Annotated in this window: 53 protein-coding genes, 3 tRNA genes and 1 pseudogene; 24 read left to right on the top strand and 33 right to left on the bottom strand. The window is 48.9% G+C overall.

What is annotated here, in order from left to right:
• Positions 1-538 precede the first annotated feature (538 nt).
• Positions 539-904, top strand: coding sequence for a hypothetical protein (locus OXH16_03160; GenBank protein MCY3680367.1), 366 nt, complete (start codon positions 539-541; stop codon positions 902-904).
• Positions 905-1,423: 519 nt separating this feature from the next.
• A protein-coding gene (locus tag OXH16_03155; GenBank protein MCY3680366.1) for an IS3 family transposase occupies positions 1,424-2,583 on the top strand; the annotation gives its coding sequence in 2 pieces (ribosomal slippage) (positions 1,424-1,673 and positions 1,673-2,583; 1,161 coding nt in all).
• Between the two features lie 124 nt (positions 2,584-2,707).
• Here the strand turns inward: OXH16_03155 and OXH16_03150 are convergent.
• The 17 genes from OXH16_03150 to OXH16_03070 form a co-directional block, all read right to left on the bottom strand.
• Positions 2,708-3,259, bottom strand: a complete 552-nt coding sequence (locus OXH16_03150; GenBank protein ID MCY3680365.1) for a hypothetical protein — start codon at positions 3,257-3,259, stop codon at positions 2,708-2,710.
• Between the two features lie 318 nt (positions 3,260-3,577).
• On the bottom strand, positions 3,578-4,054 hold the full coding sequence (locus OXH16_03145) for a hypothetical protein (GenBank protein ID MCY3680364.1): 477 nt from the start codon (positions 4,052-4,054) through the stop codon (positions 3,578-3,580).
• Between the two features lie 203 nt (positions 4,055-4,257).
• Positions 4,258-4,395: a hypothetical protein gene (locus tag OXH16_03140; GenBank protein ID MCY3680363.1), complete on the bottom strand. Its 138-nt coding sequence runs from the start codon at positions 4,393-4,395 to the stop codon at positions 4,258-4,260.
• A 31-nt stretch (positions 4,396-4,426) separates the two neighbouring features.
• The gene (locus OXH16_03135) at positions 4,427-5,491 is read right to left on the bottom strand and encodes a 50S ribosome-binding GTPase (protein MCY3680362.1); all 1,065 of its coding nucleotides are present in this window, start codon (positions 5,489-5,491) and stop codon (positions 4,427-4,429) included.
• Positions 5,492-5,830: 339 nt separating this feature from the next.
• Positions 5,831-6,286, bottom strand: a complete 456-nt coding sequence (locus OXH16_03130; GenBank protein MCY3680361.1) for a hypothetical protein — start codon at positions 6,284-6,286, stop codon at positions 5,831-5,833.
• Positions 6,287-6,627: 341 nt separating this feature from the next.
• Entirely contained in the window at positions 6,628-6,966 is a 339-nt protein-coding gene (locus OXH16_03125) for a YkvA family protein (protein ID MCY3680360.1), read from the bottom strand.
• A gap of 125 nt (positions 6,967-7,091) precedes the next feature.
• Positions 7,092-7,310, bottom strand: a complete 219-nt coding sequence (locus OXH16_03120; GenBank protein ID MCY3680359.1) for a hypothetical protein — start codon at positions 7,308-7,310, stop codon at positions 7,092-7,094.
• A gap of 21 nt (positions 7,311-7,331) precedes the next feature.
• Complete coding sequence (locus OXH16_03115; protein MCY3680358.1) at positions 7,332-7,925, bottom strand: hypothetical protein; 594 nt, start codon at positions 7,923-7,925, stop codon at positions 7,332-7,334.
• Between the two features lie 97 nt (positions 7,926-8,022).
• Positions 8,023-8,430: a hypothetical protein gene (locus tag OXH16_03110; GenBank protein ID MCY3680357.1), complete on the bottom strand. Its 408-nt coding sequence runs from the start codon at positions 8,428-8,430 to the stop codon at positions 8,023-8,025.
• A 147-nt stretch (positions 8,431-8,577) separates the two neighbouring features.
• Entirely contained in the window at positions 8,578-9,324 is a 747-nt protein-coding gene (locus OXH16_03105) for a Rad52/Rad22 family DNA repair protein (GenBank protein ID MCY3680356.1), read from the bottom strand.
• Positions 9,325-9,381: 57 nt separating this feature from the next.
• Entirely contained in the window at positions 9,382-9,588 is a 207-nt protein-coding gene (locus OXH16_03100; GenBank protein ID MCY3680355.1) for a hypothetical protein, read from the bottom strand.
• Between the two features lies 1 nt (position 9,589).
• Positions 9,590-9,769: a hypothetical protein gene (locus tag OXH16_03095; protein MCY3680354.1), complete on the bottom strand. Its 180-nt coding sequence runs from the start codon at positions 9,767-9,769 to the stop codon at positions 9,590-9,592.
• 10 nt (positions 9,770-9,779) lie between these two features.
• A complete protein-coding gene (locus OXH16_03090; GenBank protein MCY3680353.1) occupies positions 9,780-10,037 on the bottom strand; it encodes a hypothetical protein in 258 nt (85 codons plus the stop codon).
• Between the two features lie 49 nt (positions 10,038-10,086).
• Positions 10,087-10,323, bottom strand: coding sequence for a hypothetical protein (locus OXH16_03085; protein MCY3680352.1), 237 nt, complete (start codon positions 10,321-10,323; stop codon positions 10,087-10,089).
• Between the two features lie 14 nt (positions 10,324-10,337).
• A complete protein-coding gene (locus OXH16_03080; GenBank protein MCY3680351.1) occupies positions 10,338-10,523 on the bottom strand; it encodes a hypothetical protein in 186 nt (61 codons plus the stop codon).
• 54 nt (positions 10,524-10,577) lie between these two features.
• Complete coding sequence (radC, locus tag OXH16_03075) at positions 10,578-11,276, bottom strand: DNA repair protein RadC (protein MCY3680350.1); 699 nt, start codon at positions 11,274-11,276, stop codon at positions 10,578-10,580.
• 24 nt (positions 11,277-11,300) lie between these two features.
• On the bottom strand, positions 11,301-11,750 hold the full coding sequence (locus OXH16_03070) for a hypothetical protein (GenBank protein ID MCY3680349.1): 450 nt from the start codon (positions 11,748-11,750) through the stop codon (positions 11,301-11,303).
• A 175-nt stretch (positions 11,751-11,925) separates the two neighbouring features.
• On the opposite strand from OXH16_03070, the gene OXH16_03065 reads away from it, so the two are divergent.
• The 4 genes from OXH16_03065 to OXH16_03050 all read left to right on the top strand — a co-directional run bounded on the left by OXH16_03065 (position 11,926) and on the right by OXH16_03050 (position 15,937).
• Positions 11,926-12,447, top strand: a complete 522-nt coding sequence (locus OXH16_03065; protein ID MCY3680348.1) for a hypothetical protein — start codon at positions 11,926-11,928, stop codon at positions 12,445-12,447.
• A gap of 151 nt (positions 12,448-12,598) precedes the next feature.
• Positions 12,599-12,877, top strand: a complete 279-nt coding sequence (locus OXH16_03060; protein ID MCY3680347.1) for a hypothetical protein — start codon at positions 12,599-12,601, stop codon at positions 12,875-12,877.
• A 718-nt stretch (positions 12,878-13,595) separates the two neighbouring features.
• Positions 13,596-14,339 carry a hypothetical protein gene (locus OXH16_03055; protein MCY3680346.1) on the top strand — a complete coding sequence of 248 codons (744 nt, stop codon included), beginning with the start codon at positions 13,596-13,598 and terminating at the stop codon, positions 14,337-14,339.
• 56 nt (positions 14,340-14,395) lie between these two features.
• Entirely contained in the window at positions 14,396-15,937 is a 1,542-nt protein-coding gene (locus OXH16_03050) for a hypothetical protein (protein MCY3680345.1), read from the top strand.
• 578 nt (positions 15,938-16,515) lie between these two features.
• Here OXH16_03050 and OXH16_03045 read toward each other — a convergent pair.
• The gene (locus tag OXH16_03045; GenBank protein MCY3680344.1) at positions 16,516-17,154 is read right to left on the bottom strand and encodes a hypothetical protein; all 639 of its coding nucleotides are present in this window, start codon (positions 17,152-17,154) and stop codon (positions 16,516-16,518) included.
• 803 nt (positions 17,155-17,957) lie between these two features.
• Here OXH16_03045 and OXH16_03040 point away from each other — a divergent pair.
• The 4 genes from OXH16_03040 to OXH16_03025 all read left to right on the top strand — a co-directional run bounded on the left by OXH16_03040 (position 17,958) and on the right by OXH16_03025 (position 18,994).
• Positions 17,958-18,257 carry a hypothetical protein gene (locus OXH16_03040; protein ID MCY3680343.1) on the top strand — a complete coding sequence of 100 codons (300 nt, stop codon included), beginning with the start codon at positions 17,958-17,960 and terminating at the stop codon, positions 18,255-18,257.
• Between the two features lie 50 nt (positions 18,258-18,307).
• Entirely contained in the window at positions 18,308-18,577 is a 270-nt protein-coding gene (locus OXH16_03035) for a hypothetical protein (GenBank protein ID MCY3680342.1), read from the top strand.
• On the top strand, positions 18,574-18,738 hold the full coding sequence (locus OXH16_03030; GenBank protein MCY3680341.1) for a hypothetical protein: 165 nt from the start codon (positions 18,574-18,576) through the stop codon (positions 18,736-18,738). Before OXH16_03035 ends, OXH16_03030 begins: the two co-directional genes overlap by 4 nt.
• Before the next feature lie 85 nt (positions 18,739-18,823).
• Positions 18,824-18,994, top strand: a complete 171-nt coding sequence (locus OXH16_03025) for a hypothetical protein (GenBank protein ID MCY3680340.1) — start codon at positions 18,824-18,826, stop codon at positions 18,992-18,994.
• 1,726 nt (positions 18,995-20,720) lie between these two features.
• Here OXH16_03025 and OXH16_03020 read toward each other — a convergent pair.
• The 4 genes from OXH16_03020 to OXH16_03005 all read right to left on the bottom strand — a co-directional run bounded on the left by OXH16_03020 (position 20,721) and on the right by OXH16_03005 (position 22,510).
• Positions 20,721-20,794, bottom strand: a tRNA-Gln gene (locus tag OXH16_03020).
• Between the two features lie 36 nt (positions 20,795-20,830).
• Complete coding sequence (gltX, locus tag OXH16_03015; protein MCY3680339.1) at positions 20,831-22,252, bottom strand: glutamate--tRNA ligase; 1,422 nt, start codon at positions 22,250-22,252, stop codon at positions 20,831-20,833.
• Between the two features lie 22 nt (positions 22,253-22,274).
• Positions 22,275-22,366: transfer RNA gene (locus tag OXH16_03010), tRNA-Ser, on the bottom strand.
• Between the two features lie 56 nt (positions 22,367-22,422).
• Positions 22,423-22,510, bottom strand: a tRNA-Ser gene (locus tag OXH16_03005).
• A 194-nt stretch (positions 22,511-22,704) separates the two neighbouring features.
• On the opposite strand from OXH16_03005, the gene OXH16_03000 reads away from it, so the two are divergent.
• From OXH16_03000 to OXH16_02970, 7 genes and pseudogenes are all read left to right on the top strand, one after another.
• Complete coding sequence (locus OXH16_03000; protein ID MCY3680338.1) at positions 22,705-24,324, top strand: NAD(P)H-hydrate dehydratase; 1,620 nt, start codon at positions 22,705-22,707, stop codon at positions 24,322-24,324.
• Positions 24,325-24,341: 17 nt separating this feature from the next.
• Positions 24,342-27,604, top strand: a pseudogene (gene carB, locus OXH16_02995) (carbamoyl-phosphate synthase large subunit).
• Positions 27,605-27,610: 6 nt separating this feature from the next.
• Positions 27,611-29,731, top strand: a complete 2,121-nt coding sequence (locus OXH16_02990) for a TonB family protein (protein ID MCY3680337.1) — start codon at positions 27,611-27,613, stop codon at positions 29,729-29,731.
• Between the two features lie 6 nt (positions 29,732-29,737).
• Entirely contained in the window at positions 29,738-30,538 is an 801-nt protein-coding gene (locus tag OXH16_02985; protein MCY3680336.1) for a dihydroorotate dehydrogenase electron transfer subunit, read from the top strand.
• Positions 30,539-30,746: 208 nt separating this feature from the next.
• A complete protein-coding gene (locus OXH16_02980; protein ID MCY3680335.1) occupies positions 30,747-31,592 on the top strand; it encodes a hypothetical protein in 846 nt (281 codons plus the stop codon).
• Positions 31,589-32,773 carry a metal-dependent hydrolase gene (locus OXH16_02975; GenBank protein MCY3680334.1) on the top strand — a complete coding sequence of 395 codons (1,185 nt, stop codon included), beginning with the start codon at positions 31,589-31,591 and terminating at the stop codon, positions 32,771-32,773. Before OXH16_02980 ends, OXH16_02975 begins: the two co-directional genes overlap by 4 nt.
• Positions 32,773-33,183 carry a hypothetical protein gene (locus tag OXH16_02970; protein MCY3680333.1) on the top strand — a complete coding sequence of 137 codons (411 nt, stop codon included), beginning with the start codon at positions 32,773-32,775 and terminating at the stop codon, positions 33,181-33,183. The genes OXH16_02975 and OXH16_02970 overlap by 1 nt, the downstream gene beginning before the upstream one ends.
• Before the next feature lie 494 nt (positions 33,184-33,677).
• On the opposite strand, the gene OXH16_02965 is transcribed toward OXH16_02970, so the two are convergent.
• From OXH16_02965 to OXH16_02935, 7 genes are all read right to left on the bottom strand, one after another.
• Positions 33,678-36,101: a helix-turn-helix domain-containing protein gene (locus OXH16_02965; GenBank protein MCY3680332.1), complete on the bottom strand. Its 2,424-nt coding sequence runs from the start codon at positions 36,099-36,101 to the stop codon at positions 33,678-33,680.
• Between the two features lie 274 nt (positions 36,102-36,375).
• The gene (locus OXH16_02960) at positions 36,376-37,326 is read right to left on the bottom strand and encodes a hypothetical protein (protein ID MCY3680331.1); all 951 of its coding nucleotides are present in this window, start codon (positions 37,324-37,326) and stop codon (positions 36,376-36,378) included.
• A gap of 251 nt (positions 37,327-37,577) precedes the next feature.
• Entirely contained in the window at positions 37,578-37,979 is a 402-nt protein-coding gene (locus OXH16_02955; GenBank protein ID MCY3680330.1) for a tetratricopeptide repeat protein, read from the bottom strand.
• Positions 37,976-38,362, bottom strand: a complete 387-nt coding sequence (locus OXH16_02950; GenBank protein MCY3680329.1) for an ankyrin repeat domain-containing protein — start codon at positions 38,360-38,362, stop codon at positions 37,976-37,978. Before OXH16_02950 ends, OXH16_02955 begins: the two co-directional genes overlap by 4 nt.
• A 343-nt stretch (positions 38,363-38,705) precedes the next feature.
• Positions 38,706-39,686, bottom strand: a complete 981-nt coding sequence (locus tag OXH16_02945) for a sigma-54 dependent transcriptional regulator (GenBank protein ID MCY3680328.1) — start codon at positions 39,684-39,686, stop codon at positions 38,706-38,708.
• 1 nt (position 39,687) lies between these two features.
• A complete protein-coding gene (locus OXH16_02940) occupies positions 39,688-40,107 on the bottom strand; it encodes a response regulator (protein MCY3680327.1) in 420 nt (139 codons plus the stop codon).
• Between the two features lie 112 nt (positions 40,108-40,219).
• A complete protein-coding gene (locus tag OXH16_02935; protein ID MCY3680326.1) occupies positions 40,220-42,679 on the bottom strand; it encodes a hypothetical protein in 2,460 nt (819 codons plus the stop codon).
• 292 nt (positions 42,680-42,971) lie between these two features.
• On the opposite strand from OXH16_02935, the gene OXH16_02930 reads away from it, so the two are divergent.
• Positions 42,972-44,516: a hypothetical protein gene (locus OXH16_02930; GenBank protein ID MCY3680325.1), complete on the top strand. Its 1,545-nt coding sequence runs from the start codon at positions 42,972-42,974 to the stop codon at positions 44,514-44,516.
• Here the strand turns inward: OXH16_02930 and OXH16_02925 are convergent.
• The 4 genes from OXH16_02925 to OXH16_02910 all read right to left on the bottom strand — a co-directional run bounded on the left by OXH16_02925 (position 44,488) and on the right by OXH16_02910 (position 49,280).
• Positions 44,488-47,595 (bottom strand): ATP-binding protein, encoded by a 3,108-nt coding sequence (locus tag OXH16_02925; GenBank protein MCY3680324.1) that lies wholly within the window; start codon positions 47,593-47,595, stop codon positions 44,488-44,490. The genes OXH16_02930 and OXH16_02925 overlap by 29 nt on opposite strands.
• Positions 47,596-47,672: 77 nt before the next feature.
• Positions 47,673-48,020 carry a hypothetical protein gene (locus tag OXH16_02920; GenBank protein MCY3680323.1) on the bottom strand — a complete coding sequence of 116 codons (348 nt, stop codon included), beginning with the start codon at positions 48,018-48,020 and terminating at the stop codon, positions 47,673-47,675.
• A 97-nt stretch (positions 48,021-48,117) separates the two neighbouring features.
• Complete coding sequence (locus tag OXH16_02915; GenBank protein ID MCY3680322.1) at positions 48,118-48,405, bottom strand: hypothetical protein; 288 nt, start codon at positions 48,403-48,405, stop codon at positions 48,118-48,120.
• Positions 48,406-48,590: 185 nt separating this feature from the next.
• Positions 48,591-49,280, bottom strand: coding sequence for a TIGR02206 family membrane protein (locus tag OXH16_02910; GenBank protein MCY3680321.1), 690 nt, complete (start codon positions 49,278-49,280; stop codon positions 48,591-48,593).
• Positions 49,281-49,525: 245 nt separating this feature from the next.
• Between OXH16_02910 and OXH16_02905 the strand changes: the two genes are divergently transcribed.
• The 6 genes from OXH16_02905 to OXH16_02880 form a co-directional block, all read left to right on the top strand.
• Complete coding sequence (locus OXH16_02905; protein MCY3680320.1) at positions 49,526-50,086, top strand: sigma-70 family RNA polymerase sigma factor; 561 nt, start codon at positions 49,526-49,528, stop codon at positions 50,084-50,086.
• Entirely contained in the window at positions 50,076-50,909 is an 834-nt protein-coding gene (locus tag OXH16_02900) for a zf-HC2 domain-containing protein (GenBank protein ID MCY3680319.1), read from the top strand. The genes OXH16_02905 and OXH16_02900 overlap by 11 nt, the downstream gene beginning before the upstream one ends.
• A complete protein-coding gene (locus OXH16_02895; protein MCY3680318.1) occupies positions 50,906-51,316 on the top strand; it encodes a hypothetical protein in 411 nt (136 codons plus the stop codon). Before OXH16_02900 ends, OXH16_02895 begins: the two co-directional genes overlap by 4 nt.
• Positions 51,317-51,432: 116 nt before the next feature.
• Complete coding sequence (locus OXH16_02890) at positions 51,433-52,356, top strand: leucine-rich repeat domain-containing protein (GenBank protein MCY3680317.1); 924 nt, start codon at positions 51,433-51,435, stop codon at positions 52,354-52,356.
• A 43-nt stretch (positions 52,357-52,399) separates the two neighbouring features.
• Positions 52,400-54,025 carry a leucine-rich repeat domain-containing protein gene (locus OXH16_02885; GenBank protein MCY3680316.1) on the top strand — a complete coding sequence of 542 codons (1,626 nt, stop codon included), beginning with the start codon at positions 52,400-52,402 and terminating at the stop codon, positions 54,023-54,025.
• A gap of 24 nt (positions 54,026-54,049) precedes the next feature.
• Positions 54,050-54,752: tetratricopeptide repeat protein (locus OXH16_02880; GenBank protein ID MCY3680315.1), on the top strand; the 703-nt coding region annotated here is incomplete at its 3' end.

The raw sequence follows: 54,752 nt of genomic DNA, 5'->3' as shown, positions 1-54,752 counted from the left end.
CGGCCCGGGCGGGGCTTCGAGGCGATTGAACTCGACGCCGGCTACACGTGGTACCAGATCCTCCCGGTTGGACAAGTTGATGAGAGAAAACATCCATATCCGCCTGAAAAGCGTGAATCTATATTCGTAGCTTTCAAACGCTTCGGCATAACATAATTATATCCTCACAAAACACTTGCATTTTGATTCCTGTCGCCAGCTATGCCCTGGCGCGTCAAGATGTTGTGTTACCGCGGCCAACTGCATCCACAATCCCTTGTGGTTGTGGTGCTCGACCAGGCATAAGCAAAAGGCCGTCGATCTTATTCGATTGATGGCCTTTTTTCGTGTATAGATCACTCCTGTATCTACAGCAGATCGGATACACCAAAAGCGACATCCTGTCGGATCTTCTCGTCTTTGTTGTCTATCCTAAAAAAATTTTTACCGAAAAAAACCATTTCGAATATTATCTCCTATATATAGGTGAAAGGGCGATTCCACGCCCACAAATCTTGCGAGGTTGGTTCAGCCTCGCAATTCCTATAAGGAGGCGGTAATGACAACAGCAACGAAGAACACGCAGGGATTCGAGTTTGTTGATATTGAACGACTTGAACATTTTTCCTATGAGGAGCTGCGCGATTATGCCAATTACATTGGAGAGCTTTATGAATCTCTTGATGGTGGATTGAGGCATCGTAAGCCTGACGAGTCCTACAATGCAGGAGCGATTTTCAGGCTCTTGAGGTCTCGAACACCGTACGGCCAATGGGAAACCACCCTTAAAGAAATGGGCCTTGTGCCGAGGTCTATTCAACGCCTAATGTATATTGCTGACGGTGTGGATGAGTTTAATCTGGACGTTGAAGACTTTTCTTTTCAAGATAAAATTATTGATTATATACGTTCTTTACGAGGTTAAAGATTGTTGTGGAGCTACCCCGTCTTGCTTGCGCATTGGTCGCTGAGGACACCAGCTCGCGGCGTGGATCCGTATGGCCAAGCCCTGGGGAGCCGGTGGTAGCTCCAATGCAAAGATCGCAACTCCCTGGCGGCGCGCAGGTGCTAAAAAGGCCCGTTGATCGTTCTCATTGACGGGCTTTTTTTTTCGCCTAGACCTTGACAAATGGGACACCTGGAGCGTATTCTTAGAGGAAAGAGCAGGACATTATTGGGGGCGAATACAAGGTGAGACGTGTGAAGCGCGAGGTTTGAGGCATTAAAAACTGAGAGGACAACTTACGGGACACTTACACTTTCGGGGAGACTTTACAATGGCCGAGACAAACGGGGATGTAAAGAAATGCCCACGTTGCCACGAGCTGGAAAATAAAGTGCGACAAGCGGAAAATCAAGCGTGGCAAGCGAGTGAGGCTTTGAGAATTGTGGACTTGACCCGTTTTGGTGGGTACCTTATCAGTAGTCAGAAAGGAGACCCACTATGCCACCAACACGTCCCCCTTATCCGTCCGAGTTGAAACGCCAGATCATCGAGCTTGTGCGCGCTGGTCGCAGTCCAGCAGAACTGGCCAGAGAGTTTGAGCCAACCGCTCAGACGATCCAAAACTGGATACGCCAAGCTGATCGAGATGAAGGACTTCGAGAAGACGGCTTGACCAGTTCTGAACGAGAAGAGTTGCGTCGTCTTCGACATGAGAATAAGCAGTTGCGCATTGAGCGCGAGATATTGTCAAAAGCAGCGGCCTGGTTCGCAGCGGAGACCGACGCGATCCCAAGAAAATCTTCGCGTTAATAAAAGCGCACCAGGCACTTTGGCCTATCGCCACGCAATGCCGAGTACTGGGTGTCTCCCTCAGTGGGTATTATGCTTGGCGAGCACGTCCCTCCTCTAAACGAGCAAAGGTTGATGTGGACCTGAAGAAGCATATCGAAGCCTTTCATACCCGATCAGACGGTACTTATGGTGCCCCTCGCATTTGGAAAGACCTGATGGATATGGGCATCCTTGTAGGCAAGAAGCGCGTGGCGCGTCTGATGCGTGAGATGGGTATTTGTGGCATAAGCCGCAGAAAGAGCACGCAAACGACTCGTAAGGCACAACAGTCTGATAAGGCTCCTGATCTGGTAAAGAGAGACTTTACAGTTGCAACGGTCAATAAACTCTGGGTAGCTGACATCACCTATGTACCTACCTATTCTGGATTTTTGTATCTATCTGTTGTCGTGGATGCCTTCTCCCGCCGTGTCGTGGGTTGGGCAATGGCGAGCCACCTGCAAAGTGAGTTGGTCTTGTCAGCTTTAAATATGGCCCTTTACCAGCGCCGTCCCGAAGATGTGATCCATCACTCTGACCAGGGAGCGCAATATACCTCCATAGCATTTGGAAACCGTTGTCGTGAAGCAGGCGTACGTCCCTCAATGGGGGCTGCTGGCGACTGCTATGACAATGCGCTGTGCGAGAGCTTCTTCGCCACCCTTGAGTGTGAACTGATCAATCGCCGATCCTTCCGTACGCACAAGGAAGCGCGGTTAGCTATCTTCTCCTATATTGAAGGATGGTATAATCCGCATCGCAGGCATTCTTCTATCGCCTATCACGCGCCGATAGCTTATGAAAAATTGCATCTATCACAGGCTTGATACACAAGCCCTAAACTCTCCACCGAAACGGGATAACTCCAGCCGAGGAGTGAAAAGAGGATATGTCCTCTATGGCAGATTTTTTATCCATCTTTGCGCTATCTCAGTGCTCACTCTTACTGAATTATTCAAACAATGATTTACAGTAGGGACACCACTTCTTCACAACGATACGAACCATTTTCTTACATTTAGGGCATGGCGAATCAACTCTTAGAAATCCGGTCATGTAAGGAAATGGGTGAGGAAATGTAGTACAAAAATCCTCTATAGTAGCTAAGCCTTCTATTATCTGTTGAGGTGATATGTTGTTATCTACTTTCCCGTGCATGATCTGATTGCGAAGGTTTGCCACCTGATCAATCTTTCTAGGGAAACCTTTATCGTGATACTTTTTTGCAAAGCTGTCTTCTTCACGATTGCGGCCAAGCCCTTTGAAAAAATTATTGTATGTCGTGATAGTCCCATCACCCGCATATTCGTTTTCATAATCCTTCATTATATATGATCGCATGCGATGCTCTAATATCATTGCTGCAATAGCAAAATGCATGTCTCGGTAAAGAAAAGCCTTTGCCCATGGTTGGGTAATAACCTCTAATATATTAAAAGTTATTGGATGAAATCGCTCCAACTCTTCAGGGAACTGCACCTTCATTAAAGTTTCAATGTCCATATTGTTTCCTCCTATATACTCACGCGAATACTTGCCAGAAGCGTTGTCTGGCATGTTCTCCAGCCCATAAACATGCAGGATTTACACATCTTCGTCAAGCGTTTTACTTGGAGTCGAAAATAGTGCTGACACTGCTCAAAAGAGCAGTGAAAATACTTGCATAAAAAGGGTTGTAATGTTACATTATACGAACATTGCAACCCTTTGTTTTTGGAGATAGATATATCATGAGAAAAGCCGAGACTGTGCTGGAACACAGCCAGCGAAATTACGCGCTTGTGGTGGTTGATCAGGCAAGCTACATTAGCGGCCTTTTTTCTACCTGATGTACCTCTCAGCTTCGGCCAGGCTGTGGATGTATATGACGCGCGCCGCTATCTCTGTGGCGGCAAAGTCCTTCATACCCATTGCGATTTTTCTCTGCTTCAGTTTTGACAGACGGACAAAGCGATTATTGGAGAAGATCGCCGTAAGGAATCCATCGAGGGCGACTTTCAGCTTCGCTTCATCCTCTCGCAATACTCTCCCGTTTCCACGCTTCGCTATCTCCATCATTCGGCCCACCAGAAACCAGAACTTTGACCTTGTGTTGAAGTCGTGGAAAAGCCGCTCGACCTCATCGGGATATGGAAACTTTTGGGGGGCAGTATCAGAGGCGTACCAGTACGCCGCAGACAGTTCTTTGGGCAGGTCTTTCCCCAAGCCGTCTTTTGGTGGCCAGGGTTCACGCGCGTCAATGGTGAATGTTGCCAGCAATACGAATAGGACTGCGAAAAATCTCGTGTGGTATTTCACGGTGACACCTCCCTTGTGCAACGTGGGGTATATATATGAACTTTTCAGCGGATCTTTTTCTAGTGATGGTGGTCGCAAAAAGCGTATTATGCTATTATTTACAGGCTTTGGTGGGGTTTGCACGGCTCATTTTTTTCTGTTAATTGCGTTAGAAAACAATTTTTTTGGGGGAAAAGGCCGCCGATCAAGCGGCCTTTGCTGCGTCAACGAATGAGCCAATCTTCGCTCACCAGGTCGTCGATGAGGACGACATTCCCGTAGGAGTTAGGCAGAAAACGAATTTCAAGGACAAAGCTGTGGCTCTCGCCATCTTTAAGGATGTCGAAAAGCTGTTTGCCCAACCTGAAATCCTTAACGGGGTAACTCCAAACTTCATATTTTGTACTGTTTTGACATATTGCGGAATATCTCTACTACGCCATCCAACTCAAGCGTCATTCCACTTTTGTAATATGCCTTACAAGCATGGCCAAATCCATAAGTGACCGATGCCGCAACACCGGCGGCTATAGCCATAGCAGCTCCTACTAAAGGCCCACCAAGCAATCCCGCCGCCTTCAAGCCTTGAATGCCCAAACGAAAGATTTGTCGTCCAACACTTCCCGTTACTGTAGCGGCGACCAATTGCATTACATCCTTTTTGGTCACTTCGCATTCATATATAAACGCTATCTTCATCGCAAGACCAGCTTGCAGTGCAGTTAATGGAAATATATCTGCACCAGGTATGGGAATTGCAGCAATACCCGCAGCACTAATTGTTGCACCTGTTATCCATCTATCCACTTGTTCGTCTTTAAACTTTGACACTTTTAAATAAAGTAAGTCCTTTCCTTGAAATTCTAAAATCTCCAGTATATTTCGGTGCAAAACATCAACGCCTCTATTGTCACGAGCGGAGATAGGGACAACCCTCGCACCCGTCTTTTCTTTTATATCCTTCTCCATTTCTTCTTGTTCATTAATGTGGAGCATGTCAATCTTATTGAGCACTACAATGATTGGTTTATCCAATCGTTGCAATTCTTCATAAGCATCAACTGTGGACTTTGATGCTCCGACACCAGCATTAAACAGGAAAAGAATGATGTCGGCATCTTTTTCAACAAATTCTGTCGCTCGGGCACTGTTTTCTTCGTCAATGTCCTCCAAGCCTGGCGTGTCGGAGATATAGACATCTTTTCCAAATGGATACAGCATAACTTCTTTATTCCAACCTGCGACAGCCTTTACACTAGCTAACGGCTGGCCGGTAAGTGCATTGATAGTGGAAGATTTTCCGCTATTCACGCTACCGTACAGCGCCATAATTAATTTTTGCTTCTTGATTTCCTCAAACTTCTCGCTTTCTCGCTCAAAAGATTTATCGAACGCTTTTCCGTAAGCTTCAAAATCGGGTTCAAAACGGGAATCATCCGAAGACTTATTCTTAGACATAATATTCTCCTGAATAAAAGAGTGAATGCAGACTTACAACATTGACAATAAGGGTAAGGTGATTATAGACGAGATCATAAAGATTAGCCTCCTGCCCTATTTATCGTCCTTATATTTTCGCTTAAGACGGCGAGATGCAATGGCGCTATAAAGAAAGCCAGCCAAGGCCACTATCAAGGCTATACCGGTCAAAATAAAAAATGATCTCATACTACTCCTCTCTCGGCCAGATCATCACCAGCCGTCTGACGATCGGCAGTCTCTTGCGAGCAAGCGGCCAGGACGGTGATCAACAACAATAGTGTGCAAAAATTCATGGTGACACATCCCTGTTTGTGGTTAGTAAAGCACGATACAATCTTTCAAAAATATGCCCAAAGACCCTTCTTTCGTGGTGGTCACACCACTGCCATCCGATTGCCCTGAAACAAGGAAATCTCTACTTCCACCGCTGGCTGCCCTGTGGCGGTATAGGGCGATTCTCTGCTTTGCTCTTGGGCTGTTACGGGTGCTTGTGCAAACATAAACTACCCGCTCGTTTTTGTACCAGCCCAAAGCAGAGAAAGCGTACTTGTTGGGGCCTTCTTGCAGTGGTCTGATCGTGGAAATTTCGCCGAGAAAACTGATCGGATGGCTGGCGAAAAATGTCATATTCTCTTTCATTTTGTCGTTCTCTTTCTTCAAGCCGTTTGCCTTGAAGGTCAGGCCGACAAAGAGGGATAACACAAACGCGAGTATAGGAATGCCGAACAGCAGTAATCTTTTGAGGGTTAAAGTGAGGATGATAGGTTTCATGCGATTCTCCTTTTCAAAGATGTACATACAAAAAGCACCTGTGGACAAAGCGCACAGGTGCTTGTGGGTATTGAACTGATACAGATTGTGGGGCCGCTTTACGCATCGGTGGACTTCCCGCGTGAGGTGGTTGGCACTCATAAAAATGAGTGCCGGGCAGAGTCCACCGTCATGCGGAAAATACGCACAATAGCCCCGCCTTTTCACCCGGCTCAGGGAGCGACCCTTTGCCGTTAATGGGCTGTTGTATAGGGCGAGCCACCCGACATAATCGGGTTTCCGCCATGACAATGGACTGTTGTCAGAATACAACGCAAAGGCGGGGCCGTCAACTGGAAAAGTCACGTCTCTTGATCGAACCACTCCTTTATTTTCTCGGCGGCTCGCTTTTCGATCTTTTCAGTAATATGTGCATTCACGGTTATGAGCGCACAGACCAGGACGCCAAAATCATCGGTGAAACCTGCGACTGGTATAGCATCGGGCAAGGCATCAATCGGCGCAATGAAATACATCAGCGCACCCCATATCACGGACTTTGCCCAAGCGGGCGTTTCTTTAGCGGCGGCGGCATAGTAGAGTTGTAAGGCTTTCTCTATGACCTTGCGACCAGCCAGCTTTGCATAGGCGTTGATCTTCTGCCAAAAATCATCATCGTTGTAATAGCTGTTTTCTCCCATGTAAGGTCTCCCATGAAAAAAGCCCACAGAATCAAAGCCCTGCGGGGTAGGTTTAGAGGTCTCGTATTGTTCCCAGGTTTGCGGGCTAACCAGATCGTGCGTTAGATGGCTTCTATGGGCGTCTGTCAGGGAAGTCCAATACTCTCCGAAAATTCCAGTGGGGCGTTGTCTGCTCTGACCAACTGGCCTGATAGATACTGCTCCAGGATTCTGCTTATCACGGCATTTCTCGTATTCCACGAGTTACCGGCGGCGCGGTCGAGACGTACAACGATACCGCGCGGGATTTTTGCGGCAATAACCGTCAGTTCCCTTTGGGGCGACTTGCCGTTGGATTGGCTCATGTTTTTGCTCCTTTGCACGGGTTAGTGTGACGACGTGAATGGCAATTCCCTCCTGACCATTGGGGCGTCAAAGTCGATGCTGTTCGCATAATCCAGCGGGGTATCATCTGCGCGAACCAGTTGTCCGGTGAAATACTGCTCGAGTACTTTGCTGATGACTTGGTTGCGGGAATCGAGGGAGTTCCCGGTGGCCTTTTGGATTAGTGCCAATAGCGGCTCCGGTATTTTGATCGACAACAGCTTGAGGTTGCTAGTGCGCGGTCGGCCAACGGGACGTTTGATCTGCACATCGAGGCGGGCTTTCTCTTTGCTCACCAGCGACAGGGCTTGTTGTCTCGATAAACCTGTGTCCAGGCATTCACCACGCCACACGGATCCAGGCTTTATTCCTTGCCCTATGGGGCTGTTCTTTGTGTGAAAATGCTCTTTGATGCGGTCGGCTATTCTGTCCTCTGTGGCCTCGACAAAAGCCCGTCCATCGCCAAGCGTGATGCGATAAACCGAGTAATGGGATTCGTCCTCTGGTGGATCCGTTAGGTGGTATCCACAAAGGCCACGCTCGACGGGGGGCAAGAGGCAATACAGGTGCTTGCAGTAGCTTTTCAGAATGTCCATATCGCTCCTTTTGTTTTGGGTGTTACGGGAATAGAAAAAGCCCCTGACAATCTCTGTCAGGGGCGCGTGTGTGTGTCGTACTCGAGGGGAGTTTATCTTACTCGACAACTGCATACACCTCCATATCTGCTATGATTGTGTTTGCCGTCAAAGCATCCACTTTAATCTCGAAATTTCCTTGCAGGGTACTGCTCTGGAATCCCCCGACAAACAAAGAATCCCAACGTGGTCTATATTCAGCTACCTGGAACCCCTCCGCATCTACAAATGACAATCTTGCGACTCTAAATGTGCAATCTTCTGGAGTTGGGTTGTAAAGATATATAGTCCAAGCACCCCGAACAGGATTGTCACCGCCCGTAAATTTCCATCTGATACTCCCTCGGATTTGATCATTTCCCCAAGCTATATCAAGTTTTTCACGCACAGTCTTATCAACAACAAACACTGAACAACCCAGGAGCATCAAAAACACCAACACAGAAACCAAGCTCTTTTCGGACATTTGCCCTCCCTATATTTTGGGCCGAGCTACGCGGGCGCGAGGCTCGATGCACAAAAAGCCACGAAACCCTTTATTTTAAGGTATCTGAGAGCGATTAGCAAGTGTCTCTCCCCCAGGCACTTTTCAAATAATCGCTCTCAGACGCCTTTACTTCTCCCCAAATGCGCGACTTATCAAATCCGATGCTTCCCGCTTGGTAATTCTTACCTCGCCGTCTTTTGGTGGGGTCTTCAGCTTGCGGTTAATCTCGTCGGCAAGGTCGCCATCAGTCTTTGAGGATTTGGCGATGTTCTGAAGGGCGACGATCTGCTTTGATGTGGCCGCTTCTCCAGGGCCAACCTCATAACGCTCTGGCCCCTGCTCGCGCGGCGGGGGGTTCGGATCATTCAGCCAATCATGGCCGGGGTCAGCAAGCGGGTCGTCGTAGTGCCCGTTGTGATGTCGTCCGTTGCTGGCGCGGCTGGCGTTGTCGTCGTCTCCGTCATACAGATGCAGACCAATCCCGAACATCGAACAGCACTTTTTGAGGGCATCGACACAGGCGGTTTTCATTGCATCGCCTAATGGGAACCCTCGGTTGATGTTGCCGTGTCCGTAATTCTCACGAGTTACCACACGGCCATCCTCAAGGGTGATAGACAGCGAGCCTTTGACGCCCACAGTGGTATCGGTAAGCCCTGCAATTTCTGTGTGGAAGCTCCAGGAGAAGGGAAAGAGCCGATCCAGGCGCCGGGTATATTCGGGGTGTCCCACATAGGACAAATCTTTGCCGCCGGTGCCAGCGTCATTGCGAATTTTGATAACGTTACTGGGGAACGGCACATAGCACTCGCCAACGATAGCCTCAACATCGACCTCTGGCAGTAGAGCGGTTTCTGCGCTGATTGCTTCCATTGGATATTCCTTTCAATGGTTGGGGGTTATGGGCGACCACTGGGGCCGCCCTGGTGGTTACTCGTCCTCGAAGTCCTGAATGATGATTCGATCCTCTCCAATCGCCTTTATGATTGTGCTGAATTGATCACTGGCGGCTTTGGGGGATGGATAGCGGACAACCTCGACGTTTCGGGTATGGCCTTCAAAGACAATATCCCGCCCTGTCAGTGAGATGTCGCGGCCTTCAAGGGCGAGTAATCGGCGGCCATTTTGTAGCCACATATCAATTCCTTTCAGGGTTAAGCGGGCGGCTCATAGAGCAGACCACACGGCCATTTGTGAACGTCTGGCAGAGCTTGTCAAGTTGATTGACAAAGACTTTGCGCCTGGCGACCTGTCCCGAGATTTTCAGCTTTACAACAAGGCTTTCAGGCGCGGTGGGTGCAGGCTTTCCTTTTGCCATTGATGTCTCCCTATTCGCCATCGGCGCCCGCATCGGCAAAGCTGTTGGACGTGAGAAATTCATAGGCTTTGTTCAGCACCAGGACAGCCTTCGGTATATCGTTCACCTTCAAGCTGTTGGTGGTCTGCCAGTTGCCGTCTTTGTCCAGGTAACTGCGCTGAAACGAGACCGTTCGGACAGTGAACTTTTCCTCTCCGCGCTCAAACTCTTGCTCGTAGATAGACGCAGAGCAAAGGCCGTGACGGAATGTGATTTCGGGTTGTGCCATGTGTGATTCTCCTGTTGGATGTGGGCGACCAAAGCCGCCCAGGTGATTGTTATTCAGCAGCAAAATCTGTGTCCCAGGAAAAGCAGTAATCGGCTGGTGTCTCCGTGAACTCTTGACACAATTCCTCAAGCCGTTTCACAAAATCCTCTGGCTTGAGTGTGACCAATCCGAAGAACTTCAGACGGACAACGAACTTTTCCGGTGTGTGGTTGGTGGTGGTTTCTAAGGGCGTAGCCGTCTCAATCGCCTCGGCGATCTCTGGCGGCGCATCCTCATATTCTGGCATTGGTGGGGTTCCTTTCAGATGATCAGGCCGCTTTCTGTCAGGCGTTGGACTATTGCGTTATACTGGACGCTGGCGGCTTGTGGTGATGGATGCCGTATGACCTCGATGTTGCGGCCATTGTCGAAGACGATCTCGCGGCATTCCAGCTTGATGTCTCTGCCTTCCAGAGCAATCAGCCGCTGACGGTTTTCTATCCACATGGGCTTGATCCTCTTGTGTGTGACGGGCGACCGCACGGGCCGCCCAGGTAGTGGTTAGAATACGTTGGCCTCTTTCATTGAAATGAACCGATCCGATCCGATGATCAGGTGATCGACCACTTCGATGCCCATAATTTCGCCAGCCTGAACCATACGGCGCGTAAGCTCGATGTCCTCTCTACTCGGAGTAACATCGCCGCTCGGATGGTTGTGGCCGAGGATTACGCTGGCCGCGCTTATCCCAACGGCTGGCGCAAACACTTCTCTCGGATGCACCAGGCTGGCATTGAGGGATCCGATGCTCACCGTCTCGGTCTTTAAGACCTGATTGCGAGCATTCAGAAACACCACAACAAAATGCTCTCGCTTGAAGTCTCGAATATGCCGAAGCTCTGGGAGAACATCAGCGGGGGAAGTGATACTCGGCTCTGTGCCCATGCCTCTGTCCAGCACACGGCGGGAAAACTCCAGGACGGCGAGCAGAGTGATCTGTTGGGATTTGGTCAAGTCTTTGCCTTTAAGCTGGCGGTCGATAATCTGCCCGGGCGGAGTTTCAAGCTGAAAGTCTTTGAGGGATTCGAGGGGATTTTTCCGAAGGAATGAGCGGCACTTCGCCAGCACATCGCTACCATTGCGTTGGGGCATTCGCAAGACCAATGCCAGCAATTCCTCATCGGGAAGGGACTCGGCGCCGTTGCGTTGGAGCTTGTAGATCGGTTGCTCGATCTCGTACACGCCATTTATCAGGTACATCGGTTTGTCTCCTATTGGTTGGGTCTATCCGAAAATTGCCTTTGATGCGACGGCGGCAGCTTCGTTTTTGTTGGTGTAATCCACGCCATTGATCCGATAGATTTTTGTCTCCTGGTCGTCTTTGCGAACTGGTGCTGGAACTGACGTTGTTTCAGGAGTCTCTCCGTTGGGCAAATCTCCACCATTGGGGGGATGATCCTGGCTGTACCGTTTCGGGGGATATTCGCTGCCATTGGCCTTGTTCTCATGCCATTCCTTTTTGCGGTCGGCACTGGCTTTTTTCGCATCATCTCGCTTTTTGATCCGGGCCAGTGCGTTGTCGATCACTTCGGACGCTTTCTCTTTGGTCGCCCTATGAGAGTTGAGCCAAATAGCGATACGGTGGGCTTCCTCTGCGGTAAACACAGGGGAAAGCAATAGCTGATTCAGTCGATGCCGTTGTCGGGGGGTGACTTTTTCTGTTGCGGTGTCCATAGACATCTCCTTTCTTTGCAGTGGTTGTTTTTCGCTGCTCGGTCAATGTTAGGGCATTGGCCGGGCTATTTTTTTGCCCGTTCACTGGGGGCGGGCAAATTCCCCATCATTGTATTTGTGCCAGGAAAAGTGAAAATTCGCACAAAAGAAAAAGGCCGCCGATCGGTGAGGATCAGTGGCCTTTTGTGTGCAGGGATTATTCTTGCTGTTAGACTTCTATTTCGTTACCTTTTTTGAAGGTGGGGAAATTTCCCCAGAGAAATGGAGCGTAAGGAACAAATGGAGCAGAGGCAAAGCCCCGCAGATGGATGATCGAGTAGATATTTGGAGTTGTACGCCAGAGGAAAGAGAGTGGATCATTGGTTTGGCTCTCGTGTTTTTTGTGCCCTTGTTAGGTCTGGTTCTTTGGCGTGACTGGGACAAAATTATCGGACTCGATAGGGATGGTCTCATTGAATTGGCTATCTCCATAGGACATGTAGGTATTTTTGCTGTCGTCTTTGCCTTTTTAGTTATACAGGGGGTAGGTATGAAGTCACTTTTAGTCGAAAAATACCGTGATCGGAAGGAGCAGCGGAGGGAGCAAGAGCGCAGAGAAAGGGATGCCCAGTGGCGTAGCTGGTTGGGAGAAAACCATCCTAACGTTCCATTGCCACCCTTTGCTGATGATGACACAGGCAATGATAGACAGCAATAACAAGTCAAGCTATCAGATAGCCAAACACATCCTCAAAAAAGCGAATAGAAACAGCCCGTCGATCAATTAAGACCGACGGGCTGTTTTTTGGGAATTATATACCTGACAACATAATCTCCCTTGCATATTTTGTGTATAGGGGGCTTTCTTTATGGATATGAGTGAAATACTTATCACGTTATTTTATATAAATCTGCCGTTTTTCTTTGTCAGTGCAATATTTGTCATGGCTTCACATCCCTCGAAAAGAGTAAAGAATACTCTATGGAATGTCGTGGCTCATATCGGCGTGTTCTTTTGGTTTTATTTAGATATGTTTGGTACACTATATGATGTGTTTGGCGAGGACAATGTAATCTGGGCTATTGTGTGGTTAATATCCGTAGCAACAGCTTACAAGATGGGCAAAGATCATCGTGAAAGGAGGTGATGCCCTAATGCTTCCTGTTGAAGAAAGGTTATTAAAAGCCTACGATCAAATACAAGGCAGGAACGGAGAGATGTAAAGTTGGGGTAGTCCTTTAGGAAGTATCGGGCTACCCCAATACATAAGCCCGCGAAACAATGAATATCTCACGGGCTTAAAACATATCCAGAATTGACAGATCAATAGCCTTTTCTTGTGATTCGCCGAACCTACTCGATTGTCTCCGTGTGTTGAGCAACAAGTTGCTCGCTCATATTTTTGTTTGTTATGAGACCGATCTGTCGTCTTTCAACCCGTCAGATCGGTTATCCCGTCTGATTCTGTGTGTTCTATTTTGGGAGTCTCACGGGAACCATCGGAACTATTGCCAGGTGTCCTTCAGAGGGCTTGAGCGCATTACTAGCGCGGGGCGCAATACAATTCGCAGGAATCTGGAGCCGTTGATCGAGGACGGTTGGGTATGTATTATCTGATGGGTATAGAGAAGCTACTACGTATGGCTTGCGGATCCCACTCGACACACCAAAGATTTAGAGGGTCTAAAATAGAGGGTCTAAAATTGTCCATCTGTATTGGCAGTAAATATAATGGACAATTTAATTGACGCGCGATCAAGCCTGGGCTTGGGACGGTAACGAGAGGTCAAAAGAAATCATCGCCAGATATGAAGGCGCAACCGTAAAAGAACGAAATACTGCTAAGTCATTAAGGACTATTGGCAATGATTTTCAAACCTGAAAATAAAATGATGAATATATCCTATCATTATGCTCTATCTGAGTCATTTTTTGAGTCAGCTTTATATACTTATTCTTTGTTGCTATCTAGAATTAAGTATAAAAATCTCGATGAAGTTTATCTCTCTAATGAGCCACCTCTTAATCAAAGAGATCAATGTTCTATTGTTTGTTCTACTCATTTACTTAGCAACTCTTTTGAGAATTTACTCAGGTCCTCTATCCTGCTGGATGATAAAAGTAGTAGTTTTGGACATCATCTTTATGATAGGGCGAAGTGTTTGTCCAGCAAGATTCTTCGGGAGTATGATAAAAGCCTCAAAGATGGCTATTCTATTGTAAAGTCCTTCTTAGGTGGTAGCTTAGGGATATTCACAATCTATCCTGGGACTCTTGAAAAGATGAAAGAATTTGGTTCTTTGATAAGCCTATCAAAATCATTAGATGAGATTAAAAAGCATAGAATACGAGATGATTCTCACAATGTAATCGAGGAGTCCGTAAAAGATGTTAGGTATAAAGCAGAAGATATTAATGCTTCTCATTTAGTTGAGTATTTCTCTCTTATTAGAATTGAGGCTTCTTTGATACAGATGGTTTTTCTACTCAGAACAAATTTAGTCTTATATACTGAATGCTTGAACAAGCTGAGTCTATCAGATATTCAGTATCAGAGTAGAACCCCTCTTGTTTCAGAACTGATAGACTCTATGCGTAACCCAAAATGAATTTTTGCCTATAAATAAACATTTGACAATATCTCAACTATAAAGGGAAAACAATTATGATGGAAGAGCGCGAAAAAACGAAACACTCGGGAAGATTCACCATTGAGCCGGGCAGAGAAATCTATGGTGAGCTTACCCTTGATGGTCCGAAGAGTTCTCTTTATGTGTGGGACAAAGATTTCTTTGATCCTCGGGGAGAAAATAATGGATTCGTGAAGGGTATTCTACACGACATGACAGAGGTATCATTAATTGATTGTATAACTTCGGAAGGCCCTGGTTCATTTTCCCATACGCATCATTTTGCCAGTCTTTTTCCTCATTATGTTGTTTTGGGTGATCAACATATCTCTCCTACTGATGATACAATAGCCGGGGTTAATTTCGTCATTGATGATGCAACTAAGCTCTTTCATGATTTAGAAGCCTTCGGTGTAGTAAGGAATGCACGTTCAATTATTGAAAAGGTCGTACAACACGATGTTGAACAGTCGAGTCATGACCGCGAGATCAAGATAGGGGCGTATCCAGAAATCGTTTACTTTACTGGAAAGAGCGAGATTTTTTCTGCAGATACAGCATTAGGAAAGATTTCGGCTTACCACAATCCGACCACTCCCTTTTTAGGGGGGCCAGAGGGCGTAAAAATAACGAATAAGATCTTTGTGAGGTTGCAGTTTGCCGACACAGTCACTTTTGAAGACGCTATTAACAGAACATATAGTGTTCTACACTTTTTTGGATTGCTGGTGGGGCGTCCTCAGAATCTAGTAGAACTCTGGATTTCAAAAAAAGTTGATCAGAAACGAACAACAGATCTTCAAGTTTATTGGAGTCATTATCCTAAATATGAGCGCATCAAAGGAGGATGGGACCCACATCATTTTGATGTGCTCATAAATCCTATTCGAGATCCGGAAATATTTTCGTACATCCTCACAAAATGGCTAGATCGGGAATGGCCAGTTCAAGCCAAGAATTGGTACAGTGCCCGAGTAAGGTTTTTTAAAAACTTTGAGAGACAAGAGTACTATGACATAGATCGGTTGATAGGTGCTGCAAACATGTTCGACATTCTGCCCCATGAGGCTGTATCTGGTAAAGTTGAAATATCAGAAGACCTAAAGTCCGCCCACGATAAGTGTCATCAAATTTTCAAGAGATTACCAAGAAGTCCAGATCGCGATAGCGTTCTAGGTGCCTTAGGTCGTATCGGTAAGAGTACACTCAAGAAGAAAGTCCGTCACAGGGCTCAATTTCTAATCGACAAACTTGGAAATAGAATCCCGGATTTCATTATGGTAACGGATGAGGCGGTAGATTGCCGTAATTACTACGTTCACGGTAGCCCGCCTAGATCCCGTATAGATTACAACCAATATCCTGGCCCACTGCATTTCCTAACGAACACACTGGAGTTTGTATTCGCCGCTTCGGATCTCGTTGAGGCAGGGTGGGAAATAAAGAAATGGTGTGAAAGTCAGAGCAGGACAAGCCATCCTTTCGGCCATTACCTCTATACTTATCTATCAGAAAAAGAGTCAGTATTTTCATCATCAAAAATTGCACAGTCTTCGGATGAGACAACCTCAAGTTGATGCACAGTACGAAACATCCTGAGTCGTCACCAAAAATGTTTTCCCAATCCGCTGCACGTCATTATGCAAATATAGGCAGGACAATAGTTGATAAGATGAGAACCTACAATGAGATGTTCAGCGCGTTTGGTTGTAAGAAAAATAGGTGCAAATACCCATACGTGGTTCTTTCCATGTCTCGGCCACAGCCAGACTCGAGCACAGATCTGCGCCATCGAAATAATACATCTCAAGAGGAATCCCAAGAATCCGAAGGTGGCCTAAACGAGCATTGGCGAAAAACTTTGATGACAGTGCAGAGTCTTCTTTATCCCTTCATCTCCAATATAAAAGATAAAAGCAACGAAGAGCTGTACGATCTCTTCTTTCATGTGAGAACCGCGAAGTGTTGCTCCAACGCTGATGGAGGGAGTAACGAAGAAAAAAATGGACTTGACCCGTTTCGGCGGGTACCTTCGTAGGCTTGAAACCCAAGCTCTACATACTCCACCAAAACGGGGTAAATCCATCTACGGGCTTACATCTGGTGATCAGGCTGAGTCCCTTCGGAACCTTACGCAATTCAGCCTCTCCTTTCTTCAACCGCTCGCGCATCTGGTGCTCGGCGACGGTGGCACGATGGGATACGCTTTTGCGATCTTATCACCCAATTCACCTTGTCCAACTTCGGCCAAGAGACGCACCATAACCGGCGCAAGCTCTGGCGATTGATGCACCACCAACCACACATAGCGCTCGGTATCGCGCTTCTCCAAATAGGCAATGGCCTGACGGCATCTGCCCTCGGGCATCAACCGCTCATCCTGCGGCCCACCATCTCGTAAGATCGTGCGCTCTTCACGCACCAACTCATGATCTCGGGCATTCCCACAAGCAGGACATTCAAACCTCATTAAGCATTCACCAAAAGCCGTCTTAAACTCACCCAAATACATCACAGCACCACACATTTCACATGGGCGCATTTGCCCGATCCAACCCTCGTGCTTACAACGCCCGTGATAGGACCCGCCACGAATGCGCTTATCAGGACAATCACATTCAAAAGTCTGCACATAATAAGCTCGACCATCGGGATTTACGACCTCAGCATTCCCATCGCCATCAAGGGTTATGCAATAGCCCATCGCCATCGCATGGGCAATACTCAACTTTGCTTCTTTATCACCCACAACAAACAATGAGGACTTGCCATTATCACTCTTTTTAACAGCCATATCTTCAACCTCCTTTTTTGGGGTAATAGATTCATTGCGCTCAGCCTGCTGACTGGCTTTTTCAACTGAAATGACAGCCATCCGCCAGCAACAAAAACGCCCTCCCTCACTTTTCGATTGGAAAGCAAAGAAGGGCGACTGACGGACCAGCCATCTGCCTTTATGGTGTGCTGCATTTTTTAGACAGATTTTAAATACACTTTCTCTACACCGCCGCTGTCAAGAGAGGCGGCACAGCGTCGTTTTTTTGGGCTGAGTCCTGGGGCTAATCCTACTCTATTATGTTTGTGCCATCATTTCTCACTTTTCGCACAAGGTGGTTACTATGCTAAAAAAATATAGTTACTCTGGGATCCACGGATTGCGTATTAGCCGAATGAGATTAAAGCAAGACTCAGCGGGAATGGGAAGGAAGGGCAAGTGAGTGTTGTGGTGGGTATTGCCATCGTCGATATTGCCGAATAACCTACTCAGAACACTACGATAATAAAAAGGGTTGTCCAGTATAATTGGACAACCCTCGTTTTTTGTACACATAAATACAAGGAGATTATACAAACAAATATTCATCAAACGTTCATTCATCTAATGATGCAGTGATGAATTGTCGGAGAGTATCTGATAAAAAAATCTCACTTCCCCTTAATTTCGTTAGAATTTCATTTTTTAGACCCGTATTTTTACTTCTAGATTGGCAGAGTACTCGGGAAAAGACAAATGACTATCAGCTAACAAATGACCAATGGGCCGCTATACACTCCTAGGGAGAAATGATGCAGTGATGAATTATCGGAGAGCATGTGATGAAAAAAGTCTTAATTTTGTTAGAAAACTATTTTTTTTCCCCCTATTTTTACTTTCAGTTCCTCGCATTATTCTATGAGGAGACTGCCTTTCAATGTACCGATTCCGCTTTATATAAACGGCTTATCAACTATGCTGTCAAGGGGAGAGAAAAGGAAATGACAAATGACCAGCGAACAGTTAAAGGACCAATGGGCCGCAATCCCAAAAGATGTGGCGGTTATGCTTTGGGCGCGCCAAACGCCAGGCTATCACGGCGACAAATGGCGATGAGCAACAAAGGATCAAAAAGCCTATAGAGAGCCACCAGTCCAAGCACAATTTTAAACTATTTACCGGAGGCAGAGCAATGGAAAAATCGAATATTTTGAAACAGCGGGCAAGGACACCTAAGCCGAATGACGAAGCGGCCTGGGCGCGGTCGAAGGCAGAATTGAACCAGATGGTTGAGACCGAGCGGCGCAAAGACCGGGCAGACAGGCAGCGTGGTCGGGCGGCTGATCGGTTGGATTGTGTGCAAATCGAGTTTGGCTTTTTGCGGTCACTGAGGGTGCGTGATGGCTCAGAGCTACACAGATCGGCTTATCGACTTTGCGGTCAAGGGGAGATGAAAAAATGAAAACACAAACAATCAAAGAAATTGAACGACTCTTGAAAGAACTTGATACCTCTTTCTGGGGTTCGATTACGCTGCGTATTCAACGAGGAGAGGTGGTCAATGTCGTAAAAGAACAAAGTATCAAAATAGACGCCTTAGCACAAGATGTGCAGCATAAATAAGGCTCTAAAAAAATATCAGTAAGATCTGACTAACAATATCAGGGAGTAGGAAAAACCACACCTGGTAAGAAAGCGAGGTGTGGTTATGGGAAAACGACAAAAAATCGACTGGGATAATATCCCTATCACAGTCATCGAAGAAGGCTCTCCAAATCCGCAAAACCCCTATGCTCAATTATCCCCTGAAGAGCGGACAACTCACTTGAAAGAACTTTGCCAAACTATTTATATGAGAAGGTTGGAAACTCAACTGTGAACAATAGTCACGGAAGAGGCGGCAGTGATGAAATAATAGGGAATTATATACAATAGAGATCACTAATAATGTTGCATAAGGCATTGTTTTTATGTATATTTATATTGTAAACGAGTTACAATATATAAGGTATATAAGCATCGTCTATAATTTCCAAACAATACAGGGCAAAGGAGGTAGATGTGATTAAATGTGGTCTGTATGCCAGGGTCTCTTCCGACCTGCAAGCTCAAATAAAAAATGGCAGTCTCGACACTCAGATTGATCTTCTTCAGAAGTATGTCGAACTTAAGGATGTCACACCAGAGGAAGAATGGAAAGCAGTGGCAATCTATCGTGAGGAAGGAAAATCAGGGAAAAATTTAGACCGGCCAGAATTCAAGCGCATGGTTCGAGATATTGAGCAGGGTAAGATCAATGCGGTGCTGTGTACAAAAATCGATCGCATCAGCAGGTCTATCATCGACTTTCATCATTTTCACGAGTTTTTAGCGCAACATGAAGCAACATTTATATCTCTCCATGAAAGTTGGGATACATCAAACGCCATAGGTCGGTTTGCTCTCCAAATTTCTTTAGCTACAGGAGTACTTGAGCGGGAGCGCACCAGTGAGCGTACAAAAGAAAAAATGCAGTGGCGTGCTGAGAAGGGCCTACATAATGGTGGACAGGTTCTCGGATACGATAATGATCCAGACAACAAAGGCGTTCCAACGCCCAATGAGGCAGAGCGAGAATTGGTGCTCTTAATTTTTCAGACGTATGTTAAGGAGCAAAGTTTTAGAGCCACAGCGCAGGTGATAAACAAAAAAGGCTATCGCACGAAATCGTATGTATCGAGAAACGATAAGGTTCATTCTGGCAAAAAGTTCAACAACACAAATATTGGGCGTATTCTGCAAAATCAATTTTACATCGGAAAAATTACTTACAACGGTGAAGTATATGAAGGCCAGCATGAACCCATTATCCCAATAGAATTGTGGGATAAGGTACAAGCCATTATAGAAACCAAGCGGGTCACTGGCTCAAGGAGCAGAAAACAAAACTTGCATACCTTCTCACTTCAAGGTTTGGTAAAATGCGGATGGTGCAAGTCTTATATGACACCCTATTACGGCCTGAATCACCAGAAAAAGCCCTATTTCTACTACCAATGCACCTGCAAAATCCATCGTGGCAACAAGGAATGCAAAATGAAGCCTGTGCCGGCACAAGCCCTTGAAAAAGTGGTCGCTGATCGGTTGATACAACTTAGTGACGATCAAAAACGTGTCCAAGACCTTGTTGCCGAGGCGACAACAAATAACTCAGAGCGTATGAAATCTTTGATGCAAGCACGGAAAAATTATCAAAGGCTCCTCAAAGATATTGATAAGAAGTTGGATGCTCTCGTGGAAAGTATCGCTGGGCGGAAGGTTGGCATTAAAACCATCAGTCAGAAAATTATCGACCTGGAAGAACAAAAAAGCCAAATAGAGCAGGAGATGATGGATAATGAAGTAACTTTGGCAGAGGCAAAACAAAAGGCCGTAAGAGTTGCTCAGTTGGAGCAAAAACTTACGACCTTTGAGGAACTATTTGATGAAGCCACACCAGAGGAACGGAAAGACCTGTTAAGACTGCATATCAACCACCTGATCTATACCCCAGATGCAATTCAACTCGCCTTGTTTGATTCTGCCAGTGAAACGGACAGAATCAAAGTTCAGCGAGAAGATGTAGTTGGTTGCCCCCCAGGGATTCGAACCCCGATTCTACGGTCCAGAGCCGCATGTCTTGCCATTAGACGAGGGGGCAAAATATATAATTAAAGATTCGGGATGACACGTACCTTTATGAACCCAAAACCTCCAGCGCCTTTTTCAGCCTGCGAATACACGTCTCCCGCCCGAGCACAGCCATCAATTCAAACAACCCCGGCCCAAACCCAACGCCGCAAAGCGCGAGTCGTGTCGGATGAATCAGCCTCGAAGCCGAAATCCCCAGTTCACCAGATAGTGTGCGCGTCACACCCTCAATATCGCCCTCACCGAACGAATCCAAACCCTCCAAACGCTCAATCATCAACGCAACGCGCTCGGGCGTATCCGTCTTCCAGTTCTTCTTAGCCGTCTTTGCATCATACACCTCTGGATCCACAAAAAAATAACCCGTATGCTGCAAATCCTCAAGCGTATGCAACCGCGGCTGCAACAACGCCGCAATCCTCATCAACTCATCCCGCCGCTCAGAAGCCTCTGCCTCAGAAAGCCACCCCTCCGCAACCCAAACCGGTATCGCATCATCCAGAACCGCATCCACCGGACGAAGACGCATATGCTCGCCATTGAGCCACACCAACTTCTTCTCATCAAAAATCGCGTCTCGCTTGAGCAACCCCGCAACAGAAAACACCCCGGTCAACTCATCACGCGCAAACACCTCGCGCTCATCTCCGGGCGCCCATCCCAACAGCGCGAGATAATTGAACATCGCATCCGACAAAAAACCCCGCTCCTGATACTCCGAAATCGTAGTCGCCCCGTGACGCTTGGACAACTTACTGCCATCGGGACCCAAAATCAGCGTTGAATGCCCATACTCCGGCACCATCCACGACAGCGCCTCAAACAGCATAATCTGCTTCGGCGTATTCGACAAATGATCCGCAGACCGCAACACCAGATTCACACCCATATTGTGATCATCCACCACCACCGCGAGATTATATACAGGCGAACCATCGGGCCGCAACAAAACAAAATCCTCAACCTCGGCATTATCCCAACGCTGCACACCCCGAATGCGATCGTGCCAGACCGTCTCACCCGCAGGCACCTTAAACCGCACAACCTTTGGCCGCCCCTCTGCCTCAAAAGCCGCCTGCTGTTCCGGCGTCAAATCCCGATTGTAGCGCACGCGCCGCTTCTCGACCTGCGCCTGCCGGCGCATCGCATCGAGTTCTTCCGCAGTCTCATAGCCATAATACGCATGCCCCGTCTCCAACAGACGCGCGGCTGCTTGCTTATGCGCCTCGACATTATCCGACTGAAACACTGGCTCGGCGTCAAAATCAACACCGAGCCAGTTCAAACCGTCCAGAATCGTCTGAAGAGACGACTCTGTAAAACGCTCTCGATCTGTATCTTCCACGCGCAACAACAACTTTGCCTGGTAGTGCTTCGCGTAAAGATGATTAAAAATCGCCGTTCGCGCATTCCCCACGTGAAACCCACCAGTGGGAGACGGCGCGAAACGCAAAACCGTATCCGACATCGAAAATCGACCTATGAATATATGGCGGAGAGGGAGGGATTCGAACCCTCGGTAGAGGAAACCCCCTACAACAGATTAGCAATCTGCCCTGTTCGGCCACTCCAGCACCTCTCCGCGAACAAAAACGAACAGCCAAAAGTAACAAAGGACGTGTATAAATGCAAGGTAAATGGCGGTGGGGGTGGGATTCGAACCCACGGACCCGCGAGGGTCAACGGTTTTCAAGACCGCCCGATTCGACCGCTCTCGCACCCCACCGCACCATCCGAAAAGTATAGATAAGCGCCTCATCTGTGTCAAGCGGTTTGTATCAACGCATCTCAAACACACTTAAACTTTGTTTTTCTTCTATTTAGCAATCAAACACCCAATAATCCCCGATGCTTACAACCGCCAAAAAAGGGTTTGCGTTGCCCGTGCCCTTCCTGTATTTTTAGACACAAAACTGCAACATGACCCAGAAAAACTCACACCGCGCGCACGACCTCGCACCCTCCCCTATGACTGAGCTTATCACCGGCTCCCAGATGGCATCCATTGACCGTCGGGCAATCGACAGTGGTGTGCCGAGCATAGAACTCATGGAAGCCGCCGGACAAGGCGTAACCCGGGTAGTAGAAAACCTGTTGGGCGAACGCCAAAACCGGCACATCGTCATCCTCTGTGGCAAAGGCAACAACGGAGGCGACGGCTTTGTCATCGCCAGGCAAGCTGCCCAAAGCGGTGCAAAAGTCCAGGTATTCACAGCCACATCCACCCGGGAAATAACAGGCGATGCAAAAACCAACCTCGACCGACTGCCCCCGAACATCGTGCAACCGGTTGACCGCATCGCAACAGTACAAAACGCACTCGTCAACGCCGACATCGCCGTTGACGCGCTATTGGGCACGGGCATCCAGGGACCTCCCCGCGGCATATACGCCGAACTCATAAACGCACTCACCCGCGCCAAATGCCCCATCGTCGCCGTAGATATACCCTCTGGCCTCAACGCCGACACGGGCCAAATCGAAGGACCCTGTGCAACCGCAACATGCACAGTCACATTTGCACTGCCCCGCATCGGACACTTCTTTTACCCCGGACGCGCCCAATGCGGCAAACTGCACCTCATCGACATCGGGATCCCCCCCTCGGCAATTGAACGCGAACGCATCAGCACCTACTTGATAGACAACCGCCGCTGTGCTCGCCTGCTCCCCCAACGGGAACCCGACGCCCACAAAGGAGACTGCGGCAGAGTATATATCCTCGCCGGATCCGTGGGACTCACAGGTGCGGCGGCACTCGCTGCAAACGCGGCACTCAAAGGAGGCGCGGGCCTCGTCACACTCGGTGTACCCAAAAGCCTCAACGACATACTCGAAACCAAAGTCACCGAAGCCATGACCCAACCGCTACCCGAAATAAAAAAAGTCAGATGCCTATCCCTGCGCGCCCGGGGCGAAATACAACGCGCGTGTCGCACCGCTGACAGCATCGCCATCGGACCTGGTATAGGAACCCATCGAGAAACCGTCGAACTCGTCCGCCGCCTCGTGCGCGACCTGAACTGCCCCGCAGTCATCGACGCCGACGCACTCAACGCCCTCGCCGGAGACCTCGATGCAATCCGCACCTGCGAAACACCCCTGGTACTCACCCCGCACATCGGGGAATTTGCGCGCCTGACCGGGTGCAGCATCGCCGAAATACAGCGCGACCCCATAGCACAGGCTCTGAAATTCGCCACCGATGTCGGAGCCACCACAGTCCTGAAAGGCGCGCCAACCATCGTCGCAACGCCAGAAGGCGAAACACACATCAACCCGACCGGCAACCCGGGAATGGCCACCGGCGGCACGGGAGACGTACTAACGGGCCTATTAGCCGCGCTCATCGGTCAGGGCCTCAACCCCTCAGACGCGGCATGCACAGCCGTCTATCTCCACGGCCTCGCCGCTGACATCGCAATTAAAAAAATGGGACAAATAAGCCTCATCGCCAGTGACATCATCGAAAACTTTGCCACTGCCATACACCAGATACGCAGCAGCACCGAGTGTTTCGATCTAAACCTCACCACCTGATTCTGGACCTGTACCCAATGCCCAAACGAACCGACCTCAAAAAAATAATGCTCATCGGCTCTGGTCCCATCGTCATAGGACAAGCCTGTGAATTTGATTACTCCGGCACCCAAGCCTGCAAAGCCCTCAAAGAAGAGGGATACGAAGTCGTACTGGTCAACAGCAACCCCGCCACCATCATGACCGACCCCGAAATGGCTGACAAAACTTATGTCGAACCCGTCACACCCGAAGTATGTGCAGCCATCATCGAAAAAGAACGCCCGGATGCCCTCCTCCCAACCCTGGGCGGACAAACAGGCCTCAACACCGCCATGGCCCTGCACGAACAGGGAACCCTCCAAAAATTCGACATCGAAATGATCGGCGCAAAACCACACGCCATAGAAAAAGCGGAAAACCGAGAAGCCTTTCAAAAAGCCATGGCCAAAATCGGCCTCGACTTCCCCAAAGGCCGATTTGCCTACACCCTCAAAGAAGCACTCGACATCACCGCTGAAATCGGATTTCCCGCCATCATCCGCCCATCCTACACCCTGGGCGGCACAGGCGCTGGCACCGCGTACAACATCGAAGAATTCAGACACGCCGCCGCACACGGCCTCAGCCTATCGCCCACCTCAGAGATCCTCGTAGAAGAATCCATCATCGGCTGGAAAGAATTTGAACTCGAAGTCATGCGCGACCAAAACGACAACGTCGTCATCATCTGCTCCATAGAAAACTTCGATCCCATGGGCGTACACACGGGCGACTCCATCACCGTGGCACCCGCGCAAACCCTCACCGACAAAGAATATCAGGAAATGCGCGACGATGCCATCGCCTGCATCCGCGAAATCGGCGTGGAAACCGGCGGCTCCAACATCCAATTTGCAGTGGATCCCAACACGGGCCGGCGCGTCGTCATAGAAATGAACCCCCGCGTCTCCCGCAGTTCTGCACTCGCCTCCAAAGCCACGGGCTTCCCCATCGCCAAAATAGCCGCCAAACTCGCCATTGGATATACCCTGGACGAAATACAAAACGACATCACGCGCGAAACACCTGCCTCATTTGAACCCACCATCGACTATTGCGTCATCAAAATCCCGCGCTGGACATTTGAAAAATTTCCCCAAACCGCTGACCTGTTGGGTACACAAATGAAATCCGTAGGTGAAACCATGGCCATAGGTCGCACGTTTAAAGAAGCACTGCAAAAAGGCTTGCGCTCTCTCGAAATCGGGCGCGCGGGATTTGGTGCCGACGGCAAAGACATCCACCCCAACACCCTCTCGCGCGAAGCCCTCGAACGCGGCCTGCGCGAACCCAACTCGCAGCGATTGGCCTATCTCAAAACGGCTTATGACGCCGGATTATCCGTACAGGAAATTTTTGATGCCACCAAAATTGACCCCTGGTTTCTCGACAACATGCGACAACTCGTCGAAATAGAAAAAGAACTCGCCGCCCTGATGGACTAACCATGAAAAAACAGCACACACTCAACGACTTAAAATCGCGCATCACTCGCGCAGACCTGCTCAAAGCCAAACAACACGGCTTTTCCGACCGCCAACTGGCACACCTGTGGCAAAGTGACGAATGGGCTATTCGCGCCCTGCGCAAAGAACTCGGCGTTGCGCCCGTATTCAAAACCGTAGATACATGCGCAGCCGAGTTTGAAGCCTATACACCGTATCACTATTCAACCTATGAAACAGACAACGAAGCCATCCGCTCCGACCGCCCAAAAATCATGATCCTCGGCGGCGGTCCCAATCGCATTGGACAGGGCATCGAATTCGATTATTGTTGTTGCCACGCCTCCTATGCCCTCAAAGAAGACGGCTTTGAGACCATCATGGTCAACTCCAACCCCGAAACCGTCTCCACCGACTACGACACATCCGACAAACTCTACTTTGAACCGCTCACCGCCGAAGACGTACTCAGCATCGCCGACGTTGAACAACCCGACGGCGTCATCGTTCAATTCGGCGGACAAACACCGCTCAACCTCGCACGCGACCTCGAACGCGGGGGCCTCAACATCGCCGGCACATCGCCCGACGCCATTGACCTGGCCGAAGACCGCAAGCGCTTTGGCGCACTCATCAAAGAACTGGGCATACGACAACCCGAAAACGGCACCGCAATAAGCACCGACGAAGCAATCGCCATAGCCGAACAAATCGGATATCCAGTCCTCGTGCGCCCCTCCTACGTACTCGGAGGCCGCGCAATGGCAATCGTATATGACCGCGAAGCCCTCATCGCCTACATGCGCAATGCCATAGAAGCCTCACCCGAGCGGCCCATCCTCATTGACCGATTTTTAGAAGACGCACACGAATTTGACGTCGATGCCGTAGCAGACCCAACAGCAGTCGTCATCGGCGGCATCATGCAACACATCGAAAGCGCGGGCGTACACTCTGGCGACAGCGCCTGCGTCTTGCCCCCGTATCAAATCTCCGACGCCAACCTCGACGAGCTGCGCCGACACACACATGCACTCGCCAGAGCACTCAACGTAGTCGGCCTCATGAACATTCAGTTTGCCATTCAAGGCGAAGACGTATTTATTATCGAAGTCAACCCCAGAGCATCGCGCACCGTGCCCTTTGTCAGCAAAACCATTGGCGTGCCCCTTGCCAAAGTCGCTGCCCGCGCAATGGTCGGGCGCACACTTCAAGAACAGGGCTTTACCCGGGAAGTGCCCATCAATCACATCGCCGTCAAAGAAGCCGTCTTGCCCTTCAACAAATTTCCCGGCGTTGACACCGTCCTCGGTCCCGAAATGAAATCCACCGGCGAAGTCATGGGCATAGACACCGACTTTGGCCTCAGCTTCCAAAAAGCGCAACTCGGTGCAGGCGTGCGCTTGCCCCAGGAAGGAACCGTATTTTTAAGCGTCAACGACCGCGACAAAGAAGGACTTGTACCCATTGCGCAACAACTATCCGACATGGACTTTCGCCTCATTGCCACAGGGGGAACCTGCGCCTTTCTCAAAAGCCACAACATAGCCTGCAATCGGATCTTCAAAATCCAGGAAGGACGCCCAAACATCCTCGACGCCATAAAAAACGGCGAAATATCTCTCATGATCAACACACCCGCAGGAGAACAATCCCAGGCTGCCGACCCCGAAATCCGCAAAGCAGCCATACAATACGGCCTGCCCTACACAACCACCTTATCGGGAGCCGCCGCCGCTGTCGCCGGCATTCAATCGCTCAAAAACAACAGCGCAATTCGCATTCGTTCACTCCAGGACTTTCACAATCCCTAACTCACTATGTCTCGTCTCATCTACATCACATCTCTCTGCATCCTCTGTCTGGCTTGCAAAAGCGTGTATTACAACACCTTTTACAACGCCAAACAACAGTACAATATCGCCGAGCAAAAACGCGTCGAGTCCCAAACCCCCGGCAGCCGAATAACACCTGCGACCTATAACGCGCTCTACCAGCGGGCCATACTCAAAGCGTCCATAGTGCTCAAATACTTTCCCGACAGCAAATGGTTCGACGACAGCTTGCTACTCATCGGCAAAGCGTCTTATTGGCGCGAAGATTACACCGAAGCACTCACCAAATTCCAGGAACTGCAAAAACTCTTCCCAGAAAGCGAACTCATCCCCGAAACGCGCTACTGGCAGGGCCTCGCGCTCTGGGCAATGGACCGCACCAATGAAGCGCGGACTACATTTTCTCTCTTCGACAAAAAAACCGATCCCGAGTTATACGGCCTATCAAATCTGGCACTCGCGGAAATGGAAGCCGCACAGGGCAACAGAGAAGACGCGATCATCTCCTATAAAGCACTGCTCGAAACACTCGACAAAAAGCACAAATTGCGCGCACGCGCCTGGCAAGGCGTGGGCAACAACCTCCTCGAACTGAACCGATACGACGAAGCACTTGAAGCCTACGAAAACGTGCTAAAATCAAAACCCGATACCAGGACAAATTTTGAAACCCGCGTCAAAATTGGCGAAACCCTCGAGCGCCAGCAAAAATACGACGGGGCGCTGGACACATACCAAAAAATATTAAAAATCAAACGGCTTCGCATATACGAAGCCGAAATCCGTCTCAAACAGGCACTTATATACCAGTTGAAAGATCAGATTGAAACCGCAGAAGAAATCTACAGCGACATCGGAAAAAAATACCCCCGTAGCGAATACAGCGCAGCAGCTTTTTATCGCCTGGGCCTCATCGAACAAAAATCGCGTAGAAATCTGGAAAAATCCAAAGAACTATTCGAAAAAGCCGTTCGCGAAGATCGAAGCTCGGACGAGGGAAAACTGGCTTTACAACGGCAAAAAGATCTCGTAGCACTCGAACGCTATACCAAACAAGCCGAAAAAGTCGAAGACCCGCAAAAAGCACTGGGACCGCTCTTTGACCTCGCCGAACTATACCTCTTTAATCTCGGCGAACCCGACTCGGCCCTGAGCATTTACCAGCGCGTACTGAGCCTGACCGACACAACTGACCTCGCACCCAAAGTGCGTTATGCCATCGGACTCATTTATGCCGACAGCTTGAAAAACGAAACTGCAGCGCGCGAACAATTCCAACTGCTCCTCGACCAACATCCCAACACGCCTTATGCCGTTGAAGCCCGGACGCGCCTCAATCAAAAACACGCCGACGATGCCCTGGCAGAAACGCGATTTTTAGAAACTGAAAACCTCATCGCAGAAGGCACACTCGCACGGGATATCTTACCCATCTACCAACAAATAGCCGACGAATATCCCAACAGCCTCTTTGCTCCAAAAGCACTTTTTGCCCTCGCCTGGACCTACGAAAATGACCTGGACCAGCGCGAACAGGCAAAAACCATTTACGAACAAGTACAGGAGCGATACCCCCTCACACAATACGGCAAAATTGCAACCGACAAACTCAAGGGCAAATTCCTCGACCCTCCGCCCGAGCCAGCAGACACCACCCAAACACAACCATCTGATACGCAACCCGATACAACGCAATCTAATCCAGCGGATGCACCACCGGATACAACGGCTACTCCGCCTGATATCTCAGAGCTTCGAACGCAAAAAACACCCCTCCCAAAACCCGCCTTCAAACCCGACGTCGTCATCGGAGGCGGCATCATGGAAGCCGTAGATGCCGATGAAGAACCTCAGGTCATAGAAGAAGTTGAACCCGAATACCCCGAAGAAGCCAGAGCCGAAGGCAAACCCGTCACGGTCTTCTTGCGCTTGCTCATCTTAAAAAACGGCAGCGTAGGCGAAGTCCACGTAACCTCGGGACCCGAACTATTTCACAGTGCCGCAGTGGAGGCCGCAAAACAATACACCTTTGAACCCGGCATACACGAAGACGCACCGCGCGACATGTGGATAGACATAACCATCTACTTTGAACCGCCAGAGTAAGCAACAATGCCCGAAATCCCGAACTTCATCTCCGAAACTGCCATCGTCGAAAAAAATGACCCCATCGCACAGGGCGTATATCTCATGCGCCTGCACGCGCCCCGGCTCGCAACCGCCTCTCGTCCGGCGCAATTCCTGCAAATCCTGACCGACTCTGGCTCCTCCCCCTATCTTCGCCGACCCTTCAGCGTATTGCGCGCAGACCGCAACGCTGGCTGGCTCGACCTCATCTACGACGTCATCGGACCCGGCACCGAACGCTTATCCGCTGCCCAATGCGGCGACCAATTCGACGTCAGCGGACCGTTGGGCAACCCTTTTGCCGCCCCAAAAACCAAACGCATCCTCCTCGTCGCAGGCGGCGTCGGCCTCGTCCCCCTCGCATTTTTGGCGTGGGAACACCCCGACCGCCGTCCCGATATGATCTACCTCATGGGCGCTGCAAATGCCGCCCGCCTGCCCGACCTGTCCGCACTTTTACCCGCAGATCTACCCCTCCACATCGCCACCGATGACGGCAGCATAGGACACCGCGGATTTGTCACCGAACTCATCGCAGAACACACCCTCCTGAACCACACCACCATCCTCACCTGTGGTCCCCATCCCATGATGGCGCGCGTCGCCCACATCGCCGCCGAATCAAACACCCCCTGCTTTGCCTCCCTCGAAAACCACATGGCCTGCGGTTTTGGCGCCTGCGTCGGCTGCGTGGTCGAATACAAAACCTACCCCACCGAAGACCGCCGCTATCGCTGCGTCTGCCTCGAAGGACCCGTCGTCAACGCCCACGAAATTGTCTGGTAACCAACGGTTTCATTTCTATCCCAACTGTTTCATTTGAAACACCAATTGTTTCATTTGAAACACTTTTCCGCATGTCCATTTTTGGGCATTTTATAAAAACACGCTCTCCTGCAAGCAGTTACGGGATTTTGGAATATTTTGGCACGCTTTTTGCACTATATAAAGGGCACAAAGTTTCAATTCCAACCCACACAGGAGGGCGTTTCTCATGATACACCAGTCCGTAGAACGAAAAGAAAAACTGCGCTTGATAGAAGAAAACCTATCAAAACGCATCGACACCCTGATCATCGGTCCCATTGGCACAGGCAAAAGCCATCTCCTCGCGCAGCTCGATGCAAACTATGTCCTCAAAGTAAAAACCCTATCCCCAATAAAAGAAGCCCTCATAAATATTGCGGAAGAACTTCACAAAAGCGGAAAACTCTATCCGCACATTGAGGACTTTAAAAAAATCAAAAAGCGACACGCTCGCGAAACCATTCAAGCCTGGACAGACATAGTACTCGACGCAGTGGCAAAAAACGAATGCGTATTAATCGTAGATGACCTATCCGACATAACGCCCTCCGTCGGGCGCCTGATCGACAAACTCAACCGCAAATACATCATCATAGCCGCCCTGCGAAAAATTGTAAAAACGTACGAAAAACACTTCTGGAAATTCGACCGCATAGAAATAGAGAATCTGACCACTTCCGAAGCCAAAAAACTCATCCGACAGTGTACTACTGGCGCCGACATAGAAGACTACCACATGACCGAAACCTTCATATTGCAACAAAGTGCTGGCAACCCGCGCGCCATCATCGAAATCGCCGAAAGACTCCGCAAAGAACCCGCCATAACCCGATCAGCCGTGCGACATGTATCTCACACAGGTGCCCGAAACCAGATTGATCTTACGTTCGCCGTGGTGTTGCTTCTGCTGGTCGTTGTCGCGGCGCGATTCTTTATGCGCGGCATCGGGAGTATGGAAGGCTATGTACTCGCCGGCATCGGCAGCGCGATACTCGTAGGCATTCGATTCTTCACGTACAGGTTCAAACGATGACCGCACCTACACACATCGCATTTGGACTACTCACCGTAGCGGGATCCTTTTCCTTCTTCTCCCTGCCCCTACACCGCAACCTCCCCGCCATCGCATGCGCTATCATAGGAAGCGTGCTCCCGGATATAGATTCCCCGCGCAGTTATATCGGTCGCGTGCTCCCATTTGCCTCCATTCCCATCGAACGGCAATGGGGACACCGCACAATCACACACTCGCTGCTCTGCCTCCTCGCCCTATCGGTTATGATCTGGCCCCTGCTCATCTTTCAAACCCCGTGTTACGCAGCCGTAATCCTGGGCTATATGAGCCATATAATCGTCGATTGCGCCACCAAAAGCGGCGTACCCCTGTTTTATCCCCATTCAGCGGCCTGTGTCTTCCCCGGCAGTGCAAAATACAGAATCAAAACCGGATCTATGGGAGAAAGCTATCTGTTAATCGGAATCGTATTCATGCTCCTGGTGTTCATACCCATATTGCACATGGGAGGCATCTGGCAATCATTCAGATACCTCATGGCCACACCCTCTGCTGCATACGCAGATTATCGACAAGCCGACGCAGAAACCATCTTAACCTTTGAAGGACGCTGGCGACACACGCGGGAGCACATACGCGGAGAAGGCGTGATCCTCGATGCCAGACCCACCATGTTCTGGATCATATACAACGGACAGGTTCAAACGTGCGGAGAACACGGCACCATCTTACCGGACAAAGTGCGTGTGCACGAAACAGATCGCCCCGTACAAATACAGACGCTCCAGTTGCAAGACAAAACCTGGGAAGAACTGGTAAATCAGATCCCCGAAAATAGTTTTGTATCTGGACAACTCAAAGCAACTGAAACATTCTCCCCCGGGCGTGAAACCCCCAATGCCATCATCATTACCTCCCGGTCATTGAAATTTCAATTTGCACGAAAAAGAGACATCACGCGGCTTCAGCCCGTCTCTCAAAATTTATCAGAACGCGTAAAAAATCTATCAGAGGAAATATTGAGAATTCGTGAAAAACTGGAAATCGCGAAAATGGCTTATCCGCCAATTCACTACCTCGAACGGAGTCGAATGGAACAAGAACTTACAGAAAAAAGAAAAAAAATCGAAACACTGAAACGCGCACACGTGCGATTCAGCGGCACATTATTCATTCGCATACCGAGAGACATGTCATAATGCGCGAAACAATGATCCTGATACTCATACTAATTGCAACCATAGCAAAAGGTAGAGACCTGGTCTTATCTGCGCCATTGGAACCCGTGCGATCGGCAACAGTATATGCGGGACTGAACGGACATATACGCGACATCCGCGTACAAATGGAAGATAGGGTCCTGACCGGTGATACCCTCGGAGTAATACATCGTCCGGATCTGGAACTCAAAGAAGCAACGGCTCTGGTCCGCTTAAAAAAGACCAGAGCCGCAGAAACTCGACTCAACCAAATGCACAAACGGGACTCATCAGCACGCACCAGCTTGAAATTGCCCGCTTCGACACCGAAGCCGCCCACTATCACTATCTATCCGCCCGTATCGAACGCCAAAAAAACGCAATCACTGCGCCCTAAGATGGTCTTGTAACCAAAGTGAGCGTAAAACCCAATGACTGGATATTATCCCACACCCCAATCGCGCTAATCATTGACCCCACAGACCTTTAGGCGCATCTATTCGTACCTGAAGACCAATTGACCACATCCAGATCAACCTGCCAGTATCCGCACACCAACTGGAAAACCTGCGATACACGGGCACACCATCTCAATCAGCCCCGTAATCGATTCAAACAGCGGCACCTACAAAATAACATGTCTTTTTTTGAACGCGGGAACACATGTTTACCCCGGCCCATGGTCGATATAACTATCACTGGGGGAAAGTGAGAAGGGGGACATGGCGGAGGCAAGCATTTAGAACTTTGCAGAATCAATATACGTCGCGTTTTCCCTAAGTCTATTTCTCATTATCAGGGAATAGCGGCGAAAAAACTTTTGCTCTCCTTCAGACGGTTCTAAATGTTCCAATTCTTTGTGGATAGTAGAGAGAGTTTTACAGAGAGTTTTATAAAATGCATTTCATTTTTGACGGCTAGATATAAATTCTCGAAATTCACTGCTAGATATAACTTTCCTCAATTCATCCGTTTGTTCCTTAACTTTTTTCTTACGTTCCTCTTCCTGCTGCCAGGGAATACCGGCGAAAAAAGTTCTAATATGTTCGTAATGTTGCAATTTCTCTTCAGAGTCCTGGCAGACTTCTTGGCTGTTTTTAATAATATTATTAAGCTCCTCAATATACTGCTCGCGCTCCTTATTAAGTTCATCTATACTTTTCTTAATGTCCTTCAATATATTGTCCCAGAAAGGTTTAATAATATCTTGCTCAATCTTTACAAGGACTTCCTTTCTAAATACATGACTGATTTTCCTGGCTAAACGCCGTGGCCAAAGATCCCCGAAAATCCATGCAGTAGAGACTGCCAGTGCAGCGGATGTCCCTACTACCAAGAGAATGGGGCCTCCCAGCAATATAAATGCCGCATTAAGAGCAGTAAAAGTACCAATCCCCACTAAGAGTTCTTCGTCCTCAAATGGTAAGGAAGATTCTACTATCCCCACATTATCTAAATTCCCTATTTTTATATCGTATTCTTCAATGAGTGGTCTAACACGTTGAAATAAAGCAGCAGTCCGAAACTCCTCTGTCTCAGCCAAAATTTCCTGAAGGACATGAGTAGTAGCTTGCTGTTGCGCTTTCTTTTTTTCCGTAGATTTATAGAGGCCATTGATCATCTTGATCAGGTTCTTGACTTGCAATTTCTTCTGAAAAATATGTCGTAAATTTCTAATATCTTCATTTAATAAAGTTAATATCTCCCGTTCTATAAGTTCTACCTCTGCATTAGTTATTGGCTTTCTTTTATCTACTTCCTTTTTTAGAATTTTATAGCCGAGAGGTTCCGCTTGATTTGCGGAAATGGATTTCACTTCTACACGCTCTATCTCTCCAAGGCGCAGTGTCTTTTCTCTTAAAATTTCTTTTTCTTTTACGGAAGTGAGTTCCACCTCTATAAGCTTTTTCTCTTCACCGGGTATTGTCTTTGTCTCTTCTATTTTTTTTAAAATTTCTTCTTTTATTTCGGGAGTGAGTACCACTTCTATAGACTCTATATCTTTATCTTGAATTTCGGGAGTGCGTACCACTTGTATATGCTCTTTTTCTTCATCGGGTATTGCGTTTCTTACTGTTTCTATTATTTTTAAATTTTCTTCATATTTTTCTTTTTTCTTTTTATAAATTTTTATTCCTTTTTCTTTAAAGTCGAGAATTTTTCTTGATGCGCGTTTCCTCCAAACAGACAGCATGTGCTCTCCTAATAAGAGCTTTAAATTTTCTTCCAGATCTTCTCGTCTTCCGGGTATTTCCTGATAAAAACTAAAAAAACGTTTGCGGATATCCATACTCTTAATTAGCTGTTCCCGACTGCGTAACATAGCAAGAAAGAGCTCATAGAAAGCCTCACTACCACCCTCCAATATCTGCTTCTCAAGTTGTTCTGATGAGATCCCTGGATGGGCATGCGTCGCAATGATAAAGAGGTTACCGAGTATGGGAAAATTATTATCAATATCTTTATACCGTGGGAGTTTAGATAAAAAATGACCGAGGCGTACAAAATCTCCACTATCGAGAAATCCTTGGGCGCGACAAAGATACAATAAAATATCTGCACGGCGGCCCAGTCGGTCAATGATAGAGGCATTTGTCATATTGTCAGCGTATCCGGGCATATCCACCAGGACGCACGAGTGGAGTAACGGAGCATCGCCAAAAACCAGAACATATCCTTCTTCACTGTTCTCTTTATTTCCTTTTAGCGTAGCATGTCGTTCGAGCGTATCCCAACTGCCGGCGAGGATTCGGTGTTGCTCACAATGCTGTTGGTCGCGCCATCTTTCCGGCTCAAACTGGGATCCCATAAGCCATAGATCTTCTTGGAACCAATCATCAGGACGATCTGAGATATGACGAATAAAGGTGGGGAACTTTGTGACTGGCTGGTAGCCAGTCGGAAGCATATTGCCTCCTAAATAAAAATTACACAGATGAGATTTACCCACATCAAAATGCCCCATAATTACGACCCAGGGTTTCTCCTTAAGGGAGATAACACAGTCCTGAAACTGTTTAACATATGGTACTTCGCGATATGGAGATAGTTCAATGTAACGCAGAAGCAGATTCAAGTCTTCTATGAGAGACCCATATAGCCTGCTATCGAAGTCAAAGATTTGTTTTTCATCAACTGGCTGGTAGTCTGTTAGAAGATCTTCAACTGTGCATCCTATGGCGCGAGACCACCGTATCAACAGACGAGACGGAATTTCTCCACCGGTCTCATAGTTGGATACCTGACCCTGAGTAATACCAAGTATTCGAGCAAGATCAGATTGTGTTAATCCCGCTTCTTTACGACGTACTGATAGTGTTAAATTCATGACCAAATCCCTTGTCAGATAGCGTAGGAATATCCTTTTTGTACATTATCCCAATTCAGTTCCAAGCATCAGGAAATGCCCCCGCCCATTCTAAGCCTATTTAATGGCTATAACTAAAACAATGCCCCAATAGTAAAAACGGTAGTACTAACCCCAAACAAAATGGAGTAACACTACCGCAATAATTTATACTATTATGTGGTCTGACGCAAACCACTACTAAATTTTTTAAGACCGTTCTATACCCAATGTCGAAGCCCTGCCTTCATTTTCCCTAAGCCTTCCTATTGAACGAGCGAAAAGAGGTTCGAAATATCGTCAGAGAGTCAATAAATGTCCGAATAGCATCCATGGACTCGTCGAGAACATTCATTGGCTTGCCTCGAAAGAATATCCTCATAACGTAGGCTTCTTTATTCAGCACATAGGCAGACTTCATATAGTGTACCTCCAGATTCTCAATTGGCGGGTTGAGGATCTCAAAAGCGTACTGATGGAATAAATCGAGCATGTCTTTATCAAGCCAGAGGTCCAGGTACCCCCATCCTATCATCAAACCACGGTTCATCCATCTCTTATGACCAACACAAGACATAGTTGTGCAAACACCAGGATACGTATTCAGTTCATCGCAAAAGGGTACGATTTCTGCATCAAGAAGCTGATGATTATGCTGCTTCAGGTCATCAAAGTCTTTGAGCACTCTCTTCTTGTCATCCGGTTTCAAATACCGTGCATCCACATCCTCCTTATTAACAGCAGGCTGTGCAGACAATAAGCGAATAAACACCCGAATGGCATCTAAGGACGCATCAAAATGCCCCATTGGCTTGCCCGCAAAAGAGATCTGCATGATGCAGGCTTTCAGTCCATCCAACTGTTGTGGATAATAATGGTTCTGGTAAGAAACATACTCCTCATAGATCACCTTCACGTCCTTGATTGACTCGTTTTCGAGGAGTTCGAAAACATTCCGATGAAAGAGATGGAACATCTCCTGGTCAAGCCAAAGCCATAAAAACCCCTGCCCAGGCATTACACCTATAGCAGGATACTCAGCTTCCAAACGACCGACAGAAAAATAGACCGTACAAACCCCATCATAGGCATTCAGTTCATTGCAAAGATGCCTGATCTTTTTGCCTTCTCCGGCAAAATGCCCTTCACGCTGCTTCTGATTAAACCACTCGATCATAATTTTTTTGTACTTGGGTATCAGATACATGTTTAATCCCGTGCATAAATGAGTAGCGGGTTATAGCACCAATAATAACAGATAGTCCCTTTTGTCTTTCATACCAGAAGATCTGCTTCAAAATTTTCTTTGGCATAGTGGGATATGTCCTCATCTATGGCGGTCTATATGAAGAAAGTTGACCCTACCGCCGTGAAAATTTGGGAAGACCAAGGGATTTTATGACTTGTTTTAAGACTGGTGGACATATCCCATAGCTATCATTTGTAATGGGCTGTAGCTCAATTTTTTACAGGTTTTTGCGCTTTACGAAGGCACAACTGTCGAGAATCACTTTGCCTAATTCCTCGGCAGCAGTAGCTCAGTTCGTGCCGAGCGTGGACATGGCTCTGGTCGGCAGCGCGTTTGAACCATTTCACCGCTTCCTTTTCGTCTCGAGGCACGCCCAGACCAAATCTGTATATCATTCCAAGATCGAATTGGGCGTGTGAATGGCCCTGGTCGGCAGCGCATTTGAACCATTTCACCGCTTCTAAAAAATCCTGGTCAATATCCTGCATAATCAGGCCAATGATATGTTGCGCATCCGCATTTCCCTGCTCGGCGAATGGATACAATTTTTTACGGGCGGAAATAAAATTCCCCCGAAAAAATTCTACTTTCCCCGACTGCAAAATTCTCATTTTGGTCTCCTCGAACTGCAAAACAATTCGGCGACTCTAGCATTGGCGAAAAACACAGGCGTTCGACCTGCGGCATCGGTAACATCAGTTTCAGCACCTTGATTCAGCAATACGGCGGCAGCTTCGTAGGCATCTTTTTGACTCGCGACATGTAAGGCAGTCCACCCTTCGCGATTCTGAGCCTCAACGTCGGCACCAAACTTTAGAAGTAATTTTATCGTCTCGACATCGTTCAGCATTGCGGCGAGATGCAGCGAGGTGCTGCCTACGTTATTCACTGAGTTAACATCAACCTCGCCATTTAGTAAAACTTCGACCAGTTCGTCGATAGACCCCTGTAAAACCAATCGGTGGAGGGCGACACTAGACGCATTTTCAATCATGAGATATCTCCTTTCATAAAGGAAGGTCTTGACTTCAAACTCAGTTGGGTTATATTCTTAATAGTTTCACACCTCTTGAAGGTATGAACATTTGGGGGCTTTTCGATCGTTATGCAAGGACGACAGCGAAAAGCCCTTTCTTTTTTATCAGCAGGGATAATATAGCATTCGCATCCAAAAGTCAAGCGTTTTTATAAAAAAAAAGGTTGGATAATATGATATTTGGATATTTTTTTTTATTTTCTTTATCTAATAGATAATATTTTAATCTAATTATGAATTTAACTATCGAAAAGACGTTTCCCTTTGCACCACCCTCTGCCGATCACAGCGTTGAGGTGCGTCAAACCAACCCATACCGCTTCATCCTATTCCTTAAAACCATCCTCGAAACATCCAGAAGCTCGGCTGCCTGAACCTGGTTCCCCTCTGTTCGTCGCAAAGCCTCACAAAGCAGTGCCCTCTCAAATGCGGGCAGACTCATCTGATCCTCGGGAAAGGACTGCACCACGCGATCAACGCTACTGACCGGACCAATCTCAAATAGCTCAAAACTCAGATCATCCGCATCAATCTCCCTACCCCCGCACAAAATCGCTGCCCGTTCAACCGCATTCTTCAGCATCCGAACATTGCCTGGAAACACCTGTTTCTGAAGCAAATCCTCTGCCTCTCTCGAAAACCCCACCAGCGGCTTCCACAAATCGCGGGCATAACCAGCCAAAAAATGTCGCGCCAAAAACAGAACATCCCCTCCTCGCTCGCGCAAAGGCGGCACCTGAATCGCAAATACATTCAACCTGTAATACAGATCCTCCCTGAACGTCCCTTCCCTCACCGCCGCAGCAAGCGCCCTATTAGTCGCTGCAACCACGCGCACATCCACCGCAATCTCATCACTACTCCCCACGGGACGGATGCATCGATCCTCCAGAGCGCGCAACAGGCGCACCTGCACCTCAAGCGGCATATCCCCAACCTCGTCCAGAAACAGCGTACCGCCATTCGCCAGCTCAAAATAGCCCTTCTGATCTGCCTTCGCATCTGTAAACGCGCCCTTCTTATGCCCAAAAAACGCGCTCTCAAACAGATTGCCGTGAATAGCAGAACAATTCACGGGAACAAACGGACCGCCAGCGCGACCACTCTCGCTATGCACGGCTTGCGCAACCAGTTCCTTCCCCGTACCCGTCTCTCCAACAATCAGCACCGTCGTATAATCAGTCGCAGCCACCTGCTGAATCTGCGCCTTCATCTTCACAACCGCCTCACTCTCCCCTATAATCGCATTCAAACCGCTCTTCTCTCGCTCCTGTGCCGCCATCCTATCCAGCCTCGCCTGAAACCCTATCCTTCTCTTTTCGAAGCGCCTGGTAGCGCACAGTGCGCCGGATAGCCGCATTCAACTCCTCCACCTTAAAAGGCTTATTAAAAAAATCAAATGCCCCTTCCCGCAACGCGCGAAACGCATTTTCGGCCTCTTTAACACCCGTAATCACAATCACCTCGGTCTCAGGAGAGATAGACTGCACCCGCCGAAGCACCTCAACCCCATCCATACCGGGCATCTTCACATCTGTAATCACAATATCCACAGCCTGGCTCTCCATCACTTCCACACCCTTCTCGCCATCTGCTGCTTCGATAACCGTATGTCCCCTCGCGATGAGAAACTTCCCAACCGCAGCCCGAATATGTGCATCGTCATCGATCACCAAAATCGTCATACTGACCTGCTCAGCCATTCTTATTCCCTTCTTCCCACATTTACAATCGTTTGTTTTTGAAAAAATAAGACGGAAATGGCAAAAAGCAAGGTCATGCATTCGAATTATGTCTTAATGCATTTTAATGTCTTCATACATTCCGGAAAAACTCAATACGCTTGTTAATATCCCTCGCCACCTCGAGAACCTCCACAGGCGCACGAACCACCTCGCCGGAACGCTGTCGCAAGGCTACAATAAGAGGTTCCAACGCATCGGATTTGCCTCTGGACAGGAGAATATCGACAAGATCGCGCTCAGAAGCACCGTTTGCGATCAAAGCGGGCACGAGTTGTAGCATCTCGTACATCATCGTCTCACTCTCAGATAAGAACACCGCATACGCCGACTGAAACACATCCATAGCCATCCGTAGTCTGTTCCTTAGCAGCAGTGCCAAAGCATGGACATACCTTGCTCGCCATACAAACACCACCTTCTCATCGTCAGCCAACGCACCGAGTCTTCCCTCAAGCTCTTCACTCATGAGTATAGCTTCTTTCATACGCCCCACCTTAATTTGTATCATACCCTTTTGGGACAATGCCCAGGCGACCAGAACCCGGATCGCTGGCACATCGCTGGTACCAAAACGCTCTATCACCTCCTCATACGCAGATACTGCCAGCTCCAACTCTCCCAGTTGGGCTTGCAAATCTCCCTTTTGGGACAATGCCCAGGCGACCAGAAGCTGAATCCCCGATGCATCGCTGGAGCCAAAACGGGCAATCACCTCTTCATATACAGACACCGCCAAACCCAACTCTCTCTGTTGAACTTGCAAATCTCCCTTTTTTAACAGCGCCAGAGCGACCGGAAACAGGAAATCGGGAGCGTCGCTGGTACCAAAACGCTCTATCACCTCCTCATATGCCGACATCACCAACCCCAACTCTCCGAGTTCATATCGCGCTCTTGCCCCGTGGATCAATACGCGGGCCATCCGCGCCAGGAGTGTATGGTCGCTCGCGTCGTCGAAACGCTCAACCATCTCATCGCAAACCGCGACCACCTCCTGGAAATCCTCCAATTTTTCATAAGCAATAGCCCTCATATGCAATATGTAGGCGACGAGAGACTCTGGCATCAGAGATGCATCCACGCTTCCTGAAGCGATAAAATGTTCACCAATCTCGATAACCCTTTCAAATGCTTTCTCATCAAGCGCCGTCTGGACCTCCTCTTTTAAACGCAATTCCGCCGTGAATGGCGCATTTGCCGTCGCTTTATCCGATATATATTCGATAGCCGACCCTGCCACGCGCAAAAAACTGTCCTCAACGCCCGGTGGTTCGGCGAGCGCACGCTCAATCCCCTCGCGAACAACCTTTGACTCCGCCGCCTCCAAACTCAGCCGACCAGACATCTGGTACAACTCGCCTATCCCGTAGAACGCCATCATAAAATGGATCAGATTTCTCATAACTGTCGCCTCGTCGCGTTCGCGCCGCAACTTGTAATAGATGCTATAGAGAGGTTCTCCTGCGGAGTACAAACGCTTCCTGCCACTCCCCTCTACAACGACCGCACCCCTGTTCACAAGCCGACCGAGCATAGTCGATACGGGCCGAACCCCCATACGCGCCCGCGCCGCAATCTCGCTCGTACTCGACGGTCGCCAAAAATCAATCAACGCGAGATACACGCGGCGTTCGCTCCTGGGCAAAGCCTCCAGATAACTGCGAAAATACTCCGTATGCTCGTCAATCAACGTCACCAATTCTTCCATCAACTGGCGCAACGACCTGTGCTGCGCGAACTCAGCCACCATAACCAGAAGGCGGGGATTGCCACCCGTCAGGATCTCGAGCGGCCTGATCTCCTGTTCAGTCACTGCATCGCCGCTGACCACCTGCCACAGACGGCAACAGTCCTCGGTACTCAGCGGTTCCAGATCGACAATTCGGAACAACTCAAAAAACGGCTCCGCCGCATTTTCCAGACCCTCAAAGCGACTCGTCGCAGTAGCGAGCAGCACGATCCGAGGCTCGGACTCCAATGCGCCGCGCAACTGCCAGCCAAAATCGTCATCTATATCTTCGCAGAGCGCTTGCAGGTTTTCGACCATAAGAACGAGTTTTTTGCCCAACCGGTCCGCCGCGTCCAGAACAGCGGCACGGGCGCGATCCGCGAGCGCATCCTCATCCCAGTGATCGGTCAGATCGGTATGCGCCTCTCGCAACTCCTGTGCGAGCGCGGAATCGTACCTGACGCTCTCCCGCGCAAGATAGAATAGCGTCTCGAGCCAAAAATCCGCAAGATTGAATATCTCGTGACTCTCCTCCATAAACCGAACCGGCAAAAAACACATAGAGAGTTCCTCATCAGCATTCAACTCCGCCGAGACGCGCGCGAGCAACATCGTCTTTCCCCGGCCCCGAGGCGCAACCACCAGAACGTGCTGACACGATAGCGAACCGATATTTCTACGCAAGACCCCAAGCACTGTATCGAGTTCGTGTTTCCTCACCGCGAACTGCTCAATCACCTCCTCGTCGGACTGGAATGTCCCTGGATTGAACTTGCGGATCGGCCGATCAAAATTGTTCATTACGCGTCTCCCAAAACTTCGACAAAATTGTCGTCAACAAAACTGTTGACAAAATAATATTGAAAAAAATTTTGTCAACCAAATTGTTGACAAAATTGATAGGGCTATATAACTTGTTCTTTACCAATGGGATATGATATACCTGGAAGAAGAACAAACCACGCAAAAGCCCAACGGCCTCCCATAAACGTTGGACTTTTCTCAATGAAACAGGTCAAATACACTTGCCTATCGCACCTGAAAATATATTTTGGGCGCGTGTTCTTTTCAACAACGCACAGAAAGGTGCAGTATGAAGCGTTTGTGTATCCCGCTTGTGGTCTGTCTATGGACCAGTCTATCTCTCGCGCACGCATCACACACCCCTCTCCCCGACTTTAACGAAAACGGCACTGTGGATCTCCCAGACTTCTTGCTATTTGTGGAACACTTCGGGACAAGTCGTGGTGATGAGATGTACGAAGACCGATTCGACCTGGATGGCGACGGCGCGATTGCATTTTCAGACTTTCTGATCTTTGCCAGCGACTTTGGCAAAACAGTGCCCCAGACAGTGGATGGGATAATAAATTTTCCACTACGCGCCATTCATGCTGCGGGCAATTGGGGAGATACCGGCTATGTTGTAGATAGATGGGAAGCTGCTGGAAGGATCGGAACGCTCATCCCTCTGAACTATATCCAATGGCTAAAGAGCCTGCATATAAACTGGATCGGCCTATCCGTCGCGCTACATTACGACGACAGCATGGACAGCACGATCGAACGCGTGTACGCATCAGATATAGATATTCCCACTTTTTCAGATGAAGCACTCAGACAATTGATCCGAGAATTCAGAAATCACGGAATAGACGTATATCTGACCCTGGCATTCGAAGCCTATGAGGCTGAAACCGCCACACGCCCGGTACGAAGGTGGCAACTCGGAGACCCGGCACCTCGCGGCGTTCCGCCTGATAATCCGAATGTCTTCGGGTTGATCCTGCCCCAATACTGGCCCTGGCGTCCAAATCATCCAGATCACCGGCATTTTGTCGCCGAGTTCTGGGCAACCTATACGCAACAGGCGGTACATTTTGCCAGAATTGCAGAGGAAGAGGGCGTGCGTTTATACTCATTGGGCACAGAGACTGACCGGCTCTTCCGCACGCGTTCGGGGGGCTATATGACCAATGGATTTAGTCGAGAACTCAGAGCAATGGTACAAAGCGTACGTGCCGTGTACAGCGGCCTGCTAACCTATGACATGCACTACGACGCACTCACAGCATCCCACTTTTACGGACCGGGATCGGGCGCAGGTCATCTATGGGCAGATCTGGATCTCGACATCATTGGCATCAGTGCGTGGTTTCCACTGACGGACTCGCGTCCGTCAACAGTACTGAGCGTCGAATATTTCCAGGCGCGTTACAGACAGATATTTCAAAACCAGCTTATACCTCTTGCGAACGCAAATCCCGACCGACCTCTTGTATTTCTTGAATACGGCGCTATGGATGTGATTGAAACACCCGCAAGACCAGGTGATACCTCAGCGCAAAACCGGCGATTCGTATTTACCGACTGGAATGGCAACGGACTGGATGACGGTCGAGAAACCCAGGCCAACATCTATCAGGCACTCATCAACACCATAGTGCAGTACCCCGGGATAGTAAACGGCGTCTTCTATTGGGATAATTGGATAGCCAGCGACGAACGGTGGGCGAGATACTGGGCACGTCGCCGCAATTATGCCATCCGCGACAAGCTATCCGAGGAAATCGTGCGGTCGGCGTATGTCTCCTATATAGAAATCTCCACTACGCCATCACCGGCAACATCACCTTAAACGTCGTCCCCACGCCCTCCTCACTCTCCACAGTAATCTCCCCATCGTGATTGCGAACAATGGCATAAACAATCGACAACCCCAAACCCGTACCCCGGTCTGCATCCTTAGTCGTAAAAAAAGGCTCGAAAAGACGTTGCCGGATCGCCTCATCCATCCCAACCCCATTATCCTCCACCTCGATAACAACCGCATCGTCCTCAGCCTGTGTTCGGATCCAGGTCTGCTTATCATAACCCACCCCCTCCATCTCAGCCCGCTCATCCACCGCATCCCGGGCATTCGACAGCAAATTGAGAACCACCTGCTCGAGCGGATGCGGATGTCCCCAGACCTCTGGGAGCGCGTCGGAAAGATCCAGCACCAGATCAACCCCGCGATTATCGAGCTGCGAACCCATCAACTTCAGACTGCTCGCAATCACCGCATTCACATCCATCGCCTGGCGCGGCTCCTCGGACTCATCGCGCGAAAACACGCGCAAATGATCAACAGTACCCGCCATCCGACCGACCACACCCCGAACATCCTCCATCATCTCCTGCAACTCATCCGTCTCAAGCGGCATACCCTCCATCAACCGCAGGGAAATATCTCCAGCAGTAGTCTCGACAACTGTCAGCGGCTGGTTGAGCTCGTGCGCCACGCCCGCAACCATTTGCCCCAGCGACACCAGACGCGCGGACTGCAAAAGCTGCGTCTCGTTAGCAGATGCAAGATCTTCATTTGCTTGCCTCAACCTCCGATCCCGAACAATAATCCGCAAAACCAGATACCCCGTAAGGATCACAAACCCTGAAATCAACCCAATAAACCACGGACGGCGCCACACCACCGGGACAACATTAAATTGCACCAGCGACGGCACAGGCTCTTCGTTAAACGCCAGATCGCGCGCTTTAACCTCAATCGTATGTGTCCCCACATCCAGATCCTCAAAAGATCGGACCGTATCCCCGCTATATGGCGACCACTCCCCGCCGTCCAAACGATAGGCGTATTGCAAATCCTCGCGCAATGTGCTTCGCCAGAGATCCGTCCCAGACCAGGCGAAAGTTATCTCTCCACCCTCAGGCACCTCATCCGGTGCAAGGGTCATCAGGGTCTCAGGGGGATCGGTCTCCGGCACATATCGGACAGTACGCAGAGTACATGGTACTGCTATACCCCCAGGTGATGACCTTTTGTGCCAGGCATCTACATCAGACACAGAATTGAGCCAGAATATCCCGTCTCGAGACTGAAGAATCGGATCATAAAACCCTGTGCGCGGAAAATCAGGAGGTAAAGCATTCTGTAACCATGTGCGCCCATCAAACCGGCTGACCCCCTCTGCGGTCCCCGCCCAGACCGCACCATCTCGATCCTGGAAAATGCTTTGCACCCTATTGTCCGCCAGCCCATCTCCATAATCGAACCGCTGCCACTCCGTCCCGTCATACCGAAACACCCCATAAGTTCGGGAACCCAACCACAGATCGCCCCGTGGCGCAGTATAAACGGCATCAACAAAATCTTCCGCCAACACCTCTGGACCCGTGAACCGCACCCTCCGCACCCCATCAAAGCCAAATAACCGCCCACCAAACCACAAAACCCCATCAGAACTCTGCCCAATCCCACGCACATAATGCGTCATACCCGGAACAGCGTGATGGGTCCAACCCTTCCCATCGAAAACCACGACCCCACCCAGAAAGCCATATAACCACCAATCCACAGCCGCAACAAACCACAAAGAGCCGTCAAACGCTTCATAAACAGCGCACGGATCAATACCCCAGGAAAGCCGAGGATGACATTTAAGGATCCATACAGAACTATCCAACCGCGCTGTAGCCGCGACCTGCTCATGGCTCCCCGAGGCCCAAAGCGCGCCATCTCGCGTCACAAAAAGCTTACTCGGTGCATCCATCAAACCATCCGCCACGCCAAACCGCGTCCACCCCTGCCCATCATAACGCACAACACCGTTATCCTGCGAGATAAACCACTGTGCGCCATCGGGCGTATCACACTGAAAAATGAGACCCTCATAAGTCTGCGTCTGATCCTCACCCAAATCCAGACGCACTGCTCCCTCACCCCTATCCACAATCCAGAGCGCGCCGTCCGTGGCTTCGTGGAGTTCCATACGATGCGAAAACACGCTCGAATCATAGACGCGCCACACACCATCCCTATGGGCAATCAAACGGCTACCGCCAATCCAGAGCGTCCCATCCCCACTTTCCAGAATAGACGTATAATGGTGATCGCGACCCAGATCACCAACTTCGAGAGCCTCCCACTTCTCGCCATCAAACCGGTTCACGCGCTTGCTCTTATCGCCATACACGACCCAAACAACGCCATCCTCTGTCACACAGATCCTCGGATACGTACCCTGATCGATCTCATCTTCCCCACCGAAACGCCGATAGCCCGACGCAAAATCAAATCGAATCAAATCGCCGTCGTACATCCCAAACCAGATCGCGCCATCGGGACCTTCACACACATCATAAACCGCCAGCCTCCGATTGTCCAAAGGAACCACAACAAAAGTCACGGCATCTGACACCATCTCCCGAATACCCGTTGTATCCTCCGCAGCCACATACAGCCTTGTTCCTTCCGGCGTCAACCTGAGCGCACCCCATTCCGTACCCGCCCACAAACTCCCATCCTGTGATGCCATCAAATCCCAGGTATTCCATTCTCCCTCAGATGGAAAAACCCGTTCCCATATCCCATTCTCAAAACGACCAATACCCCGGTCAGACCCCACATAAACACCGCCGTCCCCAGCGACATAAAGCGCGTTGATCCGCGCCCCAACCATCCCCTCATCAAACGGAAAGAAATCCCAGTTCATCCCATCGTAGCGATAAATACCTCTATCCGTCCCAAACAAAAAATTACCATCCCCATCCTGCGCCAAACACGACACCCCTTGTCCCTTCAACTCTGGAAAAGACCGCCAGCGCCAGGACTCATGTACGGGATCCGAAAGACGAGGTGTAAAAGGCGTCGCCGCAAAACACGCACCCGCGCCCACAAACATCAGAAGAATCAGACATTTTGCGTATTTAATCATACTCAATCCATCCATAAAAAAAGCGGCACTGGCGATAAATATCACCAGCACCGCTACACGCCATCAGCGACTTCGCATCATATTGGAGGCTCTGACAACTCAAACAAACGCATCGCCCGTTCTGTGAGAGCCTTATACTCTCTTACCTCATTTCCATTTAAGCCATCAGTAATTCCAAATTTAACGGCAATATCTGACTCAAATTTGGTAATGGGTACATATCTCTCGTTAAAATGGTGTTCAATATCGCGTTCCATTTGGTTGAGAAAGTACTGTATGCGTTCTTTTTTTACATCTTCTTTACCAACTATATCGACAAAGCTGAGAACGGCATTGCCTCCCGGCACTAAGTCCAAAGATTGCGCGATGAGTTTTCCTGGATTTTGATTGGCGATCTGGTCAACGATCCTGTTATCTTCTCGCATATCTTCGGGAAGACCATGATCTCCGTGCCGGTGGAAAAAAGCGTTGATACCACCTATATTATCTTTTTTTGATAAACCCGGTGAGCGGTAAGATACATCAGGCCACCCCCCTGAGGGTGCGAACCGGAGTAATGGAATTAGAATCTTTCCGGGTGTCTTCGCCGACCCAATCGCTATGCGATAATGTTGCGCTGGTGTCGCGAATGAGAGACTTCGTCCCTTCGCTGTATAGTAACTGCTGCTCTTCTTCGCTCAATTCATACCATACTTCTTCCATAGCATCCAGAATAGGCTCTTCTCCCTCGGATTCAAACCCTGCATGTTGCCAACGGATATAAATGAGATCGCGTTCTAAAGAACGATACCGTCCAAAAGCTTCACTCATGACATTTCACCCAATCTTCTCTGGTACCATGTAAAAAAAGAATAGCCGGAAATGATTATTCTGTCAAGATTCGCATATCTTATTTTTTAGCCTGGTACACGACAAGAGGTGTACAACTGCGCCAAACACGACAGCCCTTGTCCCTATTGAGCGTGGCTTTTTGTATATCGACAATGGCGTGGCCTTTATGCCTTTCTCCTCGAAAAAGGAATAAAAAGCACGTAAAATAACACCAATGCCACCCCATCGAGGAATAAGAGATACCACGGCCACGGCAAAAAGAAAAAAGGCGATTTTGTATCAGGCGGTTGACAGAGAAACATATAATTGCTCCCCAGCATCAAATTGACGCCAATCAAAACAACAGCCAAAACATTCAGCAAAACAAAAACGCGCAAAACCGATCGAGCGACTGGTCGCAAACCCAGCCCCCATGTGGCGAACAGCGCAGCAGCCACAATACCGCCGTGCGCGATAAAATATTGAAAAAAGCGATACTGCGGATAACCGAACTCAAGCTGAGGCGTCACAACCGCATTGGTCGCGCCGACAAGCCCCCAGAAATAGGCAATCTCATAAGCCGTCTGCCGCCGGAAAACGAGCGTAATCACAGCCGCAAAAACAGTAATCCCACAAACATGCAACGGCATATACTCCCGCACAAACTCATGCACTCCAACCGTCGCCAATCGATAGCTCCAGTTCAGCACCTCGTTGAGCGCAATCACCCCCGCAAACGCGCAGCAAATTGCCTGAGTCGTCCTCTCCGAATCCAGCCGCCTGACAACAAGCGTCAAAACAATCGGCACAACGAGAATCACGCCCATCGCAACGACATGGGCAAAACCAAAAAACTCGAACTCGCTTAAAGGCATCATTTCTCCATGCGATAACAAACAAAACCAACGGCAAAACCGTCTGGATCGCGGCTCAACATCATGCCGCGATGACAACCCTTAAAACAACGGGACGGCACAGGGGCCGTCCCCTACAACACCTCAACGCTATGACACACTTTTCTTCAAAATATGAAAAAAATCAACCATCATTAAAACTTTTCACACAAACCAAACGTCTTGAAAAGTGAACATCACACAAAACGTCAAACCAGGTCCACTGTATGAACGATGCGGAATTGATTGCCCAGTTCCGAGCCGGGCAAATCGCGGCCTTTAACACCCTGGTCAAACGCTGGGAATGCCCGATCTACAACTTTGTCCTGCGCTATGTGGGCAATCGAGACGACGCGCGCGACCTGTGTCAACAAACCTTTATCCGCGCGTACAAAAACATGCGGCGTCTGCGCGACCCCGACAAATTCACCTCGTGGATCTATCAAATCGCGCTCAACGCCTGCCGAGACGCTGGCCGCCGTCGCAGCCTCATCTCCCTCGATACACTCGACACCCCCATAGCAGACACAACAACGCCTCCAGACGCGATAGTTCACGAACAAAGCGTTCGGGACCTCCTCAACCGCGCACTGCAAAACTTGCCCGAAGAACAGCGCGTCGTCATCATCATGAAAGAATATCAGGGACTAAAATTCACCGAAATTGCCGAAACACTCAAAGTGCCTATCAACACCGTCAAATCCAGAATGTATTACGGCCTCTCTGCCCTCAAAAAAATCTTTGACCGCTGGCACATCAGCGAGGACATGGTGCGTTATGAACTGTGACATCACCCGCGAACAACTCATCGACTACCTCTACGACGAAGACATCCGTCCAGAAGCACGTGAACGCCTCAAAGCACACATCGAAACCTGCCCATCATGCAGCCAAACCCTTGAAGAACTGGGCAGCACATCCCGCATCCTCAATGCCTGGGGCGACGAAAAACCCGACATGGACCTCGTCTTCGTACAGGATCGCCAACCCTTCTGGCAAAACCTGCTCCCCACACGATACCCCAAAACCTGGGCAACTGTAGGCGTAGCCATCGCCGCAATCCTCATCTTCACCTTTCTCAACATCGAATTTGCCATACAAGACGGCGCATTCCACACCACTATTGGCCCGCGATCCAGCGATTCGCCTGAACGAGTTGCCATCGCCGACACCTCTGAAGTCTCCACATTAGACACCCCTATCACGCGCAGTGAATTTATCACCCACCAACAAAATCTGATCGACTACACCCATCGCCTCGTCCAGGAATCGCAAAACCAGCAGCGCGATGAAATCAACAACACATTCATCCGCCTCGTAAGCGAACTCGAAACCCAGCGCCAACAGGACCTCCTGCACATTGACCACGTCCTGACACAGATGGACTCTGTTAAAAACATCCTTCTCGAAACCCAACACCAACAGGACCTCTTGCGTATTGACCGCGGGCTACAGACCCTCTACAACACCTATGAAACCCGATATGACCATATACTGACACAGATGGACTCTGTTAAAAACATCCTTTATGATAACGCAGTTGAAGTTTACAGCGTACCTGTAGGAAACGAACCATACCGCACGATACCCACAAGAGGAAAAACCCCATGAAGCGCGAAATCGGAAAACTCACAGTAATGATGACAGTACCGATCCTACTATCCCTCGTCTGGAATATTCACGCAACTGACAAAGCGGAGGACAAAAGCAACAACAGGCCAGCACCATCGCACATCCGGGTAAAAACTGTACAACTTGATACAATATCAATATCGGTGCCCCATACGATACATCCCGATTCCTTACGCAAGGCAATCGCCGATTCCATACGCAGGAGAGTGCGTATCTCTATCTCAGAACGCTATCAATCACACGACAAACCCAACACCCGCGACCTGCTTCTCCGCCCGGCTGACAAAGCCATCTACACCACAAGTGACCTGCTTTTAAGATCCAATGACAACATCAATTCTATATTTATCTCACTTCATGCCGCGCGAGTACAACGTCAGCATTGAGTTCTTGGTTGTGAATGATACCAGTGATTGACACAGCTTCCCCATAGCCTTTGTAAAAGAGTAGAAGTATCTATTGGAGCAGATACACCCACCAATTTCACAAATAGGAAAATACCATGTCTAAACACATGATTTTCATTGCCCTGGTGCTGTTGCTTTATCCATTGTCTCTGTTATCTGCATCTTCTCCGGAAGGTGATGTGGACATTCCGGACAAGAATCTTCGTGCCGTGATCGCAGACAGCTTGGGCAAGACGCCTGACGAGGCGATCACGGCCGATAAAATGGCAACTTTAACCCGTCTTAAAGCACCAAATAGGGGCATTCGTGATTTGACAGGGCTGGAGTTTGCAACCAGCCTGAGATCTCTGAATCTGGGTAATGAGAAGGTCAATGGTAAATACGTCAACAGCAATGAAATCTCAGACCTCTCGCCCCTGTCTGACTTGACCAGCCTGAGAATACTGGATCTTTCCGACAATAGCCTCTCAGATATATCCCCACTGTCTGGCTTGACCATCAATCTGACATTCCTGAATCTTTCCAAAAACAGTATCTCAGATGTATCCCCACTGTCTAACTTGACCCACCTGGGATCGCTGTTTCTTTCCAACAATAGCCTCTCAGATATATCCCCACTGTCTAACTTGACCGGCCTGAGATTGCTGAGTCTTTCCGACAATAGCATCTCAGATATATCCCCACTGTTCAGCTTGATTAGATTGGAAAGGCTGTTTCTTTCCAACAATGGCCTCTCAGATATATCCCCAATTTCTGACTTGACCAATCTGACATTGCTGAATCTTAGTGACAACGCCATTTCCGACATGTCTCCACTGTCTGGTTTGAACCGCCTGAAATACCTGTATCTTCGTCGCAACAGCATCTCGGACCTTGCTCCATTGGTGGCAAACAAAGGATTGCGCGATAAAGATGCGGTTGATGTACAAAACAACCCGCTGAGTGCCACATCGCTCAACACGCACATTCCAGCTCTTCAGAGCAGAGGGATTAAAGTAAGGTTTAGCACATCAATTTGAAGAAAGGGGAACAACACACAGAACCCCCAATTAGGAGAACACCATGTGGAAACGTAAGACGATTTTTCCTATTATTGCCCTCGCGCTGTTGATTCAGCCGCTGCCTCTGTTATCTGTGCCTTCTCCGGACTTTGATGGGGATGGCACCGTGGGATTTCCAGACTTTTTGGCCTTTGTGGAACACTTCGGAACAAGTCGTGGCGATGGAAAGTACGAAGCAAAGTACGATTTGGATGGAAATGGCACCGTGGAATTTTCCGATTTTCTGGCCTTTGTCAATGATTTCGGCAAAGACGTACCGCCCTCTGATGGCGACTCAACGCCAGTTGTCATTCCGGACGCGAATCTACGTGCTGTAATCGCAGATAGCCTGGGCAAAGCGAGTGGCGAAGCGATCATCGCCGTTGATATGGCAACCCTGACCCGTCTTGAAGTGCCGAATAAGGAAATTCACGATTTGACAGGGCTGGAATTTGCAACCAATCTAACATGGCTGGATTTGGGTTCAGAATTCGTAAGTGGCAGTGGCGGTGGGTACATCAACAACAACAACATATCAGACTTCTCTCCCTTGTCGAGTTTGACCAGTTTAGAAAGGCTGTATCTTGACAACACCGACATCCCGGATATATCGGTGTTGTCGGGATTGCCCAATCTGACCCTTTTGGATCTAAGCTACAACAGTATCTTAGACTACTCTCCCCTATCCAAATTGACCAGTTTAGAAGGGCTATCGCTTAGGCGTATCTACCTCGCGGATATATCGGATCTCATATCGGTGTTGTCGGGATTGCCCAATCTGACCCTTTTGGATCTAAACAGCAACGACACCATATCAGACTTCTCCCCTCTATCGAGTTTGCCCACTCTGACACGGCTTAGCCTTATTAGTAGCTCAATTTCAGATGTGTCCTGGATATCGACTTTGACCAATCTGGAATGGCTGACTCTTAGCTACAACGACATTTCGGACATTACCCCGCTATCTAACTTGACGAATTTAGAAACGGTGTGGCTTGGCAACAACAACATCTCGGACATCTCGGCGGTGGCAAACATGACCAATCTGGAATGGCTAAGGCTTGAACGCAACTCAATTTCGGATATATCTGCACTGTCTGATTTGACCAATCTGAGAAGTCTATGGCTTAGCGGAAATTCAATTTCCGATATATCTGCGCTGTCTGGCCTGACCAGTCTAACAAGCCTGTATAGCTACAACTGTTTAATCTCGGACATTACCCCACTGTCTAACTTGACCCGTCTGGAAAGGTTATCCCTTAACAACTACAACATCCAGGGTCTTAGCTACAACAACATCTCGGATATTACCCCGCTGTCTAACTTGACGAATCTAAGAATGCTAAGTCTTCGCATCAACAGCATATCAGACCTTGCCCCACTGGTGGCAAACACGGGATTAGGCGACGGAGATCAGGTGGACATGCGGAGTAACCCGTTGAGTGCGACATCGCTCAACACACACATTCCCGCCCTTCAGGACAGAGGGGTTGCGGTTCGATTTGGCTCATCAAAGCCCGCGGTTCAGAAAAACGAGGACCTGCGGGATATACTCGGCGCGGTTATGAAACCGTTTGGGGATGAGGAATGGAAGGCAGAGGAATACATTTACAATCGGGGCAATGTTGATCGGTTAGAAAGGCGATGAAAGGTGCAAAATCGGGAGAACATCATGGAAATTGGATTGCGGTTCTGCATGGTCGTCTGCTGTGCCTCTTGCATTGCACTGCCTCTTCTTGCAGAAGAAGATGAAGCACCTCAACAAGACACAACCTACCGAAATACAATGTTTGCCCTGAGCCAGCGCCAGATTCAAGCGGGTGAAATCAACGAGGCCATGGCGACCCTGAAACGCATTTTAGAACTTTTCCCAGAAGACGCCCATGTGTATTCCCAACTAGGTTATATCTATCTTAAACGGAAAGAATACAAAGAAGCTATAGATGCCTTCAAAACAGCCAAAAAATTCGACAAAAGCCTTGTCGAAGCCTATGTTGGACTTGGTCTTACATATTCCGAAGAGCCCACGCAAGGATTGCAATCTGATGACAATTTCTACAGAGCCATTCGCGAAGCCAAGCGCGCGACCAAACTCGATCCCAACTACGGTCCGGCCTATCGCTTGCTCGGCGAAGTCTATGAGCGATTTCGAGAAAACTATATTAAGTCTATGCAATATTATCAGAAATACGTCGAACTCGAACCCGATAATCCCGAGGGCCTTTATTCTTACGGCTTAGCCTGTGTACAGGCCAAAGAGTTTGACAAAATTCTCGAACATATTGCTCCCTATCTCACGGCACATCCCGACGTCGTTCCACTCTTGCCCATTGTTGCACAGGGTCATTTTTACAACGACGAGGCGCAAAAAGCTC

The sequence above is a fragment of the Gemmatimonadota bacterium genome (genome assembly GCA_026705765.1).
Taxonomy (GTDB): domain Bacteria; phylum Latescibacterota; class UBA2968; order UBA2968; family UBA2968; genus VXRD01.
This window is presented reverse-complemented; position numbering and strand designations above follow the sequence as displayed.

What these genes read in the sequence shown, in the direction of transcription:
- OXH16_03160 (MCY3680367.1), top strand. Translation starts at nt 539, where the DNA reads ATGACAACAGCAACGAAGAACACGCAGGGATTCGAGTTTGTTGATATT.
- OXH16_03150 (MCY3680365.1), bottom strand. Translation starts at nt 3,259, where the DNA reads ATGGACATTGAAACTTTAATGAAGGTGCAGTTCCCTGAAGAGTTGGAG.
- OXH16_03135 (MCY3680362.1), bottom strand. Translation starts at nt 5,491, where the DNA reads ATGTCTAAGAATAAGTCTTCGGATGATTCCCGTTTTGAACCCGATTTT.
- OXH16_03130 (MCY3680361.1), bottom strand. Translation starts at nt 6,286, where the DNA reads ATGAAACCTATCATCCTCACTTTAACCCTCAAAAGATTACTGCTGTTC.
- OXH16_03125 (MCY3680360.1), bottom strand. Translation starts at nt 6,966, where the DNA reads ATGGGAGAAAACAGCTATTACAACGATGATGATTTTTGGCAGAAGATC.
- OXH16_03120 (MCY3680359.1), bottom strand. Translation starts at nt 7,310, where the DNA reads ATGAGCCAATCCAACGGCAAGTCGCCCCAAAGGGAACTGACGGTTATT.
- OXH16_03115 (MCY3680358.1), bottom strand. Translation starts at nt 7,925, where the DNA reads ATGGACATTCTGAAAAGCTACTGCAAGCACCTGTATTGCCTCTTGCCC.
- OXH16_03110 (MCY3680357.1), bottom strand. Translation starts at nt 8,430, where the DNA reads ATGTCCGAAAAGAGCTTGGTTTCTGTGTTGGTGTTTTTGATGCTCCTG.
- OXH16_03105 (MCY3680356.1), bottom strand. Translation starts at nt 9,324, where the DNA reads ATGGAAGCAATCAGCGCAGAAACCGCTCTACTGCCAGAGGTCGATGTT.
- OXH16_03100 (MCY3680355.1), bottom strand. Translation starts at nt 9,588, where the DNA reads ATGTGGCTACAAAATGGCCGCCGATTACTCGCCCTTGAAGGCCGCGAC.
- OXH16_03095 (MCY3680354.1), bottom strand. Translation starts at nt 9,769, where the DNA reads ATGGCAAAAGGAAAGCCTGCACCCACCGCGCCTGAAAGCCTTGTTGTA.
- OXH16_03090 (MCY3680353.1), bottom strand. Translation starts at nt 10,037, where the DNA reads ATGGCACAACCCGAAATCACATTCCGTCACGGCCTTTGCTCTGCGTCT.
- OXH16_03085 (MCY3680352.1), bottom strand. Translation starts at nt 10,323, where the DNA reads ATGCCAGAATATGAGGATGCGCCGCCAGAGATCGCCGAGGCGATTGAG.
- OXH16_03080 (MCY3680351.1), bottom strand. Translation starts at nt 10,523, where the DNA reads ATGTGGATAGAAAACCGTCAGCGGCTGATTGCTCTGGAAGGCAGAGAC.
- radC (MCY3680350.1), bottom strand. Translation starts at nt 11,276, where the DNA reads ATGTACCTGATAAATGGCGTGTACGAGATCGAGCAACCGATCTACAAG.
- OXH16_03070 (MCY3680349.1), bottom strand. Translation starts at nt 11,750, where the DNA reads ATGGACACCGCAACAGAAAAAGTCACCCCCCGACAACGGCATCGACTG.
- OXH16_03060 (MCY3680347.1), top strand. Translation starts at nt 12,599, where the DNA reads ATGGATATGAGTGAAATACTTATCACGTTATTTTATATAAATCTGCCG.
- OXH16_03055 (MCY3680346.1), top strand. Translation starts at nt 13,596, where the DNA reads ATGATTTTCAAACCTGAAAATAAAATGATGAATATATCCTATCATTAT.
- OXH16_03050 (MCY3680345.1), top strand. Translation starts at nt 14,396, where the DNA reads ATGATGGAAGAGCGCGAAAAAACGAAACACTCGGGAAGATTCACCATT.
- OXH16_03045 (MCY3680344.1), bottom strand. Translation starts at nt 17,154, where the DNA reads ATGGCTGTTAAAAAGAGTGATAATGGCAAGTCCTCATTGTTTGTTGTG.
- OXH16_03040 (MCY3680343.1), top strand. Translation starts at nt 17,958, where the DNA reads ATGAAAAAAGTCTTAATTTTGTTAGAAAACTATTTTTTTTCCCCCTAT.
- OXH16_03035 (MCY3680342.1), top strand. Translation starts at nt 18,308, where the DNA reads ATGGAAAAATCGAATATTTTGAAACAGCGGGCAAGGACACCTAAGCCG.
- OXH16_03030 (MCY3680341.1), top strand. Translation starts at nt 18,574, where the DNA reads ATGAAAACACAAACAATCAAAGAAATTGAACGACTCTTGAAAGAACTT.
- OXH16_03025 (MCY3680340.1), top strand. Translation starts at nt 18,824, where the DNA reads ATGGGAAAACGACAAAAAATCGACTGGGATAATATCCCTATCACAGTC.
- gltX (MCY3680339.1), bottom strand. Translation starts at nt 22,252, where the DNA reads ATGTCGGATACGGTTTTGCGTTTCGCGCCGTCTCCCACTGGTGGGTTT.
- OXH16_03000 (MCY3680338.1), top strand. Translation starts at nt 22,705, where the DNA reads ATGACCCAGAAAAACTCACACCGCGCGCACGACCTCGCACCCTCCCCT.
- OXH16_02990 (MCY3680337.1), top strand. Translation starts at nt 27,611, where the DNA reads ATGTCTCGTCTCATCTACATCACATCTCTCTGCATCCTCTGTCTGGCT.
- OXH16_02985 (MCY3680336.1), top strand. Translation starts at nt 29,738, where the DNA reads ATGCCCGAAATCCCGAACTTCATCTCCGAAACTGCCATCGTCGAAAAA.
- OXH16_02980 (MCY3680335.1), top strand. Translation starts at nt 30,747, where the DNA reads ATGATACACCAGTCCGTAGAACGAAAAGAAAAACTGCGCTTGATAGAA.
- OXH16_02975 (MCY3680334.1), top strand. Translation starts at nt 31,589, where the DNA reads ATGACCGCACCTACACACATCGCATTTGGACTACTCACCGTAGCGGGA.
- OXH16_02970 (MCY3680333.1), top strand. Translation starts at nt 32,773, where the DNA reads ATGCGCGAAACAATGATCCTGATACTCATACTAATTGCAACCATAGCA.
- OXH16_02965 (MCY3680332.1), bottom strand. Translation starts at nt 36,101, where the DNA reads ATGAATTTAACACTATCAGTACGTCGTAAAGAAGCGGGATTAACACAA.
- OXH16_02960 (MCY3680331.1), bottom strand. Translation starts at nt 37,326, where the DNA reads ATGTATCTGATACCCAAGTACAAAAAAATTATGATCGAGTGGTTTAAT.
- OXH16_02955 (MCY3680330.1), bottom strand. Translation starts at nt 37,979, where the DNA reads ATGAGAATTTTGCAGTCGGGGAAAGTAGAATTTTTTCGGGGGAATTTT.
- OXH16_02950 (MCY3680329.1), bottom strand. Translation starts at nt 38,362, where the DNA reads ATGATTGAAAATGCGTCTAGTGTCGCCCTCCACCGATTGGTTTTACAG.
- OXH16_02945 (MCY3680328.1), bottom strand. Translation starts at nt 39,686, where the DNA reads ATGGCGGCACAGGAGCGAGAGAAGAGCGGTTTGAATGCGATTATAGGG.
- OXH16_02940 (MCY3680327.1), bottom strand. Translation starts at nt 40,107, where the DNA reads ATGGCTGAGCAGGTCAGTATGACGATTTTGGTGATCGATGACGATGCA.
- OXH16_02935 (MCY3680326.1), bottom strand. Translation starts at nt 42,679, where the DNA reads ATGAACAATTTTGATCGGCCGATCCGCAAGTTCAATCCAGGGACATTC.
- OXH16_02930 (MCY3680325.1), top strand. Translation starts at nt 42,972, where the DNA reads ATGAAGCGTTTGTGTATCCCGCTTGTGGTCTGTCTATGGACCAGTCTA.
- OXH16_02925 (MCY3680324.1), bottom strand. Translation starts at nt 47,595, where the DNA reads ATGATTAAATACGCAAAATGTCTGATTCTTCTGATGTTTGTGGGCGCG.
- OXH16_02920 (MCY3680323.1), bottom strand. Translation starts at nt 48,020, where the DNA reads ATGCGAGAAGATAACAGGATCGTTGACCAGATCGCCAATCAAAATCCA.
- OXH16_02915 (MCY3680322.1), bottom strand. Translation starts at nt 48,405, where the DNA reads ATGAGTGAAGCTTTTGGACGGTATCGTTCTTTAGAACGCGATCTCATT.
- OXH16_02910 (MCY3680321.1), bottom strand. Translation starts at nt 49,280, where the DNA reads ATGCCTTTAAGCGAGTTCGAGTTTTTTGGTTTTGCCCATGTCGTTGCG.
- OXH16_02905 (MCY3680320.1), top strand. Translation starts at nt 49,526, where the DNA reads ATGAACGATGCGGAATTGATTGCCCAGTTCCGAGCCGGGCAAATCGCG.
- OXH16_02900 (MCY3680319.1), top strand. Translation starts at nt 50,076, where the DNA reads ATGAACTGTGACATCACCCGCGAACAACTCATCGACTACCTCTACGAC.
- OXH16_02895 (MCY3680318.1), top strand. Translation starts at nt 50,906, where the DNA reads ATGAAGCGCGAAATCGGAAAACTCACAGTAATGATGACAGTACCGATC.
- OXH16_02890 (MCY3680317.1), top strand. Translation starts at nt 51,433, where the DNA reads ATGTCTAAACACATGATTTTCATTGCCCTGGTGCTGTTGCTTTATCCA.
- OXH16_02885 (MCY3680316.1), top strand. Translation starts at nt 52,400, where the DNA reads ATGTGGAAACGTAAGACGATTTTTCCTATTATTGCCCTCGCGCTGTTG.